The sequence below is a fragment of the Radiobacillus sp. PE A8.2 genome (assembly GCF_045635475.1).
In the GTDB taxonomy this organism is placed as follows: domain Bacteria; phylum Bacillota; class Bacilli; order Bacillales; family Amphibacillaceae; genus JBJGXI01.
In genome coordinates, this window is the sequence record NZ_JBJGXI010000049.1 from 1 (window position 1) to 40808 (window position 40808).

General features: G+C 37.8%; 30 protein-coding genes and 1 pseudogene. 13 read left to right on the top strand and 18 right to left on the bottom strand.

The window, feature by feature from the left end:
* Together ACI6MV_RS20215 and ACI6MV_RS20220 are read left to right on the top strand one after the other, a co-directional pair.
* The coding region (locus ACI6MV_RS20215) for a hypothetical protein (protein WP_407272133.1) at positions 1–181 on the top strand (181 nt) is incomplete at its 5' end.
* A 792-nt stretch (positions 182–973) separates the two neighbouring features.
* Positions 974–1378 (top strand): annotated as a pseudogene (locus ACI6MV_RS20220) (hypothetical protein); the annotation flags it as partial.
* Positions 1379–1407: 29 nt separating this feature from the next.
* On the opposite strand, the gene ACI6MV_RS20225 reads toward ACI6MV_RS20220, so the two are convergent.
* From ACI6MV_RS20225 to ACI6MV_RS20240, 4 genes are all read right to left on the bottom strand, one after another.
* Complete coding sequence (locus ACI6MV_RS20225) at positions 1408–1593, bottom strand: hypothetical protein (RefSeq protein ID WP_407272134.1); 186 nt, start codon at positions 1591–1593, stop codon at positions 1408–1410.
* A 232-nt stretch (positions 1594–1825) separates the two neighbouring features.
* The gene (locus ACI6MV_RS20230; protein WP_407272135.1) at positions 1826–2062 is read right to left on the bottom strand and encodes a hypothetical protein; all 237 of its coding nucleotides are present in this window, start codon (positions 2060–2062) and stop codon (positions 1826–1828) included.
* A complete protein-coding gene (locus tag ACI6MV_RS20235; protein WP_407272136.1) occupies positions 2059–2568 on the bottom strand; it encodes an RNA polymerase sigma factor in 510 nt (169 codons plus the stop codon). The genes ACI6MV_RS20230 and ACI6MV_RS20235 overlap by 4 nt, the downstream gene beginning before the upstream one ends.
* On the bottom strand, positions 2555–2926 hold the full coding sequence (locus ACI6MV_RS20240) for a hypothetical protein (RefSeq protein ID WP_407272137.1): 372 nt from the start codon (positions 2924–2926) through the stop codon (positions 2555–2557). Before ACI6MV_RS20240 ends, ACI6MV_RS20235 begins: the two co-directional genes overlap by 14 nt.
* Before the next feature lie 366 nt (positions 2927–3292).
* Between ACI6MV_RS20240 and ACI6MV_RS20245 the strand changes: the two genes are divergently transcribed.
* The 10 genes from ACI6MV_RS20245 to ACI6MV_RS20290 all read left to right on the top strand — a co-directional run bounded on the left by ACI6MV_RS20245 (position 3293) and on the right by ACI6MV_RS20290 (position 27107).
* On the top strand, positions 3293–4357 hold the full coding sequence (locus ACI6MV_RS20245) for an ABC transporter substrate-binding protein (RefSeq protein ID WP_407272138.1): 1065 nt from the start codon (positions 3293–3295) through the stop codon (positions 4355–4357).
* Between the two features lie 163 nt (positions 4358–4520).
* Positions 4521–6272 (top strand): sensor histidine kinase, encoded by a 1752-nt coding sequence (locus ACI6MV_RS20250; protein WP_407272139.1) that lies wholly within the window; start codon positions 4521–4523, stop codon positions 6270–6272.
* A gap of 36 nt (positions 6273–6308) precedes the next feature.
* Complete coding sequence (locus tag ACI6MV_RS20255) at positions 6309–7508, top strand: response regulator transcription factor (protein WP_407272140.1); 1200 nt, start codon at positions 6309–6311, stop codon at positions 7506–7508.
* Complete coding sequence (locus ACI6MV_RS20260; RefSeq protein WP_407272141.1) at positions 7501–9387, top strand: substrate-binding domain-containing protein; 1887 nt, start codon at positions 7501–7503, stop codon at positions 9385–9387. The genes ACI6MV_RS20255 and ACI6MV_RS20260 overlap by 8 nt, the downstream gene beginning before the upstream one ends.
* 222 nt (positions 9388–9609) lie before the next feature.
* A complete protein-coding gene (locus ACI6MV_RS20265; RefSeq protein WP_407272142.1) occupies positions 9610–11139 on the top strand; it encodes a sugar ABC transporter ATP-binding protein in 1530 nt (509 codons plus the stop codon).
* Positions 11120–12124, top strand: a complete 1005-nt coding sequence (locus tag ACI6MV_RS20270) for an ABC transporter permease (RefSeq protein ID WP_407272143.1) — start codon at positions 11120–11122, stop codon at positions 12122–12124. The genes ACI6MV_RS20265 and ACI6MV_RS20270 overlap by 20 nt, the downstream gene beginning before the upstream one ends.
* On the top strand, positions 12121–13167 hold the full coding sequence (yjfF, locus tag ACI6MV_RS20275) for a galactofuranose ABC transporter, permease protein YjfF (RefSeq protein ID WP_407272144.1): 1047 nt from the start codon (positions 12121–12123) through the stop codon (positions 13165–13167). The genes ACI6MV_RS20270 and yjfF overlap by 4 nt, the downstream gene beginning before the upstream one ends.
* A gap of 272 nt (positions 13168–13439) precedes the next feature.
* Positions 13440–17858, top strand: coding sequence for a PA14 domain-containing protein (locus ACI6MV_RS20280; RefSeq protein WP_407272145.1), 4419 nt, complete (start codon positions 13440–13442; stop codon positions 17856–17858).
* Between the two features lie 156 nt (positions 17859–18014).
* A complete protein-coding gene (locus ACI6MV_RS20285; RefSeq protein ID WP_407272146.1) occupies positions 18015–23309 on the top strand; it encodes a family 43 glycosylhydrolase in 5295 nt (1764 codons plus the stop codon).
* Positions 23310–23375: 66 nt separating this feature from the next.
* Positions 23376–27107 (top strand): family 43 glycosylhydrolase, encoded by a 3732-nt coding sequence (locus ACI6MV_RS20290; RefSeq protein WP_407272147.1) that lies wholly within the window; start codon positions 23376–23378, stop codon positions 27105–27107.
* A gap of 245 nt (positions 27108–27352) precedes the next feature.
* Here the strand turns inward: ACI6MV_RS20290 and ACI6MV_RS20295 are convergent, their stop codons facing one another.
* The 11 genes from ACI6MV_RS20295 to ACI6MV_RS20345 form a co-directional block, all read right to left on the bottom strand.
* Entirely contained in the window at positions 27353–27556 is a 204-nt protein-coding gene (locus ACI6MV_RS20295; protein ID WP_407272148.1) for a hypothetical protein, read from the bottom strand.
* 121 nt (positions 27557–27677) lie between these two features.
* A complete protein-coding gene (locus tag ACI6MV_RS20300) occupies positions 27678–28391 on the bottom strand; it encodes a GntR family transcriptional regulator (protein WP_407272162.1) in 714 nt (237 codons plus the stop codon).
* A gap of 9 nt (positions 28392–28400) precedes the next feature.
* Positions 28401–29417 (bottom strand): sugar kinase, encoded by a 1017-nt coding sequence (locus ACI6MV_RS20305; RefSeq protein ID WP_407272149.1) that lies wholly within the window; start codon positions 29415–29417, stop codon positions 28401–28403.
* Complete coding sequence (gene dagF, locus ACI6MV_RS20310; RefSeq protein ID WP_407272150.1) at positions 29410–30165, bottom strand: 2-dehydro-3-deoxy-phosphogluconate aldolase; 756 nt, start codon at positions 30163–30165, stop codon at positions 29410–29412. Before dagF ends, ACI6MV_RS20305 begins: the two co-directional genes overlap by 8 nt.
* Positions 30165–31265, bottom strand: a complete 1101-nt coding sequence (locus tag ACI6MV_RS20315; protein WP_407272151.1) for a DgaE family pyridoxal phosphate-dependent ammonia lyase — start codon at positions 31263–31265, stop codon at positions 30165–30167. Before ACI6MV_RS20315 ends, dagF begins: the two co-directional genes overlap by 1 nt.
* Positions 31231–32343, bottom strand: a complete 1113-nt coding sequence (locus tag ACI6MV_RS20320; RefSeq protein ID WP_407272152.1) for an amidohydrolase/deacetylase family metallohydrolase — start codon at positions 32341–32343, stop codon at positions 31231–31233. The genes ACI6MV_RS20315 and ACI6MV_RS20320 overlap by 35 nt, the downstream gene beginning before the upstream one ends.
* Positions 32344–32578: 235 nt before the next feature.
* Positions 32579–33406 (bottom strand): ABC transporter ATP-binding protein, encoded by an 828-nt coding sequence (locus tag ACI6MV_RS20325; protein WP_407272153.1) that lies wholly within the window; start codon positions 33404–33406, stop codon positions 32579–32581.
* Complete coding sequence (locus tag ACI6MV_RS20330; protein WP_407272154.1) at positions 33407–34438, bottom strand: FecCD family ABC transporter permease; 1032 nt, start codon at positions 34436–34438, stop codon at positions 33407–33409.
* Positions 34435–35472 (bottom strand): FecCD family ABC transporter permease, encoded by a 1038-nt coding sequence (locus tag ACI6MV_RS20335; RefSeq protein WP_407272155.1) that lies wholly within the window; start codon positions 35470–35472, stop codon positions 34435–34437. Before ACI6MV_RS20335 ends, ACI6MV_RS20330 begins: the two co-directional genes overlap by 4 nt.
* A complete protein-coding gene (locus ACI6MV_RS20340) occupies positions 35465–36568 on the bottom strand; it encodes an iron-siderophore ABC transporter substrate-binding protein (RefSeq protein WP_407272156.1) in 1104 nt (367 codons plus the stop codon). Before ACI6MV_RS20340 ends, ACI6MV_RS20335 begins: the two co-directional genes overlap by 8 nt.
* Positions 36569–36876: 308 nt before the next feature.
* Positions 36877–37926 carry an NAD(P)/FAD-dependent oxidoreductase gene (locus ACI6MV_RS20345; protein WP_407272157.1) on the bottom strand — a complete coding sequence of 350 codons (1050 nt, stop codon included), beginning with the start codon at positions 37924–37926 and terminating at the stop codon, positions 36877–36879.
* Between the two features lie 476 nt (positions 37927–38402).
* Between ACI6MV_RS20345 and ACI6MV_RS20350 the strand changes: the two genes are divergently transcribed.
* Positions 38403–38666: a hypothetical protein gene (locus ACI6MV_RS20350; protein WP_407272158.1), complete on the top strand. Its 264-nt coding sequence runs from the start codon at positions 38403–38405 to the stop codon at positions 38664–38666.
* 251 nt (positions 38667–38917) lie between these two features.
* Here the strand turns inward: ACI6MV_RS20350 and ACI6MV_RS20355 are convergent, their stop codons facing one another.
* The 3 genes from ACI6MV_RS20355 to ACI6MV_RS20365 all read right to left on the bottom strand — a co-directional run bounded on the left by ACI6MV_RS20355 (position 38918) and on the right by ACI6MV_RS20365 (position 40550).
* Positions 38918–39040, bottom strand: coding sequence for a DUF6254 family protein (locus ACI6MV_RS20355; RefSeq protein WP_407272159.1), 123 nt, complete (start codon positions 39038–39040; stop codon positions 38918–38920).
* Positions 39041–39060: 20 nt separating this feature from the next.
* Positions 39061–39228: a hypothetical protein gene (locus tag ACI6MV_RS20360; RefSeq protein WP_407272160.1), complete on the bottom strand. Its 168-nt coding sequence runs from the start codon at positions 39226–39228 to the stop codon at positions 39061–39063.
* A gap of 248 nt (positions 39229–39476) precedes the next feature.
* Positions 39477–40550 carry a type I restriction endonuclease gene (locus ACI6MV_RS20365; RefSeq protein ID WP_407272161.1) on the bottom strand — a complete coding sequence of 358 codons (1074 nt, stop codon included), beginning with the start codon at positions 40548–40550 and terminating at the stop codon, positions 39477–39479.
* Positions 40551–40808: the final 258 nt, after the last annotated feature.

The following is a 40808-nucleotide window of genomic DNA, read 5'->3' on the forward strand; positions in this document are numbered from 1 at the left end:
GCGGAAAGCGAAGTGGATTTCCGGAGCGGTGCAAGCACTCTCCAAGTTACGACGGAGTTTATCTATTTTGCGCACTAACAACAATCTATACGAAAACAGCCTAAAATTAAGAGCACAGCAACTTCTAATGCAGAAAGATGTCTTACTATCTCCTGTTTTGAAATATTTAGATCGTGCTTAGAAATTAGTCGTCCTAAGAGTGGTGAAATTATTAAAATAAATGAATTGAAAACGTATCCAAAAATGGATGTTACTCCTGTTAAAAGGAATGTTTCCTTAATGGAGAAAATCTAAATCAAATTAATAGCAAAATGTGATAATATTGAATAGTTAAAATATCGGTAAGGAGATTTAGATAATGAAGAAAGTTGCTTTAATGATGTTGCTTACTACATTGTTGATTATCGTTAGTGCTTGTTCGAACAACCCAGGTAATAGTGTCAAAGCATCCAATGCTTCATCGATGCCAGTAAATCAAGAAGAGCATTATCCAGTTTCTGATGACTCTTCTAACATAGACGATAACAATCTGGAAAGTGACGAAGCATCACAATCAACTAATACAAATGACGAGTTAGAAAAAGGAAATGAAACAACAACGAATGAGTTGGACAGCAGCATAATAGACGTAGGAGATTACTTGAATGAGAGTTATGCAATTGACAATACGCATTTTGTAACGGATATATGGGAAAATGAAGACACAGGAAGGATAGACTATACAGTCAACATACTTCCTGATACTAAAGAATTTGGTCAAGAAATAGATGGAGTTTTTAAAAATGGTTCTCCTTATTTCGATGACAGAACAAAAGAAATGTTTGATGTAGCTACGAAGATAATGAATGATTTAACAAATGACCATATCCACATTGATTCGGTTAATTGGGTATCGTATGATGGCGTTTTTTCTATCATGTTACTACAAGATTTTGATAATAGTAACTTAAATGTTCGGGAAGACGTGGAAAAATTATCTGATTATTCTAGTGAACAAATTGAATACGCTCGAGTTTGGTTGCAGCTTGGACCGAATCAAGACATCGATGGATTGTATGTTAGACACATTCCAGCTGGTACACCACTTGATTCTGAATATTATACAAGTGTTAGCTATCCGGAAGATGTTATCCAGTTAACAGGATCTCGCTTAGTAGACGGAATAGTAACCTATAGTGGTAATGGTGATGGTACGATTAATCTATATAACATTCCAAGACGTTGGTATGGTGGCTTTTCTCCGCCAGATGATGTAGGTGAGGATGAAATTCTGGAAGAAATGGAGGGAATTATTAAAAATACGAAGCTAGTGTATATCAACCCAGGTGATGATGAAAGTGTCATAAAATTGATTAAATTGCTGCATGGTAATAATTAAGACAGCGCCTTCTTATCTGTGAGGGAACATTAATAAAAAAACGGTTGGATGTAAGACCAACCGTTTTTTACATAGTTTTTAAATAGAAACGAAAATTTGTGTATGTGTCTAGCTCCGAGCACCAGAAACGTAGCGATGTCACGAATCGCCTTACGATAAGTCATCATCGATTCAAGTTTGATGGAAGGTTGACTAAAAGCGGACTTGTCGTCCAACGTCGACGTACCCCTACGCGGGGCATGATCCTTTGTCTTAGTCGATTCGCTCCAGTCGCTACGTTTCTAAGCGGGCGCTCTGCACTTTTCTTAATTCTTTTCCGTTGCAAAACTATTTAATGAATTTTTGAGGTAAACCATTGTTCATCTTTTACTAAATTAGCCGTTTGTTTAGGAAAAATATAATTCAACTACTTAGATATGCAACGCAATGGGCCTGACCGTATCCCAATTATATAAAAAACACGGGTATAAAGAACAAAACAAGTAAGGTGATTAGTGGATAAAACACAAGCCGTGTTATTGAATTACCTTTAATCGACAATACTTCAAACGGATCCTTAGCAGGCGCATGAATCCAGTGAGCTAATCGGTCAAGCTTATTTCTTTTGATTGGAATTTCTGGTACTTCAACATGAAATTCATCTAATCGTTTCTTTACTTCGTCTGGAATCTTCATGTTATTCATTCGTCATCCTCCAATAATCCCTTAAGTTTATTTAATGAAGTATACAGTCGCGATTTCACCGTTCCAATCGGAATTTCCAGTATTCTAGCTATTTCCTTTTGTGGTAGGTCTTCGTAATAAGTTAATAGAATTACTGCGCGTTGGTCGTCAGGTAGTTGCTCTATGGCTGCTTTAATCCCGAGTTTGATGTCGGATTCTAATTGTTGCTGATGTTGAGGGTACAAGAATGGTAAGAGTTGTTTCATTCGACTACGCCTTTTTAATCGGTTAATCATGAGTTGATATGCCATCCGAAATAAATAAGTTTTCAGATTCGACTTGCTTGCATCAAAGCGTGCTTCATATTTATGAAAACGAACAAATGTATCTTGCACGATGTCGATGCTTAGCTGCTCATCTTGGCAATATCGGTAGACAAATTGATAGATTGGCGTTTTGTACATAATAAATAGTTCTTCTATAGAATATTCCACAGCTGCGGATGCAATTTCTTTATCTAAACTCATCTGACCACCGCTCTTTTATGCCTTTAAAAACAAATGCAATTCTAGTAATAAACCAAATAAAAGTGATGAGTGAAAACGTGAAGGTTTGATGAATGAAAAATTGGATCCATGGACTATCAATTGTATCACCGCGAAGCAGGAATAACATAAGACCAGTAATACACAAAAATGTGTACACAGCAGCGAGTATGATTGTGTAATCCCACCGCGTCCAATGGAAATAAATATCCGATTTTTTAAAATTAATATTCCCGATGTTGTCTCTTACTACCTTCTTGTTCATTGTAGCAATAAGTGCCCCAAATGTCGTGCCAAGAATAGCTGCTACAATCGTGCTTATAATCCAGCCTATTGCCATTTGTTATCTCCCCTTTCGTTCTTTTACTAACTTATACAATTGGGGAGGTGGAAAGGTTCAGGGGTTTTATAACTTCTTTAACATCTAGCAATTAATGTAACTAAGCCAATATTAAAACACCTGCTATTGCATTTAAATCGATTGAAGAAAAGGAACTTGGTGAAGAAATCATCGAGATAACAGTTAAACAGATTACAAAATACTGACATAGAGATGAAAAAGATTAGTAGATTACTTATATAATTAGCTCGATATAACCCAAAAGTGCTGAAAACTATAAATAAATTTGTTTTTTTGTAAATACATTTCTCCCTAAAATCCTTATTCTAAGGGTGTATCAAATAACTGTTAAAGGGGAGAAACAAGATGAATACAAAAAAGGGTTTGCTGTTATTTTTAATTACTGGTATTACAGTATTGTTCTTACTTGCTGGTTGTAACACTCAAGAATCCGCTGGTAATGAAGGTTCAAATGACAACGCTGAGGATACGAACGCAGAAGAAGCTAACGAAGATTCAGGTACAAATGATGAGGAGGCTTCTTCAGAAAAAATTGTAGTCGGTTTTTCTCAAATTGGGGCAGAAAGTGGTTGGAGAACTGCTGAAACTGAATCAATTAAAGAAACATTAGGAAACGATCCACAATTTGATTTAAAGTTCTCGGATGCACAGCAAAAACAGGAAAACCAAATCAAAGCACTAAGAACATTCATTGCACAGAAAGTTGATATTATCGCTTTAGCACCAGTAGTAGAATCTGGTTGGGAAACGATATTGACTGAAGCAAAAGACGCTGGCATCCCTGTTGTCTTGCTAGATCGAGGTATTGACGTAGAAGATGAGTCATTATATACAAGTTTCATTGGGTCTGATTTTATTCTCGAAGGTGAGAACGCTGCCAATGAGCTAATTAATCTGATGGGTGAAGATTCAAAAGTAAACATTGTTGAGTTACAAGGTACAGTTGGTGCAAGTGCTGCGAATGATCGTATGGAAGGATTTGCTAATGTAATTAGTGAAAACCCAAATTATGAAATCATCAAATCACAAACTGGTGAATTTACTCGTTCAAAAGGTAAAGAAGTAATGGAAGCTTTCCTAAAATCCGATGGCGATAATATTGATGCAGTATATGCACATAATGATGACATGGCATTGGGTGCCATCCAAGCAATTGAAGAATATGGTTTGAAGCCAGGTGAAGATATTAAAATTGTGTCTGTCGATGGTATCAAAGATATTTTCGAAGCTGTTGCTGATGGAAAAGCAAATATAATTGTCGAATGTAATCCTTTACTTGGACCACAGCTTGCCCAAGCTGCTAAGGATTTACAAGCTGGAAAAGAAATTGAACGTTGGATTAAAACAGATGAAAGCGTTTATGTAGGAGCAGAAGAAGCGAAAGCTGCACTACCAGACCGTAAGTACTAAGCTTTGAATAATGTTAATAAAGATCGAAATTGCATTTCTTGCAATTTCGATCTTTATTTCAATAAACGAAGAATGTATCTTGTATTATAGTAACTAATCTGATAGGTTAATCTTTAATCAAACAAAAACATATAAGGGGGAGAGGGAGGCCATTTTTTATAAGGTGTTAACTTATTTTATAAACAAAAGTATTCGTTTCAAATTGCTGTCTTATTTTATTATTGTTATTATCTTATGTATATTCTCCTTAAGTTTTTTTGGAGGTAATATCTATAAAGAATCTTTAGAAGAAGAAGCAAATCTACATGCTTACCAAATGATTGATCAAGTCTGGAGTAAAATAGATATGCTTGTTGAAGAGAATGAGGATATTTTACATTATTTAACCCAAGAAGATGTGGTATTACAATTTTTGGAACAGCAATCTCCCTCTACAGCAATTGAAGCAGAAGTTAAAAATGAAATGAAGCTATATGAGGACAGGCATTCAGAAATTGCTGGCATTTTGTTGGTAAGTGAATTCGATAATTTTACAAGTAATGAAATGTTACGAGTTTCAAGAGATTCACTCACCAGAGAAAGTTGGTACATACAAGCCATACAATCCCCCGACAGCATGCATCTAATTAGTAATCCGATTGGCCGAAACATTAAAAAAAAATCTAATTTTCAAATGAACAACCTACTTACCCTAGTAAAAGCTATAAAAAACCCAGCTACTGGCCAAGTAATTGGTGTTGTTTTAATGGATTTAAAATTAGATTTTATAAAAAGTATTATAGAATCAATAAAGTTTGGCGAAAGTGGTTTCGTGTTTATTATGAATAATCAAGGGGAAGTTGTTTATTCGCCAGTAAACTCGATTGTTTATCGGATTCATCCAGATTGGTTAGAAATGGCTAATTCTGCGCCGATAGAACGAGAAATTGAAAATAATAAATTTCAAATTCTTTATAACACTATACCTGATATTGGTTGGAAAGTCGTAGGTGTATTTTCCTTAGATGAAACAACATATGTAGTAACCAAAGTTCAATTATTAACATTATTTATTGCATTCATCACATTAATCATTGGATCAATTATATCTTTATTTTTTGCTAGTACGATAACGAAGCCCGTTAATAAGTTAAAGACGCTCATGGCTGATGTTGAAGAAGGGCGCTTAGATTTGCGTTTTAATTCTAAGTTTAACGATGAGATTGGGCAGCTGGGACAAAGTTATAACAAGATGCTTACAGAGGTTCAACGTTTAATTCAACTAGTCTATATGGAACAAAAGAGTAAAAGAGAAGCAGAATTAAAGATTTTGCAAGCACAAATTAAACCACATTTTCTTTATAATACACTAGACACGATACAGTGGATGGCTATTGAATATGAAGCCAATAAGATAGTGGATATTGTGAGTGCGCTTACAACGTTGTTTCGGATTGGTCTTAATAAAGGAAATGAATTTATTAAACTTAAAGATGAAGTGGAACATGTTAATAGTTATCTTATCATTCAAATGACTAGATATGAGTCAAAATTATCATATGAGATTGATGTTGATGACAAAGTGAAAGACTATCAAGTATTAAAGTTGATTTTGCAACCATTAGTAGAAAATGCAATTTACCATGGGATTAGAAACAAAAGAGGCAAAGGACACATTTACATTCATATAACAGATGATGCTGAAAATCTATTTTTTTACGTAAAAGACACCGGGAAAGGCATAAAAGAAGAGAAGCTGAAGCAATTAAATCGTACACTGAAAAATATAGATGGAGACCAAAAGAAGGGTTTCGGATTGTCTAATGTTAATGAACGAATCAAGTTATCTTATGGAGATAAGTATGGGTTAGAGGTTTTCAGCGAATATGATCAAGGGACTACCGTAAAAGCAATACTTCCTATCATAAAAAATTAAAGCGCTTTTATTAAAACGAATGAAGGAGGTTTAATTATGTGGAAGTTATTAATTGCAGAAGATGAAACAACAATAAGAAGGGGACTAAAAAAAGCAATCACATGGGAGAAGTATAATATTGAAGTGATTGCCGAAGCTGATGACGGAGAGGTTGCTTTAGAATTAGCTGAGAAACATGAACCACATATCATGTTTGTAGATATTAATATGCCATTTCTTAATGGTTTAGAATTAATGGAAAAATTACGTGAAGCACATTCCGATTGTATATTTATTGTTATCACAGGATACGACGAATTTAGTTATGCGCAACAAGCAATAAAAATGAAAGCGTTTGATTATATCTTGAAGCCGGTCAAACAAAATGAATTAGAAAATACGATTTCAAGCGCCGTGGAAATGCTGGAGAAAAATAGTATTGGAAAACAGCGAGACAGACAAATAACAGGAAATAAACATGTGTTAAAAGAAAGGTTATTTATAAATTGGATAACAGGACAATACGAAAGTGAAGAAGTAAAAAATCAATTTCAATTGTTGGATATTAAACTGAATGATGAGATTGCGTTATCAGTTTATAAAATAGTAAAAGATATCGATGTAAGTTCTGCGGAAAAAGACTGGAGTGACGTGTTACTTATTTTCTCATTGAAAAATATAATTAAAGATTTATTAAAAGAATATTCCATGTTTGAATTATTTAAAGATCCTTCTGGCAACGTTGTCTTATTAATATCAGATATAGACCTAGAGACGTTACTCCTAGTTAATAGAGAAATTGTTAGTTATGCGGAACGTTTTATGGGGAAAGTGATTCTTTGCAACGAGAGTTTCTTGCGCTCTTATGAGGATTTTCCGAGTGAATATAATAGATTAATAGAAGAATTGGATACGGATACTAATTTAACGCCAATCGTGCTGTTGGCAAAATCTTATATTGATCAGCATTATTTTGATCATTCTATTTCACTAAAGCAAGTGGCCGGTTTTGTGCAAGTAAACGCTACTTATTTAAGTAAGCAGATAAAAAATGAACTCGGTCTATCATTCATTCAATATTTAACTAATGTAAGAATTAATGCAGCTCTCAAACTGATAAAAGATCCGTATTTAAAAGTGTATGAGATTGCTGATATGGTAGGGTATAGTACACAACATTATTTTTGCAATGCTTTTAAAAAAGTGGTAGGAACGTCTCCATCGGAATGTAGAAGTGGAGTTAGGAGTCATGAATAAAAAAACAATATATGTCTTGGGTATATTGGGTATAACAACGATCAGCTTATTGGCGTGTTTTGTATACATTCAATCAGGAGAAAGTGCGCGTTCGGACGCGAAGACGAAAATTGAATACGTGATCGGTGTATCTCAACCTAATTTACACGAACCATGGCAAGTGTTAATGAATGAAGAATTAAGAAATGAGGTTATGAAGCATAATAATATTAGAGTGATTTATACTGATGCTGCACAGAGCACAGATCAACAAGTAGAAGATATAGAAACATTACAGAAATATGGAATTGACCTATTGATTGTATCGGTTGAGGATTCTTCTGCGCTTACACCAGTAATCTCAAAACTCTATAAAGATATCCCAGTCATTGTGCTTGGGAGAGGTGTAGAAGGTTACAACTACACCTTGTACATAGGTTCAGATCATTACTTTATAGGTTCGATGGCAGCTGAATCTGCTATTAAACTATTAGGTGATAAAGGTGGAGACATAATAGAAATCCAAGGCTTAGCAAATGCATTACAAGCAGAGGAAAGAAGTAAAGGTTTTAGGGAAACTATACAGAAAGAGAGAAACATTCAAATCACCGAGCACCTTGTCGCTAACTGGCAAAGGGATAAAGCTGAGGACGAGTTGACAAGGTTATTAAAACAAAAAGATAATCCCCCAGAACTTATCTATGCGCATAATGATGCGATGGCGTTAGGTGCATATCGGGCGATAGAATCGTTACAGTATGATGGAGTAAAAATAATCGGAAGTGATGGCGTTAACAAGCCAAAAGGTGGTTTGCAATTAGTAAAAGAAGGGACGATAGATACGACTTTTATTACGCCAACAGGTGGAAAACAAGCTGTTCAATATGCATTGGACATACTTGAAAAAAATGCAGAGATTCCTAAAAAAATCATTCTTAGAAATCATGAAGTAACAACCAATAATTATGAACAATATATAAATGAAGAAGAAAAAATTGTGGATTCACCAACTAATGATGGACAAGTTGTTTTAGGGTTCGCTCAAGTTGGAAGTGAGAGTCAGTGGCGCGCGGCACATACAACATCAATTGTGACAGCAGCGGAAGAAGCGGGTGTTCAGCTAATTCTGAAAAATGCCAATAACAATCAAACAAAACAAATTGAAATAATTAGAAGCTTTATTGAACAAGATGTAGATATTATTGCTTTTTCGCCAAAAGTAGAACATGGTTGGGAAGAGGTATTGCAAGAAGCAAAGGATGCAGGGATTCCGGTAATTCTTTCTGACAGAGAGATCAAAGTTAATGATCCATCCTTGTGGGCATCCTTCATTGGGTCGGATTTCGTTGAAGAAGGAAGAAGAGCAGCTAGGTGGTTAGTCAATGATATGGAGACATCAGATGAAGAAGTGCAAATCATTGAATTAGAAGGGACACAGAATTCTGCGCCAGCGGTAGATAGAAAGCAAGGTTTTAAAGAAGTAATACAAGATTTCCCAAACTATAAGATTATCGAATCCTTACCTGGTGATTTCACATTAAATAAGGGAAAAAAGATGATGGAACAAGCGCTGCAATCTTATGGGCAAGAGATTGATGTCGTATATGCACATAATGATGATATGGCCATGGGTGCAATTGAAGCAATTGAGAACTACGGATTAAAACCAGGAACGGATATAAAGATCATTTCTATTGATGCGACAATAAAGGCTTTTAAAGCATTAAGTACTGGAAAGTTAAATTTTACTGTTGAGTGTAATCCGTTGTTGGGTCCACAAATTATGCAAGCGGCCAAAGATCTAAAAGAAGGCAAAGAAATACCGATGAAAATAATTACTTCGGAAGAAACATTTACACAAGAAGAAGCAAAAAAGGAAATGAAAAAAAGGAGTTATTAAATAGGAGCTTTGGTAGTTATTTATACCAAGGCTATTTTTTTTGAAAACAAGCAAAAGAAAGATCCTTTCAATCGCGAATGTTTAGTCGTCACAAATATAATGCGGAATATTGTAAAAAATGCCCCTTTTTTTTAAATACATGCGTTAGACATGATTCTATAATTTATATAAGGACGTTATATAATAATATTTTTTCAGAACAGAAGGAAAGAAGGTGATGGAATGAGTTCTGACTACTTGCTTAAAGCTGAAGGAGTTTCTAAAGCTTTTCCGGGTGTTCAAGCCCTGACAAAGGTGAATTTTAAATTGCGTCGTGGAGAAATTCATTCTCTGATGGGTGAGAATGGAGCTGGAAAATCAACAATTATTAAAGTATTGACGGGAGTCCATAGAAAAGATGAAGGACGTTTTTTCTTGGAAGATAAGGAGATAGAACTTACTTCACCGCAAAGTGCACAAGAGGCTGGAATAAGTACGGTGTATCAGGAAGTAAATCTGTGTGAGAATCTGTCTGTTGCAGAAAATATTTTTATTGGAAGAGAGCCAATGAAAAATGGACAAATTAATTGGAAAGAGATTATAAAAAGGTCTGAAGAGATTTTGTCTGAGCGCTTAGACATTCACATTGATGTGACGAAAATATTATCCTCCTACTCAACAGCAATCCAACAAATGGTAGCGATAGCAAGAGCGGTAGACATATCAAAAGGTGTACTGATTTTAGATGAGCCTACCTCAAGTTTAGATAAAAATGAAGTACAGCAATTGTTTCGTGTTATGAGGAATTTAAAAGAAGAAGGTATGGGAATTATCTTCGTCAGCCATTTTTTAGAACAGGTTTATGAAATCTCAGACAAGATCACAGTGTTACGCAATGGTCATTTTATAGGTGAGTATGAAACAGAAAAATTATCAAGAACCGAACTTGTATCAAAGATGATAGGTAGAGAGTGGGGAGCAGACTCCAACCAAAAAAATCACCAAAAAACCCCGGTTAATGAGGAGTTATTCCTTAAAGGGATGGATCTAGGTAGGCGTGGTATGATTAATCCATTTGATTTAGAAATGCACAAAGGAGAAGTGTTAGGGTTAGCGGGGTTGTTAGGATCTGGTAGAACCGAGATTGCAAAGCTTATTTTCGGAATAGATAAGGCTGATCAAGGTGTACTCTATATTGGCAATGAAAAGATCAGATCGATGAATCCCAGAACAGCAATCACAAAAGGGTTAAGTTTTTGCCCAGAGGACCGTAAGGTGGAAGGAATTGTTAATGATTTAACAATCCGAGAAAACATTATCCTCGGCTTACAAACAAAACGAGGACTGTTTCATTATATCCCTATGAAAGAACAAAAGAAAATTGCTCAAAAATATATTGATTTACTCAGAATAAAAACTCCTAGTATGGAACAGAGAATTGATAATTTGAGCGGTGGAAATCAACAAAAAGTAATCTTGGCGAGATGGTTAGCTACAGACCCTAAACTACTGATCTTAGATGAACCAACAAGAGGGATTGATGTAGGATCGAAGATGGAAATTAGAAAGTTGATTTTAGAGTTAGCTGCGGAAGGAATAACAATATTATTTATCTCAGCGGAGCTTGAAGAAACTGTTGCTTGCTGTGATCGTATCATCGTGCTTCGTGATCGAAATAAGATTGGTGAACTTCAAGGTGATGAAATGGTCGAATCAAAAATAATGGACATGATGGCAGAAGGAGATGATGGCGTTGAAGCAAGGCATGCTTAAATTGACTAGTACAAAAATATTCTGGCCGATAATCGCATTAAGCATGTTACTGTTGTTCAACTTCTTTATCGTGCCAGGTTTCTTCTCGATTGAAATAAAGGATGGTCACTTTTTTGGAAGTATTATCGATATATTAAATCGAGTGATACCTTTAATGATTATCAGCATTGGAATGACACTTGTTATTGCAAAAGAAGGCATTGATATATCTGTCGGTTCCGTTTTAGCAATCTCCGGTGCGTTAGCAGCATCAATCATGGAAAACAATTCAGTTTGGCTGGCAATCATCTTAGCTATATTAATAGGAATTGTCTGTGGATTTTGGAATGGTATTCTCGTATCTGTTTTTGAAATACAGCCCATGGTTGCAACATTAATTTTGCTCGTTGTAGGCAGGGGGATCGCCCAGCTCATCACGGGTGGTCAAATATTAACGATTGATAATGAAATTTACTCCTACATTGGAACAGGATTCTTACTTGGATTGCCTTTTCCGATATATATTGGTCTAGCTATTTTCTTAATCATGATAATTTTGAAGAAGAAAACAGCGATGGGATTATTTCTAGAATCAATTGGAAACAACATGACAGCCAGTAAATTTGCAGGTATACAACCGAAGAAGATTATTATACTCGTGTACACCCTTTGTGGATTATGTGCTGCAATTGCAGGGATAATCGTAAGCGCGAATGTAAGTAGTGCGGATGCTAATAATGCGGGTCTGTGGATTGAACTAGATGCGATTTTAGCAGTAGTTATTGGTGGTACATCCATGCGTGGAGGAAGATATTTCCTTGGTGGTACAATTGTTGGAGCATTATTTATCCAAACGTTGTCTACAACTATTTATTCTGTAGGTATTAATCCACAAATCGTCATGGTAGTAAAAGCTATTGTTGTTATTATTGTATGTTTATTACAATCTAAGGAGTTTAGAAAGATATTTTCACAGTTTGGCAAAAAGAAGGTGTCGTACTCATGAGAGGATTCAAATTTGCTATAAAAGAGAATCATATATTTTTGCTTGCGACTACGTTGTTAATAGCAATGTTGTATGGTTACGGATCATTCTCTTTTACTGGTTTTTTCAGTACACAAGTATTTCTAAATCTATTTATCGATAATGCTTATTTAATCATTGTCGCAACAGGCATGGCGTTCGTTATTATAACAGGTGGTATTGACCTGTCGGTAGGTGCATTTGTTGCTTTTATAAGTATGGTTTCAGCTATGTTGCTATCGCAAGGATTTAACGCATATTTAGTCATTACGATAACGCTAGTAATCGGAGTATTGTTCGGTGCATTCCAAGGATATTTGATTAGTCGTTTTGATTTGCACCCTTGGATTGTGACATTAGCGGGCATGTTCTTAGCGAGAGGTGCCAGTTTCTTAATTAGTACAGATAGTATCGTTATTACGAATGAAACGTTTAGTAGCCTATCTCAAGCAAAGGTTCCTATATTCAATGGTTATATTTCAATTGGAGCTGTTATCGCGATTCTTGTCGTCATTATCGCTCTTTATATGGCTAAATATACGAAGTTTGGTCGTAACGTATATGCGATAGGTGGGAATGTCGGTTCGGCTAAGCTGATGGGTTTACCTGTAGATCGTACCACAATTCTTGTTTATGTATTTTCCGGTTTTTGCTCTGCTCTAGGCGGTTTCGTCTTTACTTTATATATGCTGTCAGGCTATGGACTACATTTGCTCGGGATGGAAATGGATGCGATTGCAGCTTGTGTAATTGGAGGGATTTTGTTAACCGGAGGCTTTGGTTATCTGATCGGACCATTACTTGGTGTGTTAAGTATGGGGATCATTCAAACGATTATTATGTTTCAAGGTACACTTAGTTCTTGGTGGACGAAGATTGCTGTAGGATTCCTACTATTTATATTCATTGTCCTCCAACGTTTAGTTGTCATGAATAGACGAAGAAAGCCGCTTAAGGCAGAAAAAGGACCGCGATTAGAGACTGATACAAAAGCTGTTTCACAAGGTCAATTCGATATTAAATAAGTAATCGTGTAATCCTAGTAAAATTAAAATATAGCTTTCTACTAATATTATATTTTTTTAGTAGAAAGCTATATGATAAACAATCAAACTTATTGCCTACATCATAACAAACCAAATTACTTCCTAAGCACACGTGAAATTTCCACAACAAGATCCGCCTCATTGAATTACATAATCAATCTACGATTAACAACAAAATTTGCCTGAAGAAATACTGTAAGGAGGTGATTAACCTAAATTGGTCGTAATTAATAGATAAGGGAGGAAAAGGAATGATTATAACTAAGCGTAAGAGCTTTGGTATGGTTCTAATAATGATTTTACTCTTTACGATGGTCACACCTGGATTTTCGGTAATGGCAGTGTCAGGAGATACTGATAGTGAACCTCGTAATGGATTAAAGGGAGAATTTTACACGAATTCAAGCCCAGGTAATTTTGATTTTGCAGAGAAGAAAGCGACTGTCGTTTCACCAAATATTAACTTTGGAGATTTGAACGCGCTATTAAATCAATTAACTGAACAAGAAAATGATGCCACTGTTAGATGGACAGGGCAGATCAAACCAGAATTCACCGAAGATTACACATTCTCCATGATTGGTGATAATGGATTTAGATTATGGATCGATGATCAACTGATTATTGACCACTGGGTGAATGATTGGGATATTGAACAAACAAGCACACCTATTTCTCTAGAAGCTGGGGAATTGTACGACATAAAAGTAGAGTATTTTGAAGATATGGGTGGCGCACATTTAAAAATGCGTTGGGAAAGCCCTTCGCAACAAAAAGAAATTGTACCAAGTGACCGGTTGTACTTGCCGGAAGGATACACTCATGTAGGACCGCTAGCTTCTAGCATATCAGAAGATGGTAAAATGGTTGAGGTTACTTTTGAAAACGCTTTAGAAGAATTGCCAGCCGATACAATTGAACACTTTACTGGGGTAGGAAATAGTATGCCGACATCTATTAGTTTAAAAGAAGGCGACGCTTCAACTATTGTTATTGAACTAGACTATCCGATAACTAGTAAAGATAATACTACTTTACCATTAACATATGACGGTGAAGCTGAAATTAACACTACAAATGATACGAAAATTGAAGAATTTACGGTTTTTTCACAAAATAATTCTACTTATTTAATTGCCTCGCCATGGGCGGAAGAAGTAGACGAGGATAATGTTCTTCCAGAATATCCTAGACCACAGCTTGTTCGTAATCAGTGGTTAAATCTAAATGGTAAATGGGAATTTGAAAGTGCATCTGAAGCGGATTCACTCCCGACAGGCAAAACGTTGGAAGAAGATATCTTAGTTCCATTCGCTGTAGAGTCTAAGCTATCTGGTGTAGAACGACAAGAAGATCATATGTGGTATAAACGTAATTTCACAATACCTGCTGACTGGTCTGGTGATGATATCTTACTACATTTTGGAGCTGTTGATTGGGAAACCAATGTATATGTGAATGGTAGTGAAGTAGGGTCTCATAAAGGTGGATTTGATGAGTTTAGCTTTAATATTAGTGACTACTTAGTCCCAGGCGACAATGAATTGATCGTAGAAGTAAAAGATGAAACAAATACGGACCTAGCACTAGGCAAGCAACGATTGAATCCAGGTGGAATTTTTTACACTTCTGTATCAGGTATTTGGCAAACTGTTTGGCTTGAGCCTGTAGCTGAGGCACATATTAGTGATATGAAGATGACACCAGAAATCAATGATGAGTACCTAGGATTAGTAGTAGAAGCTTCTGGAAATAGCGCCGAAACTGTAGAAGCAGTTGCATATAAAGATGGGCAAGAAGTTGGCAGAGTGACTGGTGCTGTAGGTGAAGACCTTCAACTGTCTACTCCAGATCCAAGGCTTTGGTCGACTACAGATCCATTCTTATATGACCTTGAGGTCTATTTGAAAAATGGAGACACAATTGTTGATGAGGTTTCTAGTTATTTCGGTATGAGAGAAATAAGTACAGGCATGGTCGACGGAAAGCTTCGTCCATTATTAAATGGTGAGTTTGTTTTCCAAATGGGACCACTCGATCAAGGATATTGGCCAGCAGGTCTATTTACTGCACCAACAGATGATGCATTAAAGTTTGACATTGAGCAAGCAAAGGACCTTGGCTTTAATATGATTCGTAAGCATGCGAAAGTAGAACCGCAGCGCTTTCACTATTGGGCTGACAAAATGGGGATGCTTGTCTGGCAGGATATGCCACAAATGTTTGACACAACACCAACACAAGAAAATGCGGCTCAATTTGAGCATGAGTTTGAAGAAATTATTGATGAACATTACAACTCACCATCTCTCATTCTTTGGACAGTATTTAATGAAGGATGGGGACAGTATGACACAGTTAGAATTACGAACAGGATTAAGGAATTAGACCCAACACGTCTTGTATCTAACGCCAGTGGTTGGACCGATATGAATGTTGGTGATTTGATTGATTTTCATGCTTATGTAGGACCTGATTCACCAACACCAACAGATGATCGCATTGCTGTACTTGGTGAATATGGGGGTCTTGGATTACAGGTTCCTGGGCATGAGTGGAGTTCTAATGTATTCAACTATGAAATGCAAAGCAGTAAAGAAGAATTAACAAAACGATATCTTGGTTTAATAGATGGAATTAAGCAGTTAAAAGAAGAACCAGGCTTAAGTGCAGCTGTTTATACACAAATCACAGATGTAGAAATTGAAATAAACGGCTTATTAAGTTACGACCGTAAAGTGGAAAAGGCCGATTTTGATCAATTGCGTAAAGCGCACAGAGAGTTAATCGGAATTGTTGATACAAGTGATCTTGTAAATGTAATTGAAGAAGCGCAACAGGCTATAGATGATGCTGAAGTTGGCCCGGCACCTGGACAATATGCACAGGGTGTTGTGGATGCACTAACAACAGCAATTGCGGGTGCACAAGCAGTCGTAAATAATAGTGATGTAACAAAGGATCAATTATTAGCAGCAATAAAAGCATTAGAAGAATCAGTGAGCACATTCAAAGATCAAATTAACGCGCCGATTGCAGAGGGTGCAATTGTAGATCACTTTGATAGTGACGTTTTAGCAGATAGATGGTCCATTTATAGAGAAAATGACCAAAAGTGGAACCTTACAGACGTTCCTGGAAAATTACGAATCCGTACATCTGAGGGGGACTCGCATGAAGGTGCAAACACGTTAAAAAATCTATTTCTGACAACGCCACCATCGGAAGATTTTGAAATCACTACAAAGCTCACGGCACCAATTCGTGCCAACCACCAACAAGCTGGCTTATACATTTGGGAAGATGAAGATAATTATGTAAGGCTTGGTCATGTGTGGGATACAAGTACGACAAATGGCTATAGTATTGAAACAGCCAAGGAAGAGAATGGATCTTACAGTAAGCCGTCCAACATGGTTGCACACCCAGAAACCGATACGATGTACTTGAAGATGAAGAAAAAAGGTAATCAAGTGACAACGTATTATTGGAATGGAAACGAGTGGGTACAAGCATCTGATCCTGTTACAGTTTCACTTGAAAATATTAAAGTAGGCTTATATGGAACTTCAACATTTGCAGGTGATATTAATGCTGATTTCGACTATTTTACTGTTCAACCACTAATTGATGATGTTACAGAATTAGAGGATTTAATAGAAACGGCAGAAGCGATTTCAAATAGTGAAGGCGCATATACAGAAACATCATTTACTGCATTGCAAGGGGCGATTGCAGAAGCTAAGTCTACTCTTAGTACGATTGAAACAGAGGCGGCGTTAACTAAAGCAATTGCTGCGTTACAAGCAGCGGTTGATGGTTTGGAAACAAATGATTCAGTAATAGATGTTATGCCTTTAGAAGATTTAATTGATGTTGCTAAAGCAATTTCCAATGGTGACAGTAAGTACACAGAAGCTTCCTTCCAAGCATTACAAGCTGCAATATCAAGTGCGGAAGAAGCCTTAACTGAAGTCGAAACAGACGAAGAAGTAACAAAAGAAGTGGAAGCATTACAAGCAGCAATCGACGGTTTGGTGGAGACTCCGGATACAGAGGATCCAGGAACAGATCCAGGCACTGAAGATCCAGGAGATGAAAAACCAACGTCTATAACCACCGACGGGAAATCTGTCGCGGTATCTGCAAGTAAAGAGTACACGATTGAAGGCACAAATGCGAAAGTGAAGATGCCAGCTGACTTACCAGAGGGTACTACCGTACAGGTAAGAAAAGTAACGCCGGATACTACTAATAAAGGTTTGAAGGTAGCTGGGGATGTTCTTGAATTCATCTTCGAATATCCAACAGGTGCTTCGGCGCCAACAGGGTCTTTCACATTGGTATTAGGATACGACAATGACGCGGATGCGAGTCGTGTGGCAATTTACTATTATAATGAGGCGACCGGTGACTGGGAATATAAGGGTGGCGATGTAAATGAGGAAAACCAAACCATTACATTAGAAGTACCACACTTCTCAACGTACGGCGTGTTCGTTGAGGACGAAGGGGAACAAGAACAGCCAGGACAGCCAGATCATGACAAAGGTGATGAACTCCCTGATACAGCGACACCTATGTACACCTATCTATTGATTGGTTTTGTTTTATTAGTGTTAGGTACAACCACCTTCTTCTTTATTAGAAGAAGAAATGAAAACGTCTAAAGTGTAAATTGATTATTTAAAAGGATAGCCCCCTAGAATGGGGGCTATTCTCTAAATCTTTCATATAGGCCAATTACTAATTTGGAAATATTGAATTGATTGCGTGTATAGAGTGAATGATTCACTCTTATATTAATTTTAGTTGGAGGTTGAGTCGTGAGAAAGAATCTAACGCAGAAGAAGAACACTTTATTAAAGCAACTATTAATTTTCGTATTAATAGTAGGAACGATATTACCTTCTTTTCCAACGTCCCCATTGTTGGCGGATGAAAGTACGACATCATCTACATTTACAAATCCAATCGTTCCTGTATCCAGTGACGCTGGTTCAGCTGATCCGAGTATTGTTTATAAGGATGGATACTACTATTATGTGAAGTCAGACAAAGATGCTTCATTAATTGTAGCGAAAGCAAAAAGATTGCAAGATATCGGAACAGCTCCACGAGTCACGGTGTATACACCACCTAGTGGAACAAAGTATTCCAAAGGTATTTGGGCTCCGGAGTTACAATATATTAACGGCAAGTGGTATATCTATTTTGCTGCGGATGATGGAAACAATATAAACCATCGTATGTATGTACTAGAAAGCGATTCTCAAGATCCACAAGGTACATACACATTTAAAGGGCAAATTACGGATCCGACTGATGTGTGGGCAATTGATGGCATGGCTTTCCAAAAGGAAGACGGCTCTTTATATTTTGTTTGGTCCGGATGGAGAAACGGTGCTGATGGATTCCCGCAACGAACGTATATTGCTCCAATGAGTAATCCATGGACGATTAGCGGTGACCGTGTGGAGATCTCTTCGCCAACTGAGCCATGGGAAGGCGATATTCAAGAAGGGCAAGAAGTGATTATAAAAGATGGTACAATTTCGATTATTTATTCAGCCAATGGCAGTTGGTCAGATGATTATGTATTAGGGCAACTAACGAACACGGATGGGGATGTCTTGAATCCAGATTCATGGACGAAGCACCCTGAACCAATCTTCAAAAAGAATCCTGCAGGTAATGCATATGGTACTGGACACCATGGATTCACAAAATCACCAGACGGTACAGAGGATTGGATGGTTTATCATGCTTTTAAGAATTCAGGTGGAGGTTGGGGTGACCGTAGTGTAAGAGCCCAGGAATTCACTTGGAATGAAGATGGTACACCTAACTTTGGAGAGGCTGCCGCTTATGGAGAGGCAATCCCGGAACCTTCAGGAACGCCAAATGTAGACCGAGTAACATATGAAGCTGAAGATGCTACGCTCGGTGGTGATGCATTTGCTCATGGTTCAGATAGAGCATCTGGTGAACAAGTCGTCGGAAAATTAGACCGAGAAGATAGTGATTTTGCTTTGTTTGATGTGGAAGTACCAACAGCGGGGCTTTATACATTAATCGTAATGGCAGCGAACGGTACAGGTGGCGGAGCAGTTGCTCGTCATAAAGTTGTTGTAAATGATAGTCAGGAAACATACATCGATTATCGTAATTACGGATGGGAACACTATAATCCATCCTCCGTTGATGTTGAATTAGATAAAGGCTCAAACACAATAAAATTGACAAAGAAAACGAACTTTGCTGAAATTGATCAGATCATTCTACATCCTGTAGAGGAAGTAGGTACTGCTGTTGCAGTTGAAGAGATTAAATTAGGTAAAGAAAATATTTCCTTAAAAGCTGGAAATGCAACAGAAGTGAATGTGTCGATTAAACCAATTGTAGGCACAGATAAAAATCTAACTATAGTGGTCGAAGATAACGAAATAGCAACTGTATCTGAAATTAATCGGGATTCTGCGACAGGTTCTGTTACGTTACAGATTACAGGTGTTAGCCCAGGTGAAACAGATATTGAAGTAGCAAGTGCTGATGAAAATGTCGTTAAGAATATTCATGTAAACGTTCAAGGGGATCCGGGCGAACCTGATCTAACGGAATTTACAGTTGATCATTTTGAAGAAGCAAGTTTAGCAAGTGACTGGTCTATTTTCCAAGAAAGCAGAGACGATTGGAGTCTTACACAAAATCCTGGAGCAATGACGATTCACACGACGGCAACTGACATCTATCAAGATAACAACAGTCAAAACAATGTATTCTTGCAAAACGTTGCAGCAGGAGAAGATTTCGAAATTGTAACTAAACTGACAGCACCAATTGCACAGAATCACCAGCAAGCTGGATTGTTCGTTTGGGAGAATGCCGATAATCTAGTAAAACTGGCACATGTTTGGGACAATGGGCCGACTGTTGAAACAGCATATGAAGTTGATCAAGTTTACCGGAAACCAGGCAATTTCACAGCCCATCCTGGTGGTAACACGATAACTATGAAAATTAAAAAATCTGGAAATCAATATACATCCTATTTTTGGGATGGATATAACTGGATTCAAGCAGCTGATCCTTTAACTGCTGAGTTAGAAAATATTAACGTAGGGTTTTTCGCTAATAGTATTGTAGCTTCTGATCGAATCGATGCTAGCTTTGACTACTTTGCATATAAAAAGGTTGAAGGAGGCGTGGAGATCGAGCCAGAAGAACTTTCTTTAGAGGTTTCAGACACAAAACAGTTGGAGAATAGTGGACCTACGAAGCAAGTAAATTGGGTTTCTAGTAATCCATCAATCGCGACTGTCTCTGATACAGGGCTTATAGAAGGGATAAAAGCAGGAAGAACGAAAATTATCGTAGAAGCACAAAACGGGAACTTCCGTGATGAAGTACTTGTAACTATAACGAGTGATGAAGAACTACCAGCGATATTGTTCGAAGAGAACTTTGATGACAATAATGCAGATGGCTGGTCCACATACGATGGAACATGGACTGTTAATGACGGAAAATATATGGTTGAAAGCGGACCAGGGCATAAAACTGTGTTGGATGATCCGCAATTTACGGACTATGTTATGGAGGCTGATGTAGAACTAACGAGCGGAAGAGAAGCTGGTTTAATCTTTAGAGCTTCAGACTTAAGTGTTGGAGCAGATGCATTAGAAGGATATTTCTTCGGTATTAATGCTGAAACCAATTCTGCAATTCTAGGTGAGTTCGTTAACGGTCAATGGAATGAAATTGCATCAAGAAATCTATTGATTGAATACGACCAAGCTTATCAGCTAAAAGTGGTTGTCAATAAAGGACACATTCAAGCATTTATTAATGATAATCCTTTAAATGAGAACCCTTATCCTAAATTTGATTTGGTCAGAGATTCTCATCTAGCAACAGGGAAAATCGGATTTAGAACATGGCTTGCAGATGCATCCTTCGACAACGTTAAAATAACGTCGATTACCGATACGATCGAGGGACCAACGTATACGAATTCGGTTATGCCAGATATAGCTGATCCTTATGTACTTTATCATGAGGGAACATATTACCTATATGGAACACATACACCTGATTTCCCTAATATGCCAAACGGTATTAAAGTGTACACTTCTACAGATCTTGTGAATTGGACCGAGCAAGAGGATTGGGCATTATATAAAGATGACACGTGGGGCGATAATCGATTCTGGGCACCGGAAGTTATTGAGAAAGACGGCACTTTTTACATGTATTATGCTGTAGAGGAACGTTTAGCCGTTGCCACTAGTGACTCCCCATTAGGACCATTTGTTCAAGAAGAAATGGAGCCTATTCATCCAGATACACCAGAAATTGATGCACACATTTTTACAGATGATGACGGTAAACAGTATATGTATTTTGTCCGCTTTGAAGGTGGAAATGTCATTTATGTAGCAGAGTTAAATGAAGATATGAAGTCGATTAAAGAAGACACGTTAACATTCGTTATGCGAGCATCCCAAGATTGGGAAAATAGTCAAAAACAACCTGTTGCTCCAATCAACGAAGGGGCATTTGTGATAAAGCATAAAGATACTTATTATTTAACATATTCTGCTAATCACTTTGAAAGTCCAGATTATGGCGTGGGCTATGCAACAGCACCAAGTCCAATGGGGCCATGGACAAAGTACGAATATAATCCGATTATGAAATCGAATATTGTAGTTCCTGGAGCGGGGCACCATTCACTTATTCATTCACCAGATGGAAAAGAGTTATTTATGGTGTATCACACGCATAATAGCACAACAGAGACGGAACCGAGAAAGCTAGCGATAGACCGAGTACAATTTGTACCGCAAGAAAATGGTCCAGATGTGATGGAAGTATGGGGGCCGACTGTAACACCTCAACCGATGCCTTCGAGTGATGTATTGGTTGAAAGCATTACCGTAAGTAGTGAAAGTGGACAAACGAAAATTAATACTAAAAATGGAACACTTCAATTATTGGCAGACGTATTACCGACAGATGCTACTGATCCATCGGTTACATGGTCAATTGAAAGTGGTGCATCCTATGCAAGTGTTTCTGATTCAGGCTTAGTAACAGCGCACGCTGACGGAACAGTAGTCGTGAAAGCGATGTCTGTGAGCAATCCAGAAGTTTCAGGAAGTATCACAATTGATATTAGTAAACAAACTATTGATGTTAGTGAGTTAGATGCCTTAATTGAAAGTGCACAAGCTATATCTAATGACAATGATGTATATACACCAAGTTCGTTCCAATCATTGCAGGATGCAATAGCTGAAGCACAAGCAGCAGTAATCGAAACACAATCTGATTTAGATGTAGCTGTTAAAGCATTACAGGCTGCCATAGATGGCTTGGTAGAAGTGAAGGTTGATCCGTTGGACGAAGCTATTGGTAACCTCACTAAAGGTGGTACGTTAGAAGTTAATTTGGAAACAGAAGACGGTAAATCAGTACTTGAATTAAATGCTGCACAAGTAAAATTGTTAAAGGATAAGGGAGCAGTAATTCACCTTATAAAAGATGGTCTAGACTTGCGAATTCCAGTAATTAATTTTACTGGAGATGAAGCAGTTCGTATCATGATAGAAAGATATGAAGACATTGCAGAGGCGTTAACGCCGGTGTATGACTTTACAATTATACAAGGAGAAAAATTGATTCATGAATTTATTAGTCCTGTCACGATGACATTCCAAGTGAGTGAATCAAAAGTAACGAATGCTGAAGAAGTAAAAGTTTATTATTACGACAACGCTAATGAAGAATGGGTATCTATTGGTGGATCGTATAAAGACGGTTATGTAACAGCTGAGACAGATCACTTTACTGTATTTACTGTACTTGAGTTACTAGAAGACGATACACCACCTACGGATGGACAAGAGGAAGAACCATCACCAGATGAAAACGACAACGATGATCCATCTAACGGAGGTAAAGACGATCAAGATCCAGCAGCAGAAGATACTGACGACGATAATGAACTTCCAGACACTGCATCGAATATGTTCAATCTATTGTTTGTTGGTATGTTACTTGTATTTTCTGGTCTGGTTGCGTTCGTCATTGTTAGAAGAAGAAGTATCAATATGTAACTAATAGTTCTGGCTTTCTAGTTCGTTTACTAGAAAGCCAGTCTAATAAAAGGATGGAGGAACATGATGAAGAGAGTAATAGCAATGTTCATGATAATGTTACTTTTTGCAGGATCCTTTAACATTCCGATTGATGTTGAGGCGGCAGAACCTACGATGGACGGTCATGGATTAATGGGTGAATTCTTTAAAGTTACTCCAAACCCTGATGACCGAGAGGATATACGTGTATTTACGTTTGATGATTTACGAGGAGAAAGGGTCATTAGTAATTTAAATGGCGATTCTTTCACAGGCACGTTTAATGAAATTACAGGATCTACTGATTATAATACAGCACGTTTTACAGGTACCATCGTACCTGAGTATACAGAAGATTATACCTTCCATATGGTAGGGGATGATGGGTTCAGAGTATGGGTTAATGATGAATTAGTTATTGATTTTTGGGAACAAAAATGGGAGGAGCCACAAGCAAGTGAGCCTATAACTTTAGAATCAGGAAAACATTACGATATTAAAGTGGAGTATTTACAAGGTTGGGGTGGTTCTTGGCTTCGTATGGAATGGGAAAGTGCCAGTCAAGAAAGAGAAATCATTCCTGAATCAGCACTCTATTTACCAATTGATCACATCATTTCTGCTGAAAAAGAAAAGTTAACGAGTGAAATTCAAAAATCCGATTATTTTATGGAGAATTTTGCAGACAGAGTGGATGAAAGTGATTTAAATGATTTGAATATAGCGAACACTACAGCAAAGGAATTACTTACCACCATTGATTCCAAAACAGTTAGTGATAGAGAAAAGGCAGATTTATTAATAGCTGCGACAGAGAGCCTTTCCATTGCTCGCGCTGATTTTATGGAAGCAATGGGAGCTACTAATTCATCTGATTTTGACAAATTTAGTAATCCGTTATACCAAGGTCAGGATCCCTTTGTGACTTATAAGGATGGGTTCTATTATTTTGTATCGTCTAGTAACTTAGACTCGAACAATAAAATTTACGTTTCCAAATCTCGTACTCTAACAGACCAAGGGGAAAAGGTCATGGTCTTTGATTCAAAGGGTACGGAAACGCGTATATTTGCTCCGGAAATCTTCTTCTTAGATGGTAAATGGTACATCTATTATTGTGCTGATTTAAAAGAATATGATTACAGACATATGGCCACTGTTATAGAGTCCGTAACCGATGATCCACAGGGTGAATATGTGAGCAAAGGTGCTTTGTATACCGGTGTAAATGGAGATTATAGACAAGCAAATGACTTCACGGTATTTGAATACAACGGGCAGCTTTATGGCGTTTGGGGTACTTTAGGACAGGGAGAACCAGTAGGACCGGCAATCGCTCCGATGGATAATCCATACACGATTACCGAAGATCGATCTGTCTTACCAGGTCACGGCGGAGAAGGCCCACGAGTATTACAAAAAGATGGGAAAGTATTTATTACCTTATCAGAAGGTGATTATCAATCGGATGGTTACAGAATGTCGTATTATATGAATACTGATGGAGATATATTGAATCAGAATTCTTGGACGCGCAAAAACGATGTATTTGTTGCAACTAGTGATGTGTCTGGCCCTGCAAGAGCAGGTTTTGTAAAATCTGTAGATGGTAAAGAGGATTGGATGATTTATCATTCTCGAGTATATAAAGAAACAACACGTAATTGGTGGCGTCAAATAAATATTAAGAAATTCGGTTGGAATGATGATGGAACACCTGATTTTGGAGAACCAGTCTCACCGTATGTTTGGCAACAACTACCTTCAGGGGATTTAGGACAAGGTGATATGTACCAAGCAGAAGAGGGAATCGTCTATGGAGATATTAATCAAGATGATAGCTATGCAAATTTTCAAGGTACAGGTTATATACATCTTCCTAAAGATGTTGGAACGGAAGCAAATTTCGTAGTAGATGCACAAGAAGCAGGTGACTATATTGTTGGTGTTCGATATGCCTATGGTGTGCAAGTAGACGGAGAATCTACTAGCAATCCTAGAACGCAATTACCTGCAAGAGCAAAAATAAATGTTTATGTAAATGGAATTCATATGAAAACAATTACTCCAGACAAAACAGCGATTAGCTGGGAAGAATGGTTTACAGCGTCCGAACGCTTGCAATTAAAAGCAGGAAAGAATGTGATTAGTTATCGCATCGATCAAGACAGTATTGGTAATGTAAATGTTGATTACTTAACAATGCATAAAGCAGATGTGCCAAATCTTGTTAAACCAACGATAACTGCAACCAATATTTCGATCAATCCAAATCAAAGCGTGTATATAGACAAAACAGTGCAGTTAAATGCTACAGTGGAGCCGGCCGATTATACGAACTCCATCATCTGGAAATCTGAAAATACAGATGTCGCAATTGTGAATTCAAATGGTATGGTAACTGGTAAAGCGGAGGGTACTGCTACTATTAAAGCAACAATTGATGGTCAAGAAGTATCCACTGTAGTAGCGGTTCACCCTAAACCAGTTGCTGTAACTTCTGTAGAAATTAATACCGAAGATGGAACAAATGAAATTAGTGAAAATGGTGGAATACTGCAATTAACAGCAGAGGTAATACCAGCTAACGCAACTGATCAATCCGTAACATGGTCGATTGCAAGCGGTTCTATGTATGCAACGATTTCAGAAACGGGACTAGTTACTGCTAAAGATAATGGAACTGTAATAATTAAAGCGACAGCTGTAACGAATCCTGAAATTACAGATACAATTAATCTATTAATCAGCAATCAGACCTTTGATGTGAGTACACTAGAAGCTTTAATTAATAACGCCAAAACTATTTCAAATGAAGATGAAACATATACAGCAAGCTCTTTTCAAGTATTACAAGATGCTATTGTGTTAGCTGAACAAGCGATAAGTACAATTGAAACTGAAAAGGAACTAGGTGTGGCAATAACTTCATTACAGAAAGCGATTGAGGGATTAAAGACATCAGAACCTGAGCCGGATCCAATAGATTTAACGGAACTAGAAGAATTACTAACAATTACGAAAGGGCTAACTAATGATGATGGGTATTACACGCAAGCATCATTCGCATTACTTCAAGAAGTTATTACACAATCCGAACTAGCTTTAAAAACAATTAGAAGCGAATCAGAATTACAAGCTGCCATTACATCCTTACAAGCAGCCTACGATGGATTAGAGACTAATGAACCAGATCCAATCGACAATGATGAGGATGCTCTTGTTATTGACGCGAATGGTGAATTTGTAGAAGTTGCTGCTGGACAGGAATATACGGTGAAAGGTACTCATGCAAGAGTGAAAATGCCTGCCGATTTACCAGTTGGTACGAAAGTCAAAGTTACAAAAGTGAATCCAAACACTGCGAATAAACAAGTGAAAGTTTCTGGTGACGTATTAGAATTCACTTTTGACTATCCATCAGGAGCAACAACACCAAACGGTTCATTTACATTAGTATTAGGATATAATGAGGACGCTGATGAAAACCTTGTAGCTATTTATTACTACAATGAAAAAACAGGAGTATGGGAACATAAAGGCGGTTCTGTAGACGAGGAAAATCAATTAATTACACTTGAAGTACCGCACTTCTCAACTTACGGCGTGTTTGTAGAAGAACGTAAAGATGAACAACCGAATACCGACGAAGATCAAGAACTCCCTGATACAGCTAGTAACCTATTTAATTGGTTATTATTCGGAGGCATCCTATTTTTCATAGGTGGCAGTTTACTTGTAATTCAACGTTACCGAGTTAGAAAAAGTAAGGAATAAAGTTGGATGGGTGTTACGTAGAATTAGGTATTAAACTAAGCAAACTGGAATGCATGTAACCATGTGTTCCAGTTTTTTTTAGCTGAAATAAGGGTTATTTACATGGAAAAATTCCTGCAATCTCTCATTAGAAGAAAACCTTTCTATCAAATGTTTTGTAAAAAAATTCTTGACTGATAGTCTTATACTTGGACTATCAGAATAGTATTTATATAATATACATCCATAGGTTGTGAAATCATTGCTTAATCCAACCGTCTGTTATCTTCTTCCTTCTGCGCTTGCCATGAGCGGATCATACTCGGGACACCAGCGGACATACTCGCAAGTAAACTCCACATTAAAAATCGCCATTCTCCAGTGAAGATGGACACGCCCAAGAAAAAGATTAACTGTCCCACAAGTGCAAACCAGGAAGCAATCCATGCAAATTTTAAATTTTGTTTCATACCAGTCCTCCTTATCTTCTTACTAATACTTATACAACCGAAAAGACGAAAAGGTTCACTTATTATTTGGATTTTTTGATAGAAAATGGAGGAAGGGGGACAGTGTACCTGTCCCTATGGTTCATTTCTCATAATTCAACACGTATTCTTGAATTTCGTTGTTATAATACCCTTCGCTATATTCGATGAGGTTATTTGTTTCATCATAAGCATAGCGGGTTCGTTTTAATAGAGTGGTGTTTGCGTCGAGCTTTAAGGCTTGTTGTGCTTCAGTTGTAGCTATAGCGACGGTAAATTTGTCGGTGAACTTTTCTAAGTCGATTCCTCGCTGCTCCACAAATTCGTATAGGGATTGTTCTTTAATATCTTCTTGTTTGATTGCTTCAACTTCCATCGATAAATAATGATGATAGTATATATATGGTTGACCGTCTAAGTGATAAAGGCGTTTAATACAGATGCAGTGTGTGCCAAATAATCGGTACAAGTTGGAGTCTTTTTCGTTCGTGAGCTGTATGATTTCCAGCAATTCTTTGTTCAGCTTATGTCCGGATTCTACTAGAAATTCAGTGAATAATTTCCCTTTAGACAGCTTCGATGATGATCGATTGCGTATAACCCTAGTTCCTTTTCCGCTTTTCTTTTCTACAAAGCCGTCATGAGCAAGTTCTTCGATAGCTTTACGGACCGTAATTTTACTAACATAAAATTCTTTTTCTAGTTGTGGCTCTGCTGGTATATTGCTATCTATCGGATAAATGCCATGTAAAATTCTATCTTTTAATATGTTTTTTATTTGTGTATATAAAGGGCCCTTTTTACGTGTAAGCTTCACATTATTCAACTACCTTTCCACATCCGCTGAACCATCTTTCATAACACGAATGATATCGTTCTCTGTAGAGAGAGGTGAATCTCCAACGATGGTGTGTGCAAGCGCGCTTGCACTAACGGCAAAATCTACCGTTTGTTGCGGTGCATATTGATTTAATTCACCATGTATTATACCACTTGAAAAAGCATCGCCTGAACCAATTCTGTCTAATACGGAAAAAGAAACTGTATTCGAAAATGTAAACGTTTGGTTCTTATACATATAACCGCTTAGCCCATGCGTTTGATTTGCATGAATGGTGCGATGAGTCCCAGCAACGATTGCAATGTTGTATTTTTCAGCAATCATCGGGATCAGTGTAGTTAGTTGTTTTTCTCGAGTCGTCTCTTCGGTGTGCATTCCAAGTGTGAGTAGAGCATCTTTTTCATTCATGAACACGATATCTGAAAGGTGAAGCATTTCTTCGTAATGGGATCTTGCTTGTTCGTAGCCATTTTCACCCCATAGGGAAGGACGATAATTACAATCAAACACAACTGTAACCTTATTCGCTTTCGCTGCTTTAGCAAGGTTTTTCATCTGCTCGCGAACGTTATCATTCATTGCGAGTGTAATGCCACAAAAATGAAAGACATCGATAGATTTTGTGATGTGTTCAAAATCATACAGAATGTCATCGGCTGTATTGAAGCTGCTTTCAAGTCTGTTTGTATACGTTACACGACTTGGGCGTACGCCGTAACCATTTTCAAGAAAGTACATGCCGATATACTGACCGTTACGATTAATAAAGGCCGATTGGATGCCGAGTTTATGTAGATAACTTGCTGCTGCTTCACCTACAGCATTAGCTGGTAGAGTGGAGACAAGATACGTTTGATGCCCTAAGTGAGATAATGCTGCTGTTACGTTTACTCCGGTACCTGAAAAGGAGTGGTTAAGACTGCTTGCTTGAGATAGCAGTTGGTAGCCTGGTACTTCTAGACGCATCATCACTTCGCCAAAAGCTGCAATTTTTTTAGGCATAGTGATCAACCAACCTTTGCATCATTGTTAGTAATTCACGTACATCAGCTAGATTTGTTTCACCAGTATCTTTATTGATGATCGAAGAATAGACATGTGGTATGACTTTTGGAACATTTGCCTCTAACGCAATGCGTAGAATTGGCTCAAAGTTTTCCTTGTCAATACCGCCAGTCGGTTCTAACCCGAATTGCTCTTCTCCGCAGGCTTTAGCAACAGCACGATATTCGGCCTCTGTGTTCAACCCTTGCATTGGGAAATACTTCAGGGCATTACCGCCCATGTCACGTACAAGCGCAATCGCTGCTTTGACTGGGACAATCGCTGCCTCTGCTGATGCGCTACTATAAGGACCAGTCGAGATGTTAACATAGCCAACTTTACCGGAAGGAGAGACAAGACTATTAATCCAGCTATCTTCATCTGCTACATTCGCTCGGGTAGTCCCTACTGCAGGGAAGACTTGATTAATATGACTACCGGGATAATACTTGGCGATTTCTGCAACAACATCCGCTTGGCGATTGTCACCAGCACCAAGCCCAATAGAAACAGCATCATCTATCGCACTTCCGTATGCTTTCATGTCAGTCACTGCAGTATCTACTGTTGGATAATTTTTAGATAGTACACCGACTAGCACATAACCTTCTGCAACTTCAAAAACTTCTTTAGCGTTTTTGATACTATTTGCTAAAACGTTTAGAGCAACTCGTTCTTTGTAAAATCGTTTTATTATCATAGACATTATTTCCCTCCTAGCAGTGCGCGTATTCTATCTGCAATGATTAATGCATCATCGCCTTTTAAGGGACGTGGATCAATATCGAAGTAGCCTTGTTTTAAGCCGTAATCTCGTGTGTAAATAGCAATTTCTCCATTCCGGAGTTGATCGTTGATGTTTATAGCAATTGCTCCAGATTCTGGATTAAATTGAATTCGCGCGCGATAGATTGCTCTGCCTGCTTCATCTTGCACAATTTTTACTTCAATTCCATTCAGATCATTTAAATCTAAAAGGGGTTGCAAGCTTTCTTTTTCTTGTTTACTTGTATCTTCTTTCGTTTGATATTCATCGATTGCTTGAAGCAGACCAAAACTCGTTTCTTTTCCAACCTTCATACTTCTTCCAATTCCGTGTAATTGTTGTTTTACCCATTCGATATACGTTTTCTTTCCTCCGACAATTCCTGAAGTAGGACCTTCGATTGCTTTTGATCCACTATAAATGGCAAGATCAGAGCATGTAACATACTTTTGCAGATCTTCTTCTGCTGCCGCATCGACAATCAATGGTACATGGTTACGCTGCGCTACTTCCCAAGCCTCTTCAACAGCGATCATATTTTTTTGGACAGTATGATGTGATTTTACGTATAAAATGGCCGCTGTGCGCTCACTGATCGCATCTTCTATATGCGCTGCTTTTCCTTCATTGGCATATCCTACTTCCAACAGGCTCCCACCACCTAAATACACCATTGTTTCTACTGGTGCACCGTACTGTACATTGTGCCCTTTAAAGGCAATAATCTGATTTGGAAAAATAGTGTCTTGATGTAAACGAAGACTCTTTCTCTGGTTCCCTCTTGTAACCATAGCCGCGACGGATAGGGCGATCCCGCTTGAAGCGGAATTAACAATCACAGCAGCTTCTGATCCGATAGTCTTTGCTACATGTTCACCAGCTTTATCTACTAAATCGGCAATCTCCACATAATTTTGGCCACCTTGTTTCATCGCTTCCATCACGGTATCAGTTGGTGCTGAAACACCAAGAATGCTCATTCTCCCACTTGCATTGATTACTCTTTTAAGCCCGTACTTCACATGTAAGGAACTTCCCATTTATAACCACTCCTTTTGGTTTTATCATTTCACTTGTTGAACGTTTATTTCCTTCTGAATCAACGAATACATCTGGTTTATTTTCAACAGCAAACAAGGTCAAATTAGCATAATCACCAACTTGTATGCGACCTAGTTGTGGTTTGTTTAGCCAATTTGCAGCATTGCTCGTGACCCCTTTAATAACATCCTCTAGTGTATATCCTAGGTAGAGGAATTTAGATAGCACATTGGCTAAACTATACACAGGTCCGTGTAATCTATTTTTTTTATAAATGTCGGTACTAATCGTGTTAAAATGAATGCCTTGGTTTTTGCTCAATTCCGCTACAGAAAAGGAAAAACTTGCGGACCCGTGCCCCACATCAAGATGAACCCCGCGTTTGATTGCGTCAATTACTTCTCGATACGGACGTCCGTCGTTATCAAAAAGATTGTTTGCTTTTCCGTTTAAAAAGTGGGTTAAAATATCTCGTTGTTCTAGAAATGGTAGAATATCTGTAATAGCTGGTGGTGCTGAACCGATATGTACCATTAATGGTAGTTTTGTAGCAGTAGACAGCTGGCGTGCAAGTCGTAAAGGTTCTAATCCATTTCTACCAACTACACTTTTACTGATTCTTGCTTTTAACCCTACAATCTTATCAGAATGGTTTGCAGCGGCTTGTAATACTTTCTCTTTATTAATCCAATCAAGATTAGATAGCTCATCAATTCTGCGAAGTCCAATATGTGAAATGTTTAGAAAAGCAAGGACGTTCGTTTGCGCATTTTTACTATTAGTAAATAAATCTGCTATTCGATCTGCACCACAACTACCAGCATCAACAATCGTCGTGACGCCTTGATTAACTCCAATTCTATCAATCTCATCACCATAAGGAGCAAAATCGGGAAATGCGTGGACATGTAAATCAATCCAACCACTAGAAATGTAAGTGCCAGTATAATCATAGATTGTTTCACCTTGACCGCATCCAGCAGCTACTACGGCTTTGATCTTACCAGCTTCAATTTCAATATCTATTTCTTCACCATTCAATCGACGAACGTTACGCAATACAAAACATGTACGCATGTAATCCTCCTAAGTGGCGTTCATTTTACTATGCTGTGAATTTAAACATTATAATGTTTAAATTTTATTGTAGCATAAATATATATAGATAAAAGCAAAACATTATAATGTTTAATATTCTTGGTAATATCGGTAGATTTCTATAGATGAGGTAACTGTAAAATGAGGGAAATGTTTTGTTCAAAATAAAAACCCCAAAATCAGATTTCACTCTAATTTTAGGGTGTAGTATATTTCACGCTTTTTGTGAGACACGCATCCCACTATTCACATGGTACCGTCCGATTGGGACAACCAGAGGAGAACCCGAAATGGGGTCTTCTATTACCGTGCAATCAAGTCCAAAAATGTCTTTTATTAATGTACTTGTAATAACTTTTGATGGCTCGCCCTGTGCCACAAGTTTTCCATTATAAAGCGCATAAATATTGTCTGCATAACGTGCGGACAAATTAATATCATGAAGTACCATGACAATGGTTGTTCCGTGTTTTCGATTCAGGTCTGAGAGTAGATCGAGGATTTCGACCTGATAAGTAATATCTAAAAAAGTTGTTGGCTCATCTAGAAAAAGAATATCCGTTTGTTGTGCTAGTGCCATTGCGATCCAGACACGTTGTCTTTGACCACCTGAAAGCTCGTCAATGTCATGGTTGGCCAGTTCTGTAATATTCATAATTTCCATCGCTTCGGCAACTGCTTCATAATCTTCTTTTGTCCAACTACTAAACAGGCCTTGATGGGGAAACCTTCCGCGCCCTACTAAATCAGCAACAGATATTCCTTCCGGGACAATCGGGGATTGTGGTAGAAGCCCTATAGTTCTTGCTAATTGTTTTGGTGGAATTTTACTAATCGGTTTACCGTCAAGGGTAACTTTTCCGGATGTAGGTTTAATAAGCCTTGCCATTGTTTTAAGAAGCGTAGATTTCCCGCAAGCATTTGCGCCAATAATCACGTTTATTTTATTACTAGGGACAGTTAAGCTAATGTCGTGGATTACCGTTTTATCATCATAGCCAGCTACGATATGTTCCGCTTGAAATATACGTTTCGGTTTCATTTACAATTCTCCCTTTCGATTCATTCGAATTAGCAAGTAGATCAGATAGGGGGCACCGATTATGCCTGTGATGATGCCGACAGGGTATCTGACGTCAAAAGCAAACTGTCCGATAAGATCTGACGCTAAAACTAAATTTGCGCCAACAAGACCTGCGGGAATGGCGTTTGAAAATCCAACGCCGACTAGTCTTTTCGCGATTGGTCCCGATAGGAAAGCTACAAAGGCAATTGGTCCTGTAACTGCTGTTGCCAATGCAATAATGAAGACAGCACTTAAAATAAGTGCAATTCTAGTTTTGTCGGTATTCACACCTAAAGAAATTGCTGATTGTTCTCCAAGTTCCAATATGCTTAGATGTTTGCCCAACATGATAATGATCGGTGCAAACACCAAAACCGCTATAACAAGAGATGGAAGTTCATCCATTTGCGAGCCATTCAGGCTACCGGTAAGCCATCTGAGCGCTGCCGGAATATCTTGTTGTTTTCCTACTAGTAGAATATAAGATATTAAGGCGTTAAGCATAGCCTGTATACCGATACCGACTAAGATAATGCGACCGATCGAAAATGTCTTGCCTCTAGAAAATAGATAGATGAATAGGACGGTTGCAAGCCCAGCAACCACCGAAGCAATCGAAACAATTGTATCACTTGTATGTAAAATAACGATGCAAAAAACAGCTGCCGCACTTGATCCAGTTGTGATTCCAATTACATTCGGGTTGGCGAGCGGATTTCGCAACATCGTCTGGAACGTGTTTCCGCCAATGCCGAAAGCAAATCCTGCAAATAGACCAGCTAGCATTCTTGGCAGACGGATGTTATTTACAGCAAAATCTACGCCTTTGATTTCTTCTCCTAAAAGCGTTCGGAGTACTTGGCCTATTGGATAAATGGTGTTACCCAATATAAGCATCACGCAGCATAGTGCAATTAAAAGTGCCGAAAGTAAGCTAGTTACAAGTACCCAACGGCGACGTCTTTGGTTAATTCCGTTTATTATAGTTTCAACAGATGAATTCTTCATAATGAACGCACTTTCACTTTCCTAGCAAGTATGATTAGGATCGGGGCCCCTATAAATGCTGTCACAACACCAACCTCAAGCTCTCCTGGGCTGCCGAGAAGCCTTCCTGCTACATCTGAAATCGTTAAAATGATAGCTCCAGCAAAAGCTGACATCGGGATAATATACCGATTATCAGGACCAAGAATAAGGCGTATAACATGCGTGGATAGTAAACCGATAAATCCAATTGGCCCTGCAAGTGCAGTAGCTGCACCACATAATAAAACAGCTGCTAAAGCCGCTATAAATCTTAATACGCCTGTTCGAACACCAAGCCCTGTTGCAACCTCATCACCTAGTGCTAATGCATTGAGCGCTGCGGTAGAGATGATGCCTAATAAAATTCCGATAACTAGAAACGGGATAAACGTAGTAATTGTGCTCCAATTTGCCGATCCTACACTACCAACTTGCCAGAACCTGAATTGGTCCATCACGTAGGAGCGTGGAATCATAATCGCAATAACAAGCGATGATAGGGCAGCGCTTGTCGCTGCGCCCGCTAAAACAAGCTTAAGAGGCGTAGCACCGCCACGCCCCATAGAGCCAATTCCGAAAACGAATACAGCAGTGATCATTGCACCAGCCAAAGCAAACCAAATATATTGATAGGCAGTGCTTATATTTAGAAATGCAATTCCACTAACAACAAACAAGGATGCACCTGTGTTTACACCGAGTATGCTAGGATCTGCAATCGGATTACGCGTGACCGCTTGCATCAGTGCACCAGAAACACCAAGTGCAGCACCACAAAATAAACTGAAAACGGTTCTGGAAACACGTTTTCGTACTACGTTTGCTTCGTAAGAATCTATATTACTATGAAACAATCCATCTATTAATTCATTAAATCTTATCGGCCTAGAGCCAAACACGAGAGATGCAATCACACTTAAGGCTAATAATATTAAACATAGCACAAGTACCGCGAAAAAGTGCCGCGGTACATGTGGTTTTTGAAAGTTTTTTGTATCTGCTGAACTATTCATTTACCTTTTCAATAGCTCCTCCAATTAATTCTAGATACTGATCAATCGTATATTCAATTGCAAGTGGATTCGGGTTTCCAGATGCTGCTAAAGGTGTGTTGTTTCCAATAAATACAACAGAACCTCTTTCGATCGCTGGAATTTTTCCAAGTAATGGATCTTGTTTCACTGCTTCGTATAAACTTTCATCACCATATCCAATCAGGATGTCAGCATCATTTAATACGTCAGCGTTTTCGGCACTTAACGACATGTAGAAGCTATCTGGATCTGTCATCTCGTTGACAAGACTTTCCGGGTATTCCATGCCAAGCTCAATTAGGAACGCTCCACGTGGATCGGCAGGTGTATAAATGGATATTTTAGATAAGTCATCTGCAGAGAAGTTTGCAAAAGCAACTTTTAATCCTTCCATTTCAGGATATTCACTAGCTTTTTCCTGGATAAGACTCTCTGTATCTGCAATAAGTTGTTCGCCTTCAGATTTCATGCCCATACCTGTTGCATTTAACATGACTTGCTCACGCCATGTGGTTACCCAGGGACCAGTTTTATAAGGGACAACTGGAGCAATTTCACTTAGTATATCATAGTCTTCTTGTGTGATCCCGGAGTATCCTGCAAGAATGACATCTGGGTTTGAATCGGAAATAGCTTCAAAATCAAGGCCATCTGTATCTTGGTAAATGTTCGGTTCCTCTACACCAAGCTCATCGAGTTTTTCCTTTGTCCAAGGCAACAAACCACTGTCGTCCTGTACACCATAATTGGCTGCTGAGAATCCTACAGGAACAACACCAAGCGCAAGTGCAACATCGTGATTCGCCCATTGTATAGTAGCAACACGTTCAGGTTTACTGTCAATTACTGTTTCGCCAAAAGCATGCTCGATTACGATTGGATATTCGGAAGCTTCTTCATTTGCAGCTGTATCTGTTTCGGTATTTTCTGTGTTTTCTTCTGTGTTAGCTGCATTATTCTCTTCTTCTGGTGTCGATGCTGAGTCTGCTTCTTCAGCCGCGCAACCAAATAATAGTAGTGTGCTAATAGCCATAATAACTAAAGCTGTAAATGAAATTTTACGTTTTGCGTTCATCTGTGTAACCATCCTTTTTTAAAAATATATTTATGTAACTGCCTGTTCTGATTAATAAAAGCTTAATACATAGACGCTCATGATCGTGAACAGAAGTGAGATTTCAATTGGGTGTATCTAATTGAAAACGATTCTCATTATCAATGATAGATTCTCATTGATAAATTGTCAATGAAAATTTTGAATAGTTGTCATTTGTTTTACCCAACTCACTTATGCCACTATGCACACCACTTATAATTTTCGACGATTTACTAAGGTGGTGCGAAGGTAGAAAAACATGTATGGTGCTTATCAAAAGTCTTCTGTTAATTTTCTAACTGCTTTACCAATTCTTTGTTTTTCTCTTTAAAAAGTTCATTATGAGAGGAAACCATCGCATACTCGCCAGCATCTGGCTGAACAAATTGTTTAGCGCTGTTTACAGCATTAATAGCATCTTGAAAAGCACCTGCAATTAGGCCAACTTTACCGTCATAAGTAAGAATATCGCCTGCTGCAAATAAGCCCTCCACAGAGGATTGCCCTTTTGAAGTGCATGCAATGTTGTAATCATTGACTCTTTTAATATCCAAGCTACAATTATTAAATAATTCAGCATCACGTTCATAACCATGGTTGATGATAACATCATCGATAGGCAGGTTAATGATTTCACCTGTCTGGTCGTTCGTTAATTCTACACTTTCGATGGACGCTTGGTTATCATGTGCATTCAATTTGGTAATCGATGTATTATAGAAGCACTTAGCCGAACTTTTATGCAGAAGTTCCACTTGTGCTTCATGACCTTTCAAGCCGTCTTTTCTATAAGTGAGATAAACTTGTTTGGCAAAAGGTAATAATTCAACAGCCCAATCAATTGCCGAATTACCTCCACCTGAAATAATCACCGTTTTATCTTTGTATTGATGTAAGGATTTAACGATGTATTGTAAATTAGATGCCTCATATCGTTCAGCACCTTCCAATTTAAGCTTCTGTGGCTTCAAAATCCCTGCACCAATCGCGACAACAACTGTTTTGGAGTAGTGTTTCTGCCCTGATTCACCGTGTAACACGAAGGTTTTATCTTGATTTTGCTCGATTTTCACCACTTTTTCATTCAAAACAACAGTCGGATCGAATGTTAGTCCTTGTGTAGTTAGTTGATCTATAAGCTGTTGGCCTGTAACAGGAGTTAATCCGCCGATATCCCAAATCATTTTTTGAGGGTAGACATGTATTTTTCCGCCTAGTTTTGGCTGAAATTCAATGATTTTTGTTTTCATGGACCGAAGCCCACTATAAAAAGCAGAATATAATCCTGCAGGGCCGCTGCCGATAATGGTCACATCATACAATTCATGATTCTCCATTTGATTATCCCCCTTTTTCAGTTTTATATTGTTTGTGGAACTTTATGAGTACGAATATATGTCTTAGTACAATAAATTGTGGTGTTTTGTTGATAATTCGTAGTTGATAATGATTTTCAATATCAACAGTATCTTAACATAGAATAAAGATGATAACAATTGGAATTTTGAATTATTAGAAATTTATGATGGTAAAATACAGGTGTGAAATCTTACTGGATATATGGAGGGTTTTGAAAGCGGTGGCGATGAATGTAAAGGGAAGGTTTAAGGGATGCAGGAGGCTAAATTACTAAAGAAAAGTAATGACAATAGGGGATGTGATATTGTTATCATGCTTAATTCATTTATGCCTATTTTCATAAAACTGTTTTCCAGAGTCTCATGAGCCTAATGACAAATTAAAGCGTAAGTAAACAATGAAGACGCTCATTAAGTGTTAGTTAATGTATAATTAACAACAAGGGGGTAGGAAAATGTCAGACTCAAGATTAGACAGAATAGAAAGTATGATAACTCAATTAGTTTCAATGGTTGGGAACATTCAAAATCAACAACAAGATATAATCAGAAGATTAGATAGGATGACTGAAACGCCAGATAATATAGAACAAAAACGCGAAACTCATCATAATGAGATTAACAAACACATGCAGGTACTTAAGGCAGATCAGGATTTCATCTGGGAAAAAGCTGCTCGAAACGAACGGGAGATTGCAAGGATAAAAAGTAAATTGTAAAAAATCATTATTTTATTAGTCCCTCGGCTCACATTGAAATGCATCTTAAATTAGACGTATCGCTATCACCTTCATATTAGTACAATCCCCTAATTTTTCTTATAACACCATTTAGCTAATGAAGAGCAAGATATAGACTTACATTAAAAGGACAGTTGGGATTAACCTAACTGCCCTTTACTAATTGTAAGAGATGTTTCGACAAAAGGATTATCTGGGATCCCTTGTCCGTTGTCTTCACAGGATCTACCTTACTTCTTTTCTTTCCCAGCGTCTTCTGCTAGCTTTTCGAATGTATCAACTTTCCCATGTGGATTTTGTGATTCTTTTCTGCCACGCCATTCTCGTTCTTGTTGTCGTTGTGATTTAGACATGATTTACGCTCCTTTTAAAATTAATCAGTGCTTCGTAGTTCACGTTTTTTCTTCGCTTGTTCTTTGTGGACACGATTCGCAGCAGCACTGCCGCCAATCTCTTTAGAGAATTCTGAGTCTGTTTTAGCAGAATCAAACCCTTGCTTGTTTTTTTGCTGTGGGTCATTTTTCTTTGTGCGCTTTGCCATGGGATAACCTCCTTTTTTTTGGGGGGAGTGGTTTGTGATTAATTTGCATTAAAAAGAGGTAGAATATACATGTTGAAAATGCTTATTTTTATTTCATTACACTATAGAACGAGGATCCATATTGTTATGGTGTATTAATGTCAGACACCCTAAAATTTTGAATATCACATGTTAACAAAGACCAAATAACGGCCAAAAAAAGAAGTTGAACCACAAATCCCGGTTCAACTTCTTCTCATCAGACTAGATCAATTAGCAACCAAATCAAAGTTCTTTGCAACTTCTATCATTTTGTCTTTGTATTTCATTATTTCAGAAACCCTTTCTATGTTATATGTTGTTTTCTGGCTATCGTTGAATTGCACGTATTTCTTGGAATTATCCAGCCCCAGTCTGCAAACCCATTTACGGATGGAGTCGTCGAGTAGGATGTTGAAATAGCTCTTGTTGTCTCTGTAGAAGACGCGTTCTTCGTCAACTATATCAGACAAGATTAGCCTGGCAATTGTATATCCTTGAATTTCCTCTTCGGTTGTAATGATTCCCTTGCCAATTTCCTCTTCGTTAGACGGCTCTTTAGTCTCTTCTTCAGGCTCATGCTCAACAGTGGTTGATTTAAGTGCTGCGTTTAACTTTTCGCTAACTAATTCATTTAAAAATTGCTTCATCGATTTCTTAATAATTGGGGTGAATTGGTCTAAGACATTTTTTGTTTTTCTGCCTTCGTAGACATTGTTCAGTATGAAGGTAATAAATTCTTCGGTGGGCTCATCCCATACATCAGATAGGAAGGTCTTCACTTTATTTGTATATTTTAGGTCAGAAGCAGTGCTGAAGATATTCTCTAAGTCAAAACTATCTTTTTTGAATTTGGCCAGCTCGTTAATACTACTATCTTTTAAATCCAACAGATCAAATTCAAAGAATGGGAAACTGTCCATTTTATTTTGCTCTTCTAAGTCGGTGTAAAATCTATATGTGATCCCGTTCGTTAAAATAGAAAATTTAGCGGAGGATGTACCAAAATATCGGAATAATTGCGAATCATGCTTATTTAACTTTTCACTAATTGCTTTCGCCTCAATCAAAATAACCGGTAATCCGTTTTCCATAATTGCGTAGTCGACCTTTTCACCTTTCTTAATACCGACATCGGCTATGTATTCCGGCGTAAATTCTTCTGGGTTAAATACGTCATACCCGAGGATTTGAAAAAAAGGCATAATTACACTTGTCTTGGTAGCCTCTTCCGTTGAGATATTCTCCTTAATCTTATGCACACGCTTTGATAATGAAGCAAGCTTTTCCTTGAACTCTGACATTACAATTCCTCCTAAAGTTTATTAAAAAACCACACAAAAAATAGTTGTGTGGTTATCTTGATGAATGCATTTCAAGGGCGATCATGTGAGATTATTTAGTGATGTTATTATAGGTGATGGAACTTCATTAATAAACAAAAATCTATGATTTGAATTTCTAACAATTTCTTCCTCTATATGTATTTCTTCATAGATTTAAAAATACCTTTTATTTACTATATTTTTAAGGTATTTGATCTTTGTTGTATCTGATACTTA

Coding starts and splice junctions, on each gene's coding strand:
- yjfF (WP_407272144.1), top strand. CDS start 12,121: ATGAGAGGATTCAAATTTGCTATAAAAGAGAATCATATATTTTTGCTT.
- ACI6MV_RS20360 (WP_407272160.1), bottom strand. CDS start 39,228: ATGGCAAAGCGCACAAAGAAAAATGACCCACAGCAAAAAAACAAGCAA.
- ACI6MV_RS20365 (WP_407272161.1), bottom strand. CDS start 40,550: ATGTCAGAGTTCAAGGAAAAGCTTGCTTCATTATCAAAGCGTGTGCAT.
- ACI6MV_RS20330 (WP_407272154.1), bottom strand. CDS start 34,438: ATGAAGAATTCATCTGTTGAAACTATAATAAACGGAATTAACCAAAGA.
- ACI6MV_RS20280 (WP_407272145.1), top strand. CDS start 13,440: ATGATTATAACTAAGCGTAAGAGCTTTGGTATGGTTCTAATAATGATT.
- ACI6MV_RS20255 (WP_407272140.1), top strand. CDS start 6,309: ATGTGGAAGTTATTAATTGCAGAAGATGAAACAACAATAAGAAGGGGA.
- ACI6MV_RS20315 (WP_407272151.1), bottom strand. CDS start 31,265: ATGGGAAGTTCCTTACATGTGAAGTACGGGCTTAAAAGAGTAATCAAT.
- ACI6MV_RS20340 (WP_407272156.1), bottom strand. CDS start 36,568: ATGAACGCAAAACGTAAAATTTCATTTACAGCTTTAGTTATTATGGCT.
- ACI6MV_RS20355 (WP_407272159.1), bottom strand. CDS start 39,040: ATGTCTAAATCACAACGACAACAAGAACGAGAATGGCGTGGCAGAAAA.
- ACI6MV_RS20240 (WP_407272137.1), bottom strand. CDS start 2,926: ATGGCAATAGGCTGGATTATAAGCACGATTGTAGCAGCTATTCTTGGC.
- ACI6MV_RS20235 (WP_407272136.1), bottom strand. CDS start 2,568: ATGAGTTTAGATAAAGAAATTGCATCCGCAGCTGTGGAATATTCTATA.
- ACI6MV_RS20335 (WP_407272155.1), bottom strand. CDS start 35,472: ATGAATAGTTCAGCAGATACAAAAAACTTTCAAAAACCACATGTACCG.
- ACI6MV_RS20290 (WP_407272147.1), top strand. CDS start 23,376: ATGAAGAGAGTAATAGCAATGTTCATGATAATGTTACTTTTTGCAGGA.
- ACI6MV_RS20305 (WP_407272149.1), bottom strand. CDS start 29,417: ATGCCTAAAAAAATTGCAGCTTTTGGCGAAGTGATGATGCGTCTAGAA.
- ACI6MV_RS20320 (WP_407272152.1), bottom strand. CDS start 32,343: ATGCGTACATGTTTTGTATTGCGTAACGTTCGTCGATTGAATGGTGAA.
- ACI6MV_RS20350 (WP_407272158.1), top strand. CDS start 38,403: ATGTCAGACTCAAGATTAGACAGAATAGAAAGTATGATAACTCAATTA.
- ACI6MV_RS20230 (WP_407272135.1), bottom strand. CDS start 2,062: ATGAATAACATGAAGATTCCAGACGAAGTAAAGAAACGATTAGATGAA.
- dagF (WP_407272150.1), bottom strand. CDS start 30,165: ATGTCTATGATAATAAAACGATTTTACAAAGAACGAGTTGCTCTAAAC.
- ACI6MV_RS20245 (WP_407272138.1), top strand. CDS start 3,293: ATGAATACAAAAAAGGGTTTGCTGTTATTTTTAATTACTGGTATTACA.
- ACI6MV_RS20295 (WP_407272148.1), bottom strand. CDS start 27,556: ATGAAACAAAATTTAAAATTTGCATGGATTGCTTCCTGGTTTGCACTT.
- ACI6MV_RS20345 (WP_407272157.1), bottom strand. CDS start 37,926: ATGGAGAATCATGAATTGTATGATGTGACCATTATCGGCAGCGGCCCT.
- ACI6MV_RS20265 (WP_407272142.1), top strand. CDS start 9,610: ATGAGTTCTGACTACTTGCTTAAAGCTGAAGGAGTTTCTAAAGCTTTT.
- ACI6MV_RS20325 (WP_407272153.1), bottom strand. CDS start 33,406: ATGAAACCGAAACGTATATTTCAAGCGGAACATATCGTAGCTGGCTAT.
- ACI6MV_RS20260 (WP_407272141.1), top strand. CDS start 7,501: ATGAATAAAAAAACAATATATGTCTTGGGTATATTGGGTATAACAACG.